The organism is Actinoallomurus sp. NPDC052274, assembly GCF_040679475.1.
Lineage (GTDB): Bacteria > Actinomycetota > Actinomycetes > Streptosporangiales > Streptosporangiaceae > Actinoallomurus > Actinoallomurus liliacearum.
In genome coordinates this window covers 114467-170236 of the sequence record NZ_JBFAUT010000009.1, presented here as the reverse complement: position 1 = coordinate 170236, position 55770 = coordinate 114467, and the positions used below count along the sequence as shown (strand labels likewise).

55 protein-coding genes (2 of these 55 only partly in view) are annotated in these 55770 nt (G+C 70.4%); 25 read left to right on the top strand and 30 right to left on the bottom strand.

The window, feature by feature from the left end:
- Positions 1–436, bottom strand: partial view of an Rrf2 family transcriptional regulator gene (locus AB0K82_RS11125; protein ID WP_364395392.1) — the 5' portion only. Its footprint begins 38 nt before the window's first position; 436 of the gene's 474 nt are visible here — the first part of the coding sequence; the start codon lies at positions 434–436; its stop codon lies beyond the left edge, outside the window.
- 75 nt (positions 437–511) lie between these two features.
- On the opposite strand from AB0K82_RS11125, the gene AB0K82_RS11120 reads away from it, so the two are divergent.
- Positions 512–1027: an HAD domain-containing protein gene (locus tag AB0K82_RS11120; RefSeq protein WP_364395334.1), complete on the top strand. Its 516-nt coding sequence runs from the start codon at positions 512–514 to the stop codon at positions 1025–1027.
- A gap of 99 nt (positions 1028–1126) precedes the next feature.
- Here AB0K82_RS11120 and AB0K82_RS11115 read toward each other — a convergent pair whose 3' ends face one another.
- Positions 1127–1903 (bottom strand): helix-turn-helix transcriptional regulator, encoded by a 777-nt coding sequence (locus AB0K82_RS11115; protein WP_364395332.1) that lies wholly within the window; start codon positions 1901–1903, stop codon positions 1127–1129.
- A gap of 145 nt (positions 1904–2048) precedes the next feature.
- Here AB0K82_RS11115 and AB0K82_RS11110 point away from each other — a divergent pair, with 145 nt between their 5' ends.
- Positions 2049–2489, top strand: a complete 441-nt coding sequence (locus AB0K82_RS11110; protein ID WP_364395330.1) for an ATP-binding protein — start codon at positions 2049–2051, stop codon at positions 2487–2489.
- Between the two features lie 434 nt (positions 2490–2923).
- Positions 2924–3145: a hypothetical protein gene (locus AB0K82_RS11105; protein ID WP_364395328.1), complete on the top strand. Its 222-nt coding sequence runs from the start codon at positions 2924–2926 to the stop codon at positions 3143–3145.
- Positions 3146–3155: 10 nt separating this feature from the next.
- Here the strand turns inward: AB0K82_RS11105 and AB0K82_RS11100 are convergent, their stop codons facing one another.
- Positions 3156–5954 carry a SpoIIE family protein phosphatase gene (locus AB0K82_RS11100; protein ID WP_364395327.1) on the bottom strand — a complete coding sequence of 933 codons (2799 nt, stop codon included), beginning with the start codon at positions 5952–5954 and terminating at the stop codon, positions 3156–3158.
- Positions 5955–6151: 197 nt separating this feature from the next.
- Between AB0K82_RS11100 and AB0K82_RS11095 the strand changes: the two genes are divergently transcribed.
- Positions 6152–7564 carry a cytosine permease gene (locus AB0K82_RS11095; RefSeq protein WP_364395326.1) on the top strand — a complete coding sequence of 471 codons (1413 nt, stop codon included), beginning with the start codon at positions 6152–6154 and terminating at the stop codon, positions 7562–7564.
- Between the two features lie 126 nt (positions 7565–7690).
- On the opposite strand, the gene AB0K82_RS11090 is transcribed toward AB0K82_RS11095, so the two are convergent.
- From AB0K82_RS11090 to AB0K82_RS11080, 3 genes are all read right to left on the bottom strand, one after another.
- Positions 7691–9397: a glycerol-3-phosphate dehydrogenase/oxidase gene (locus AB0K82_RS11090; RefSeq protein ID WP_364395324.1), complete on the bottom strand. Its 1707-nt coding sequence runs from the start codon at positions 9395–9397 to the stop codon at positions 7691–7693.
- Positions 9398–9553: 156 nt separating this feature from the next.
- Positions 9554–11071 (bottom strand): glycerol kinase GlpK, encoded by a 1518-nt coding sequence (gene glpK / locus AB0K82_RS11085; RefSeq protein ID WP_364395322.1) that lies wholly within the window; start codon positions 11069–11071, stop codon positions 9554–9556.
- 119 nt (positions 11072–11190) lie between these two features.
- Positions 11191–12015, bottom strand: a complete 825-nt coding sequence (locus AB0K82_RS11080; RefSeq protein WP_364395320.1) for an MIP/aquaporin family protein — start codon at positions 12013–12015, stop codon at positions 11191–11193.
- A 297-nt stretch (positions 12016–12312) separates the two neighbouring features.
- On the opposite strand from AB0K82_RS11080, the gene AB0K82_RS11075 reads away from it, so the two are divergent.
- Both AB0K82_RS11075 and glpK (AB0K82_RS11070) read left to right on the top strand, forming a co-directional pair.
- On the top strand, positions 12313–13080 hold the full coding sequence (locus tag AB0K82_RS11075) for an IclR family transcriptional regulator (RefSeq protein ID WP_364395318.1): 768 nt from the start codon (positions 12313–12315) through the stop codon (positions 13078–13080).
- Positions 13081–13114: 34 nt separating this feature from the next.
- Positions 13115–14626, top strand: a complete 1512-nt coding sequence (gene glpK, locus AB0K82_RS11070; RefSeq protein ID WP_364395316.1) for a glycerol kinase GlpK — start codon at positions 13115–13117, stop codon at positions 14624–14626.
- Positions 14627–14832: 206 nt separating this feature from the next.
- Here the strand turns inward: glpK (AB0K82_RS11070) and AB0K82_RS11065 are convergent, their stop codons facing one another.
- Together AB0K82_RS11065 and AB0K82_RS11060 are read right to left on the bottom strand one after the other, a co-directional pair.
- A complete protein-coding gene (locus tag AB0K82_RS11065) occupies positions 14833–15498 on the bottom strand; it encodes a lytic transglycosylase domain-containing protein (RefSeq protein WP_364395314.1) in 666 nt (221 codons plus the stop codon).
- Positions 15499–15581: 83 nt separating this feature from the next.
- On the bottom strand, positions 15582–16550 hold the full coding sequence (locus tag AB0K82_RS11060) for a carbohydrate kinase (RefSeq protein WP_364395313.1): 969 nt from the start codon (positions 16548–16550) through the stop codon (positions 15582–15584).
- A gap of 368 nt (positions 16551–16918) precedes the next feature.
- Here AB0K82_RS11060 and AB0K82_RS11055 point away from each other — a divergent pair, with 368 nt between their 5' ends.
- Together AB0K82_RS11055 and AB0K82_RS11050 are read left to right on the top strand one after the other, a co-directional pair.
- Positions 16919–17776, top strand: coding sequence for a hypothetical protein (locus AB0K82_RS11055; RefSeq protein ID WP_364395311.1), 858 nt, complete (start codon positions 16919–16921; stop codon positions 17774–17776).
- Positions 17728–18129 (top strand): hypothetical protein, encoded by a 402-nt coding sequence (locus AB0K82_RS11050; RefSeq protein ID WP_364395309.1) that lies wholly within the window; start codon positions 17728–17730, stop codon positions 18127–18129. The genes AB0K82_RS11055 and AB0K82_RS11050 overlap by 49 nt, the downstream gene beginning before the upstream one ends.
- Before the next feature lie 55 nt (positions 18130–18184).
- Here AB0K82_RS11050 and AB0K82_RS11045 read toward each other — a convergent pair whose 3' ends face one another.
- The 6 genes from AB0K82_RS11045 to AB0K82_RS11020 form a co-directional block, all read right to left on the bottom strand.
- The gene (locus AB0K82_RS11045; RefSeq protein WP_364395307.1) at positions 18185–21451 is read right to left on the bottom strand and encodes an error-prone DNA polymerase; all 3267 of its coding nucleotides are present in this window, start codon (positions 21449–21451) and stop codon (positions 18185–18187) included.
- 122 nt (positions 21452–21573) lie between these two features.
- Positions 21574–23112, bottom strand: a complete 1539-nt coding sequence (locus AB0K82_RS11040; protein WP_364395305.1) for a DNA polymerase Y family protein — start codon at positions 23110–23112, stop codon at positions 21574–21576.
- Between the two features lie 137 nt (positions 23113–23249).
- Positions 23250–23690, bottom strand: a complete 441-nt coding sequence (locus tag AB0K82_RS11035) for a hypothetical protein (protein ID WP_364395303.1) — start codon at positions 23688–23690, stop codon at positions 23250–23252.
- Positions 23691–24252: 562 nt separating this feature from the next.
- Positions 24253–24543 (bottom strand): iron-sulfur cluster biosynthesis family protein, encoded by a 291-nt coding sequence (locus AB0K82_RS11030; RefSeq protein WP_345360447.1) that lies wholly within the window; start codon positions 24541–24543, stop codon positions 24253–24255.
- A 119-nt stretch (positions 24544–24662) separates the two neighbouring features.
- Positions 24663–25607 (bottom strand): LLM class F420-dependent oxidoreductase, encoded by a 945-nt coding sequence (locus tag AB0K82_RS11025; protein WP_364395301.1) that lies wholly within the window; start codon positions 25605–25607, stop codon positions 24663–24665.
- Between the two features lie 11 nt (positions 25608–25618).
- Positions 25619–26392 (bottom strand): SDR family oxidoreductase, encoded by a 774-nt coding sequence (locus AB0K82_RS11020; protein ID WP_364395299.1) that lies wholly within the window; start codon positions 26390–26392, stop codon positions 25619–25621.
- Between the two features lie 82 nt (positions 26393–26474).
- Between AB0K82_RS11020 and AB0K82_RS11015 the strand changes: the two genes are divergently transcribed.
- Positions 26475–27257: an SDR family oxidoreductase gene (locus AB0K82_RS11015; protein WP_364395297.1), complete on the top strand. Its 783-nt coding sequence runs from the start codon at positions 26475–26477 to the stop codon at positions 27255–27257.
- A 314-nt stretch (positions 27258–27571) separates the two neighbouring features.
- Here the strand turns inward: AB0K82_RS11015 and AB0K82_RS11010 are convergent, their stop codons facing one another.
- On the bottom strand, positions 27572–27796 hold the full coding sequence (locus AB0K82_RS11010) for a hypothetical protein (RefSeq protein WP_364395295.1): 225 nt from the start codon (positions 27794–27796) through the stop codon (positions 27572–27574).
- Complete coding sequence (locus tag AB0K82_RS11005; RefSeq protein WP_364395293.1) at positions 27793–28044, bottom strand: hypothetical protein; 252 nt, start codon at positions 28042–28044, stop codon at positions 27793–27795. The genes AB0K82_RS11010 and AB0K82_RS11005 overlap by 4 nt, the downstream gene beginning before the upstream one ends.
- 540 nt (positions 28045–28584) lie before the next feature.
- Here AB0K82_RS11005 and AB0K82_RS11000 point away from each other — a divergent pair.
- On the top strand, positions 28585–29898 hold the full coding sequence (locus tag AB0K82_RS11000; RefSeq protein ID WP_364395291.1) for a hypothetical protein: 1314 nt from the start codon (positions 28585–28587) through the stop codon (positions 29896–29898).
- A 3-nt stretch (positions 29899–29901) separates the two neighbouring features.
- Here the strand turns inward: AB0K82_RS11000 and AB0K82_RS10995 are convergent, their stop codons facing one another.
- Positions 29902–30831, bottom strand: a complete 930-nt coding sequence (locus tag AB0K82_RS10995; protein ID WP_364395289.1) for an aminoglycoside phosphotransferase family protein — start codon at positions 30829–30831, stop codon at positions 29902–29904.
- Between the two features lie 670 nt (positions 30832–31501).
- Here AB0K82_RS10995 and AB0K82_RS10990 point away from each other — a divergent pair.
- The 5 genes from AB0K82_RS10990 (at position 31502) to menC (ending at position 36447) form a co-directional block, all read left to right on the top strand.
- Positions 31502–31960 carry a zinc ribbon domain-containing protein gene (locus tag AB0K82_RS10990; RefSeq protein WP_364395287.1) on the top strand — a complete coding sequence of 153 codons (459 nt, stop codon included), beginning with the start codon at positions 31502–31504 and terminating at the stop codon, positions 31958–31960.
- Positions 31957–33147, top strand: a complete 1191-nt coding sequence (locus AB0K82_RS10985; protein WP_364395285.1) for a lipid-transfer protein — start codon at positions 31957–31959, stop codon at positions 33145–33147. The genes AB0K82_RS10990 and AB0K82_RS10985 overlap by 4 nt, the downstream gene beginning before the upstream one ends.
- 233 nt (positions 33148–33380) lie before the next feature.
- Positions 33381–34538: an MCE family protein gene (locus tag AB0K82_RS10980; protein ID WP_364395283.1), complete on the top strand. Its 1158-nt coding sequence runs from the start codon at positions 33381–33383 to the stop codon at positions 34536–34538.
- 44 nt (positions 34539–34582) lie between these two features.
- Positions 34583–35350: a GNAT family N-acetyltransferase gene (locus AB0K82_RS10975; RefSeq protein ID WP_364395281.1), complete on the top strand. Its 768-nt coding sequence runs from the start codon at positions 34583–34585 to the stop codon at positions 35348–35350.
- Entirely contained in the window at positions 35347–36447 is a 1101-nt protein-coding gene (menC, locus tag AB0K82_RS10970) for an o-succinylbenzoate synthase (protein WP_364395279.1), read from the top strand. Before AB0K82_RS10975 ends, menC begins: the two co-directional genes overlap by 4 nt.
- Before the next feature lie 24 nt (positions 36448–36471).
- Here menC and AB0K82_RS10965 read toward each other — a convergent pair whose 3' ends face one another.
- Positions 36472–37077, bottom strand: a complete 606-nt coding sequence (locus tag AB0K82_RS10965) for a TetR family transcriptional regulator C-terminal domain-containing protein (protein WP_364395277.1) — start codon at positions 37075–37077, stop codon at positions 36472–36474.
- Positions 37078–37142: 65 nt separating this feature from the next.
- Here AB0K82_RS10965 and AB0K82_RS10960 point away from each other — a divergent pair, with 65 nt between their 5' ends.
- Positions 37143–37715, top strand: coding sequence for a hypothetical protein (locus tag AB0K82_RS10960; protein WP_364395275.1), 573 nt, complete (start codon positions 37143–37145; stop codon positions 37713–37715).
- On the opposite strand, the gene AB0K82_RS10955 is transcribed toward AB0K82_RS10960, so the two are convergent.
- Positions 37691–38227: a cysteine dioxygenase family protein gene (locus AB0K82_RS10955; RefSeq protein ID WP_364395273.1), complete on the bottom strand. Its 537-nt coding sequence runs from the start codon at positions 38225–38227 to the stop codon at positions 37691–37693. The genes AB0K82_RS10960 and AB0K82_RS10955 overlap by 25 nt on opposite strands.
- A 99-nt stretch (positions 38228–38326) precedes the next feature.
- Here AB0K82_RS10955 and AB0K82_RS10950 point away from each other — a divergent pair, with 99 nt between their 5' ends.
- Complete coding sequence (locus AB0K82_RS10950) at positions 38327–39226, top strand: LysR family transcriptional regulator (RefSeq protein WP_364395271.1); 900 nt, start codon at positions 38327–38329, stop codon at positions 39224–39226.
- Between the two features lie 194 nt (positions 39227–39420).
- Here AB0K82_RS10950 and AB0K82_RS10945 read toward each other — a convergent pair whose 3' ends face one another.
- A complete protein-coding gene (locus tag AB0K82_RS10945) occupies positions 39421–40479 on the bottom strand; it encodes a hypothetical protein (protein ID WP_364395269.1) in 1059 nt (352 codons plus the stop codon).
- A gap of 337 nt (positions 40480–40816) precedes the next feature.
- Between AB0K82_RS10945 and AB0K82_RS10940 the strand changes: the two genes are divergently transcribed.
- Together AB0K82_RS10940 and AB0K82_RS10935 are read left to right on the top strand one after the other, a co-directional pair.
- Positions 40817–40960, top strand: coding sequence for a helix-turn-helix transcriptional regulator (locus tag AB0K82_RS10940; RefSeq protein ID WP_364395390.1), 144 nt, complete (start codon positions 40817–40819; stop codon positions 40958–40960).
- Positions 40961–41035: 75 nt separating this feature from the next.
- Positions 41036–41326: a hypothetical protein gene (locus tag AB0K82_RS10935; RefSeq protein WP_364395267.1), complete on the top strand. Its 291-nt coding sequence runs from the start codon at positions 41036–41038 to the stop codon at positions 41324–41326.
- Between the two features lie 37 nt (positions 41327–41363).
- Here AB0K82_RS10935 and AB0K82_RS10930 read toward each other — a convergent pair whose 3' ends face one another.
- Positions 41364–41471 carry a DUF397 domain-containing protein gene (locus tag AB0K82_RS10930; RefSeq protein ID WP_364395388.1) on the bottom strand — a complete coding sequence of 36 codons (108 nt, stop codon included), beginning with the start codon at positions 41469–41471 and terminating at the stop codon, positions 41364–41366.
- A gap of 25 nt (positions 41472–41496) precedes the next feature.
- Positions 41497–42363: a helix-turn-helix transcriptional regulator gene (locus AB0K82_RS10925; protein WP_364395265.1), complete on the bottom strand. Its 867-nt coding sequence runs from the start codon at positions 42361–42363 to the stop codon at positions 41497–41499.
- Between the two features lie 236 nt (positions 42364–42599).
- Between AB0K82_RS10925 and AB0K82_RS10920 the strand changes: the two genes are divergently transcribed.
- A complete protein-coding gene (locus tag AB0K82_RS10920; protein WP_364395263.1) occupies positions 42600–43097 on the top strand; it encodes an ATP-binding protein in 498 nt (165 codons plus the stop codon).
- Between the two features lie 52 nt (positions 43098–43149).
- Here AB0K82_RS10920 and AB0K82_RS10915 read toward each other — a convergent pair whose 3' ends face one another.
- From AB0K82_RS10915 to AB0K82_RS10885, 7 genes are all read right to left on the bottom strand, one after another.
- Positions 43150–43626: a MarR family transcriptional regulator gene (locus AB0K82_RS10915; RefSeq protein WP_364395261.1), complete on the bottom strand. Its 477-nt coding sequence runs from the start codon at positions 43624–43626 to the stop codon at positions 43150–43152.
- 297 nt (positions 43627–43923) lie between these two features.
- Complete coding sequence (locus tag AB0K82_RS10910; protein WP_364395259.1) at positions 43924–44652, bottom strand: Uma2 family endonuclease; 729 nt, start codon at positions 44650–44652, stop codon at positions 43924–43926.
- Positions 44653–44743: 91 nt separating this feature from the next.
- Entirely contained in the window at positions 44744–46336 is a 1593-nt protein-coding gene (locus AB0K82_RS10905) for an acyl-CoA synthetase (RefSeq protein ID WP_364395257.1), read from the bottom strand.
- A 28-nt stretch (positions 46337–46364) separates the two neighbouring features.
- Positions 46365–47522 (bottom strand): thiolase domain-containing protein, encoded by a 1158-nt coding sequence (locus tag AB0K82_RS10900; RefSeq protein ID WP_364395386.1) that lies wholly within the window; start codon positions 47520–47522, stop codon positions 46365–46367.
- 2 nt (positions 47523–47524) lie between these two features.
- Positions 47525–48550 carry a thiolase domain-containing protein gene (locus AB0K82_RS10895; protein ID WP_364395255.1) on the bottom strand — a complete coding sequence of 342 codons (1026 nt, stop codon included), beginning with the start codon at positions 48548–48550 and terminating at the stop codon, positions 47525–47527.
- Entirely contained in the window at positions 48547–49491 is a 945-nt protein-coding gene (locus AB0K82_RS10890; RefSeq protein WP_364395253.1) for an OB-fold domain-containing protein, read from the bottom strand. Before AB0K82_RS10890 ends, AB0K82_RS10895 begins: the two co-directional genes overlap by 4 nt.
- On the bottom strand, positions 49481–51031 hold the full coding sequence (locus tag AB0K82_RS10885) for an acyl-CoA synthetase (protein WP_364395251.1): 1551 nt from the start codon (positions 51029–51031) through the stop codon (positions 49481–49483). Before AB0K82_RS10885 ends, AB0K82_RS10890 begins: the two co-directional genes overlap by 11 nt.
- A gap of 171 nt (positions 51032–51202) precedes the next feature.
- Here AB0K82_RS10885 and AB0K82_RS10880 point away from each other — a divergent pair, with 171 nt between their 5' ends.
- The 4 genes from AB0K82_RS10880 to AB0K82_RS10865 all read left to right on the top strand — a co-directional run bounded on the left by AB0K82_RS10880 (position 51203) and on the right by AB0K82_RS10865 (position 54465).
- Positions 51203–52015, top strand: coding sequence for a crotonase/enoyl-CoA hydratase family protein (locus tag AB0K82_RS10880; RefSeq protein WP_364395249.1), 813 nt, complete (start codon positions 51203–51205; stop codon positions 52013–52015).
- Positions 52016–52104: 89 nt separating this feature from the next.
- Complete coding sequence (locus tag AB0K82_RS10875) at positions 52105–53508, top strand: OmpA family protein (protein ID WP_364395247.1); 1404 nt, start codon at positions 52105–52107, stop codon at positions 53506–53508.
- A gap of 100 nt (positions 53509–53608) precedes the next feature.
- Positions 53609–54139, top strand: a complete 531-nt coding sequence (locus tag AB0K82_RS10870) for a TetR/AcrR family transcriptional regulator (protein WP_364395245.1) — start codon at positions 53609–53611, stop codon at positions 54137–54139.
- The gene (locus AB0K82_RS10865; protein WP_364395384.1) at positions 54139–54465 is read left to right on the top strand and encodes a multidrug efflux SMR transporter; all 327 of its coding nucleotides are present in this window, start codon (positions 54139–54141) and stop codon (positions 54463–54465) included. The genes AB0K82_RS10870 and AB0K82_RS10865 overlap by 1 nt, the downstream gene beginning before the upstream one ends.
- A gap of 207 nt (positions 54466–54672) precedes the next feature.
- Here the strand turns inward: AB0K82_RS10865 and AB0K82_RS10860 are convergent, their stop codons facing one another.
- A complete protein-coding gene (locus AB0K82_RS10860; protein ID WP_364395243.1) occupies positions 54673–55242 on the bottom strand; it encodes a hypothetical protein in 570 nt (189 codons plus the stop codon).
- Between the two features lie 183 nt (positions 55243–55425).
- Between AB0K82_RS10860 and AB0K82_RS10855 the strand changes: the two genes are divergently transcribed.
- On the top strand, positions 55426–55770 hold the 5' portion of the coding sequence (locus AB0K82_RS10855; protein WP_364395241.1) for a hypothetical protein. Its footprint extends 45 nt past the window's final position; the window shows 345 of its 390 coding nt (coding positions 1–345); the start codon lies at positions 55426–55428; its stop codon lies off the right edge, out of view.

The window sequence follows — 55770 nt, the reverse complement described above, 5'->3', positions numbered from 1 at the left end:
CGGGGGCGGAGGGCGGCGCCTCGGCCATCAGGTCGGCGATCGTCTGGGCGGCCAGCTCGCGCCGCCACGCCAGCTCCGCCCGGCGCATCGCGACGGAGACGCCGCACGCGTGCCGGAACTCGCTCGCGGGCGCCTCCGCGCCCGCCCCCCGCTGCCGGATCTCGGTGCAGCGGAACGCCTCGTCCGGCCCCTCGAGCGCGGACACCACGTCCATGAGCGTGATCTTCTCCGGGGGCCTGGCCAGGCGGAACCCGCCGCGCGCTCCGGCGGTCGAGGTCAGCACACCGGCCCGTACGAGCGCCTGGAGGCGTTTGTTCAGGTACGCGGGCGGCAGCTCGAACCACGCCGCCAGCTTCGCCGTCGACAGCGGCTCGTCATCGCCGATCCAGGCCAGCGCCAGACAGCAGTGCAGGCCCCACTCGACCCCTTCACCCATTCGCACGGACCTGGATGTTACATGTCCATGATTTTCTATGGAAGTCGTGTCACGTCCGGCGCTACGGTGCGGGCCATGACCGATGTCGTCGGCCGCCCGCTGCTCTTCCTCGACGTCGACGGACCGCTGATCCCGTTCGGGATCGAGCCTGGGCCGGAGCCCGCAGGGCGGGCGGGGCTCGCTTCACCGGAGCCGGCCACGAACCCGCTCCTGGCCAGGCTCGACCCCGACCACGGAAGACGACTGTCGGCCTTGCCGTGCGACCTCGTGTGGGCCACGACGTGGATGGAGGACGCGAACGACGAGATCGCCCCACGGCTGGGCCTGCCCCAACTGCCGGTGCTGGTCTGGCCCGACTCGTCCGAGGACGATGAGCATGACGGCGGGTTGCACTGGAAGACCCGTGGCCTGGTCGAGTGGGCCGCCGGACGCTCGTTCGTCTGGGTCGACGACGAGATCGCCGACGCGGATCGAACCTGGGTATCCGCGAACCACCGAGGACAGGCTCTCCTGCATCACGTCGATCATCGCCTCGGCCTGACCGACGAGGACTTCGACGCCATCGGCCGATGGTTGACCGCCCACCACTGAAGCGCGGTGGCCCCGACTAGACGTCTTCCAGAACGGTCACCTCGACGCACATGCCGCCGTTCTCGGTGCTACGTGCGGACTTACGCCATTCGGCGCGGTTCAGGTCCATCTTTCCGCTACCACCCTCGTGATGAACTCGACCGACTCCTGTTGTGGCAGGGTGAAAGTCCGGATGGACTCCCAGGTGTGCGACAGAACCGAGATGTCCTCCCGGTTGCTGGTGACCATGCCACGAACGGCCGTTTCCACGTAGGCTACCTCGCCGCCATCGACGGTCGCGAGGGTGAATCCGCCCCCTCTGTGGGGATTGGCGGCGGCGGGAACCACCTGGACGGTTACCAGCGGCGATACGCGGTTTACCAGATATTCCAGCTGAGCGCGCATGACTGCGGCGTCTCCCACCTGGCGATAGAGGGCCATTTCGTCGATGACGCAGCGAAGGGTCGGGGGATTGCTGCGTACGAGGATCTCCTGGCGCTCCAGCCGCGCCGCGACGGCCGCCTCGTCGCCGTTGAGCAGCGCACGGGCGTACTCCTCGCGCTGAAGGAAGCCTGTAACGACCGTGGGCTCGAAGGATCGGAAGCCGGTGGCGGCGCGCTCTTCTTCGAGCCAGGGGCGGAACCAGCCGGGTGGGGTCTCCTCGGTGAGCAGGTCGTAGAGGTCCATGAGGGCCCCCTTCGGCAGGCCGAGCGCCGTCTCGACGGCGTCGACGGCCTTGCGTCTGGGGCGGAGCTGGCCGGTCTCCAGATTGCTCAGCCACCCCTCGGAGTAATTGATCCGCTGGGCGAGCTGCGCCTGGGTGAATCCGGCGGCCTGCCGATAGCGGCGAATCGCCGCGCCGAGTTTGAGCAGCGTTGGGCTGGGGGGAGTGCCCATTTGTACCTCCGCGCCGGAGTTCAGGGTTGCTTCAGGAACTCCTCGGTCCGTTTCGTGGTTCGTGATCCGTATTCGAATGAGTACGCATTGTAGTCGGCGCAGCGCATTGTGGGGAGTCCGATCGAGAACGACGGAAGGGCGGCTCATGGTGTTCCGCGAAATGACCGGGGTGAGAATTCTCGGAGAGCTCGACCTGCCGGGAGCGGCTTCGGAGGTCGGTCGAATGCGCCGCTGGGCGTACGGCATGCTCGTCCCGGCCTACGAGGCGATCGCCGATGACGTCGTGCTCCTCGCCTGTGAATTGACGACGAACGCCATCCGCCATTCGGGCTCCACGAGCGTGACGGTCACGCTGATCTCACTCACCGACGCGATTCGCGTCGAGGTGGCGGACGCCGGAACCTCCGGCGGCGTTCCGCGAATCGCGGAGGCGGGACCGGACGCGACGGGAGGGCGCGGACTGCGCATGGTCGACATCCTGACGGGCGGGCGGTGGGGCACCTACGCCGCCGATTCCGGGCGGGTCGTCTGGTGCGAGACCGCGTTCCCGCATGCGCGGACCGAGGGCGAGGAGCCGACGGCGTGACGCCGGAGGAACGGCTGCGGCGCTCACTCGCCGAGTTCCACGCGACCTCCGCCGGGTGGATCACGCGGCCTTTGGCCTCGGGCCGTCGTTGGGGAAGTACCGTTTGCTCGGAAAAGGCTTCTGCCCGTGGCGCTTATCAGGGCTTTCGTCCTCTCATGGACGGCGGTTCGCCGAGCGTTCCGTACGGCGCGGCAGCGCTCACCGGATAGCCGCCGCCGCTGACGGCGACCGTCTGCCCACCTCTCTAAGAGACGTGCCGGTTTGCTCGGAGAAGGCGCCGCCGCTGGCGCTCATCTGGCACCTTTGGTCCCTTTGGGGTGGCGGTCATCGAGCGTTCCGTACGGAGCGCGTCGAGCGGATGGTCACGCCGGCCATCGCGGTCGGCCGGGGCGCGCGGCGGGCGGGCCGGAGTCCGCCCCGCTACTCTCCGGGGTATGGCGGATGAGCACGTGTTGCAGGATGCCCCCCACCGCGAGGTGGTGCGCGTCGGACTCGTCGACGCGGTCATCGACGTCCAGCGGGAAGGAATCGAGCAGGTCCGCCGGCTGGCCGAGCGGGGATGTGAGCCCCAGGCCGGCTGGGTCGCCGACGGCCTCCTCGATGAACTGACCGACAGGCTGGACTGGAGCCGTGCCCACCGTCACCTGTTCGAGTAGCCGGACCTGCTCATAACGAGGTGGCGTCGAACTGCTGGAGGAGAACGTCGGCCAGGGTTCCGCCCTCGGCGGGCGAGGTACCCTCGCCGAGGGCCTGGTCGGCCCAGATGACCTTGCCGTTGGTCGTGTAGCGGGTGCCCCAACGTTCGGCGAGCTGCGCGACGAGGAACAGGCCGCGGCCGCCTTCGTCGGTGGTTGCGGCGCGCCGCAACCGCGGTGAGGTGCTGCTGCCGTCCGCGATCTCGCAGGTCAGGCAGTGCCCGTAGAGCAGCCGCACCTTGATCGGCGGTGCTCCGTACCGGATGGCGTTGGTGACCAGTTCGCTGAGGATGAGTTCGGTGGTGAAGGCGATCTGCTCCAGCCCCCACTCCCGTACCTTCGCCGCGCACTCGGCCCGCACAGCGGGGACCGCCGCCGCGTCGACCGGAACGTCCCACTCGGCCACGCGCGACCGTGGGAACAACCGGGTACGCGCGACCAGCAGGGCGACGTCATCGGTGGGGTGGGCCGGCGCGACGGAGTCGATCACCGTTTGACACGTCTCCTCCGGAGTGAGCCCCTCCGTGCGCTCCAGGGCCCGGCGCAGCTCATCCAGCCCGGTGTCGATGTCGCGGGTGCGGTCCTCGATGAGCCCGTCGGTGTACAGCACCAGTCGTGAGTCCTCCGGCAGGCGCAGCTCGGTGGTCTCGAAGGGGTAGCCGCCGAGCCCGAGCGGAGGCGAGACCGGCACGTCCGGGCAGGTGACTGTTCCGTCCTGGTCCACCACTGCCGGGCCGGGGTGTCCGGCGCAGGCGATCGTGCAGACGCCCGCCACCGGGTCATAGATCGCGTAGAGGCACGTCGCGCCCGTGACCCCGTCGCCGCCGTGGCCTTCCGCGTCCTGGCCGGTGCTCTCCTCGCTGTCCATCCGCGCGACCAGTTCGTCCAGGTGCCCGAGGACCTCCTCCACGGGCAGGTCCAGGGTGGCGAAGTTGTGGGCGGCGGTGCGCAGTCGTCCCATCGTCACCGCGGCGTGCATCCCGTGGCCGATGACGTCGCCCATCACCAGCGCCACGCGTGCTCCCGGCAGCGGGATCAGGTCGAACCAGTCCCCGCCCACGCCCGCCTCGGCGGGAAGGTACCGCCAGGCCACCTCCAGCGCGTCCTGCTCCGGCTGCCTGCGCGGCAGCAGGCTCCGCTGCAGCGTGACCGCCATGGTGCGTTCCCGGGTGAAGCGCCGCGCGTTGTCGATGGCCACCGCCGCCCGCGCGGCCAGCTCCTCGCCCACCAACAGGTCGTCGTTGTCGTACGCCGGCGAATCTCCCACCCGGTAGAAGCTGGCCACGCCCAGCGGGACACCCCGTGCCTGCAACGGCACGGCCACCAGCGAGTGCAACCCGTCCTCCAGCGCCTTGCGGGCGCGTTCCGGATCCTGCTCCTGCCACCCTCGGGCCTGGCGCAGGTCCGCCTGGAGCAGGCCGTACCCCTGCTTCAACGCTCGTATTTGTGGCGCCGCCGGTGAGAACCACACCTGCTCGCCCACCGGCCACAGCGGCGACGTCGAGAAATGACCGCCGATCGCGACACGCCGCATCGGCCGCGCCTCTTCCGCCGGTTCCTTGCCCCGCAGCACCGCGTCCGACAGATCCACCGTGATGATGTCGGCGAACCCGGAGGCGGCCACCTGGGCCAGTTCCTGGGCCTCCCGCACCACATCCAGCGTGCTGCCGATCCTCACCCCCGCCTCGTACAGCAGCTTCAACCGCTCCCGCGTCATCTGGGCCCGCCCCGAGACCGCCGCCAGTTCCGTGGTGTCCCGCAACGTCACCACGCTGCCCGTCTGCGCCCTGCCCGGGAACGTCGGCCGTTTGTTCACCGCCAGCAACCGGTCCTGCGCCAGATGCACCTCATCGGTCACCGCCTCATCGGACAGCAGCAACCGCGTCATGTGCTCCGGCAGCCCGAGTTCCCCCACGGGCCGCCCCTCCGCGTCGTCCGGCAGGCCCAGCAGCCGGCGCGCCTCGTCGTTGGCCACCCGCAGTCGCCCGTCGGCGCTGGTGATCAGCACTCCTTCCCGTACCGAGTGCAGCACCGCGTCATGGTGCTCGTACATCCGCGTCATCTCCGCCGGGCCCAGGCCGCGCGTCTGCCGTCGCAGCCGCCGGGACACCAGCGCCGTCCCGGCCGCGGCCAGCGCCAGCGCGGCCACGCCGCTCCCGATGGTGATCGGCAGCTGCGGCATCCAATATCTCGCCACGTTCTGTACCGTGATCCCGGCGGCGACCACGCCGACCACGGCGCCACGGTCGTCGATCACCGGGACCAGCGCCCGAACGTCCGTTCCCGTGCCGGCCGGCAGAGGCGGCCCGCCTCCCTCCTGGATGACGGTGCGGCCTTCCAGCGCCGGTCGGATGTCGCTGCTGAACCTTTTTCCGATGTACTTCTTGTAGGGGTACGTGTAGCGGATGCCGCGGGTGTTCAGGACGACGATGTAGTCCACGCCCGCCCTCTTGCGGGCCGCCTCGGCACGCGGCTGCAGCACCGCCGTCGGGTTCGGGCCGCGCAGCGCCTGCACCACCCCCGGCGCGTTCGCGAACGCCTCGGCGGCCACGAGCGACTCTCGGCGGCCCTGTCGCAGAGCGTCATGCGCCGCCTGGAACACCTCGACCGCCACCCAGGCCGTGACCAGCAGGGTCACGATAACGACCTGCAGAAGGAACACCTGCCCGGCGACGCTGCGCAGGCTCAGCAGAGACCCGCGCCGATCGTGCGGGCGTCCGGCGGGCGGATGGCGGGAACGCCTCCGACCTCGCCGGAGGAATGCCTTCATGTCATATTCATAACACCACCCTGCGTGTCCAATCGGACTCGCCCGGTGCCGCCGTGACCCGGCATCGGCTCGCCGAATCGGAGACCGGCCTCCGGATTGCCCGCCCGGTTGGACGAAGGGCCGTTCGTCTCGGATCCGAGACGGTTCGTGGAAAAGGGTTCTTGCGGGACGCAGGGCGTGGACGTGAGGGTGCGCACATGGCAAAACAGGAGGTCAGCGGCGGCTCGCGAGTCGCCGGCGGACAGGCGGAGGGCGGTGCGCTCGGGGTCGAGCGGCGATCGATCGACTTCGTCCCGCCCGAGGAGCGGCACGGGTCGGTGCGGAGCCTGTTCACCGTGTGGTTCGGCGCGAACATGCAGGTGACCACGGCGGTCACCGGTGCGCTGGGAGTGATCCTCGGGCTGCCCCTGCCCTGGGCGATCGTCGCCCTGATCCTCGGGAACCTGCTCGGCGCGATCTTCATGGCCCTGCACTCGGCGCAGGGGCCGAAGCTCGGCATCCCGCAGATGATCCAGAGCCGGGCGCAGTTCGGGTTCTACGGGGCGATCGTGCCGCTGCTGCTCGTCGTGCTGATGTACGTCGGGTTCTTCGCGACCAGCGCGGTACTCGGCGGGTCGGCGCTGGCCGGCTGGTGGGGGATCGGCCGGACGCCCGCCACGATCATCGTGTCGGCCGTCTGCACGGTCCTCGCCGCGTACGGCTACCGGCTCATCCACCAGTACGAGCGATGGATCAGTCTCATCGCCGCCATCGGGTTCCTGTACCTGACGTACCGGCTGCTGACCGACCACTACGTGGGCCGCGTCTGGCACTCCGGGCACGTCGGGGCGGGCACGTTCCTCCTGGTCGTGGCGATCGCGGCGACCTGGCAGATCACGTACGCGCCGTACGTCGCCGACTACTCCCGCTACCTGCCGGAGTCGACCTCGGTACGGGCGGCGTTCTGGTGGACCTACGCCGGCAGCGTGGTCGGCACCGTCTGGATGATGGCGTTCGGCAGCGTCTGCGCCGCCGTGGCGGCCAAGTCGTTCGAGGGCGGGTCGGTGTCGTTCGTGGTCGGCCTGGGCGGCCCGCACTGGGCGTTCTCGCTGATCATCGTGTTGGGCATCATCGCGGTGAACGTGCTGAACCTCTACGGCATGTTCATGTCGGCGACGACGACGCTGACGGCGCTGCGCCCGATGCGGATGAACGGCGGGGTCCGGCTCGGGTTCATCATCGTGGCCGCCCTCGTCGGCACGGTCGTCGCGCTCGCCGCCAGCGCCGACTTCCTGCACAACTTCGAGAACTTCATCCTGTTCCTGGCGTACTTCCTGATCCCGTGGACGGCGATCAACCTCGTCGACTTCTACTTCGTCCGCAAGGAGCGGTACGACATCGACGCGATCTTCCGTCCGGACGGCGTGTACGGCGGGGTCAACTGGCGGACCATCGGCGCGTACGCGATCGGCGTCCTGGTGGAGGTGCCGTTCGTCAGCTCGACGTTCTACACCGGTCCGTTCGTGAAGCACCTCGGCGGCGCCGACATCTCCTGGATCATCGGGCTGGTCGTCGCGTCGGTGCTCTACTACGTCTGGATGCGCCCGGTCGCCCGCGATCAGGTCGGCTGAGGCGTGAGGGCCGCGCGTCACCCGGGCCGGCGGACGCGCGTCCCGCCGTCGGCGTCGACGGCACCGCGAAGAACTGCGGGCGGGGTGGCCCCGGACACTCCGCCCGCACGATCTACAGCCGGAGGGTCAGGACGCGGCACGCTCCGCGAACAGGCCCGGCGCCTGGCCGCGGGCGGCGGCCGCGGCGGCGTCGTCCGCCTGCCGGCGGGCGTGCCGCTCGGCCTCGACCTGCCGTACGTAGAGGTCGGTCTCGCGCTTGGCCGTCTCGTCGTCCCAGCCCAGCACCGGCGCCATGAGACCGGCGACCTCCACCGCGGCCGCGGCGCCCTGGTCCCACTCCTCGATCGCGGCGCGGGTGCGGCGGCGCATGACGTCCTCGACGTGCAGCGCCCCCTCGTGCGACGCCGCGTACACGACCTCGGCCCTCAGGTAGTCCTTGGCGGCGCCGAGCGGCTCGCCGAGGGAGGGGTCCTCCTCGACCAGCTCCAGCAGTTCGTGGACGCACGAGCCGTACCGCTTCAGCAGGTGCTCGACGCGGGCCACGTGCAGGCCGCTGCGCCGGGCGAGGCGGTGCCGCTCATTCCACAGCACCTCGTACCCGACGGCCCCGATCAGCGGCAGCCGGTCGGTCACGGACGGCGGGACCGTCGTGGGCAGGTCCTCGGCGGCCGCGTCGACGGCGTCCTCGGCCATGACCCGGTAGGTCGTGAACTTGCCCCCGGCGATGACGGTGAGCCCGGGCACCGGCTGGGAGACGGTGTGCTCGCGGGACAGCTTCGTGGTGTCGTCGGCGCCGCCGGAGATCAGCGGACGCAGCCCGGCGTACACGCCCTCGATGTCATCGGGCACCAGCGGGGTGCGCAGCACCGCGTTGACGTGCTCGAGGATGTACTCCACGTCGGCCTGGCTCGCGGCCGGCTCCTCCTTGTCCAGGTCGTACGCGGTGTCGGTGGTCCCGATGATCCAGTGCCGGCCCCACGGGATGACGAACAGCACGCTCTTCTCCGTGCGCAGGATCAGACCGGTGTCGAGCCGGATGCGGTCGCGCGGGACGAGGAGGTGCACGCCCTTGGACGCGGTGACCCGGGGACCGCCGCGCGCGTGCGCGAGCCGGCCGGCCTCGTCGGTCCACACGCCGGTCGCGTTGATGACGTGCCGGGCCCGTACGGTCAGCTCCCGGTCGTTCTCCAGGTCGAGGATCCGCGCCCCGACGACGCGGTCCGCCTCACGGACGAAGCCGACGGCGCGGGCCCGCGTCAGCACGGACGCCCCGTAGGCTGCGGCCGTACGGGCCAGCGTCATCGTGAACCGCGCGTCGTCGACCTGTGCGTCGAAGTACTGGATCGCGCCGACGAACGTGTCGCCGCGCAGCGCCGGGGCGATCTTCAGGGCGCCGCGGTGGGTCAGGTGGCGGTGGCGCGGCATCGACCGGGCGCCGCCGATCGTGTCGTACAGTCCGACGCCCGCGCCGACGTAGAAGCGTTCCCACATGCGGTGGGTGAGCGGGTACAGGAACGGCACCGGGCGTACGAGGTGCGGCGCGAGCCGGTTCAGCAGGAGGCCGCGTTCGCGCAGCGCCTCCCGTACGAGACCGAAGTCGCGCTGCTCCAGGTAGCGCAGGCCGCCGTGGATCAGTTTGCTGGACCGGCTGGACGTCCCGGCCGCCCAGTCCGCGGCCTCGACCACTGCGACGGACAGACCGCGCGACACGGCGTCGAGCGCCGCTCCGGCGCCCACGACTCCGCCGCCCACGATCAGCACGTCGAACTCGCCGCCCGCCAGGTCGCGCAGGGCCTGCGCGCGGTAGGCCGGTCCGAGGGATACGGCTTTCACGTTCGGGTTCTCCTCCGAGGTCGGGCGCGGGCGGGGCGGCTCGGGGAGCCGCTCCGCCCGCGGGGGGAAGGGGCGTCTGCGGGGGTCGGGCGGCGGGCGGGCGGTGCCTCAGGGGAACGGCGCACCGCTCCGCCCGCCACAGGGGGGAAGGGGGGGCTAGTCGACGTCGACCCAGTCGAGGGTCCGGGAGACGGCCTTCTTCCAGCCGGCGTAACCGCTCTCGCGCTGCTCGTCGTCCCAGCGGGGCTCCCAGCGCTCGTCCTCGTTCCAGTTCTGCCGCAGCTCGTCGGTCGAGCCCCAGAATCCGACCGCGAGGCCGGCGGCGTACGCGGCGCCGAGCGCCGTGGTCTCCGCGACGACCGGCTTGGAGACCGGCACGCCGAGGATGTCGGCCTGCAGCTCCATGCACAGGCGGTTCGCGGTGATGCCGCCGTCGACGCGCAGCACGTCGAGCGCGACGCCGGAGTCCTGCCGCATCGCCTCGACGACGTCGCGGGTCTGGTAGCAGATCGACTCCAGGGTGGCGCGGGCCAGGTGCGCGTTCGTGTTGTAACGGGACAGGCCGACGATGGCGCCGCGCGCGTCGGACCGCCAGTACGGCGCGAACAGCCCGGAGAAGGCGGGGACGAAGTAGACGCCGCCGTTGTCCTCGACCTGCCGGGCCAGCGACTCGCTCTCCGAGGCGCCGGAGATGATGCCGAGCTGGTCGCGCAGCCACTGCACGGCCGATCCGGTCACCGCGATCGATCCCTCGAGCGCGTACACCGGCTGCTCGTCGCCGAACTGGTAGCAGACCGTGGTGAGCAGGCCGTTCTTGGACCGGACCAGCTCGGTGCCGGTGTTGAGCAGCAGGAAGTTGCCGGTGCCGTAGGTGTTCTTGGCCTCACCGACGCCGAAGCAGACCTGGCCCACCGTGGCGGCCTGCTGGTCGCCGAGGTCGCCGGACAGCGGGATCTCGCCGCCGATCGGGCCGTTCGCGCGGGTCATGCCGTAGAAGCCCGGGTTGGAGGAGGGCCGGATCTGCGGCAGCATCTGCCGGGGGATCTTGAAGAAGGACAGCAGCTCGTCGTCCCAGTCCAGCGTCTCCAGGTTCATCAGCATGGTGCGGCTGGCGTTGGTCGGGTCGGTGACGTGGACACCGCCGTCGACACCGCCGGTGAGGTTCCACAGCAGCCAGGTGTCGGTGTTGCCGAAGATGGCGTCCCCGGCCTCCGCGGCCTCGCGCACCCCGTCGACGTTCTCGAGGATCCACTGGATCTTGCCGCCGGAGAAGTAGGTGGCGGGCGGCAGCCCGGCCTTCTGCCGGATGACGTCGCCGCGCCCGTCGCGGTCGAGCGCGGAGGCGATGCGGTCGGTCCGGGTGTCCTGCCAGACGATCGCGTTGTAGTACGGGCGCCCGGTGCGGCGGTTCCACACGACCGTCGTCTCGCGCTGGTTGGTGATGCCGAGCGCGGCCAGGTCGCTCGCCTCGAGGTTCGCCTTGCCCATGGCGGTCTCGATGACGGCGCGCGTGCGCTCCCAGATCTCGGTCGGGTTGTGCTCCACCCACCCGGGGTTCGGCAGGATCTGTTCGTGCTCGAGCTGGTGCTTCGCCACCTCGTTGCCGCCGTGGTCGAAGATCATGAAGCGGGTGCTCGTCGTGCCCTGGTCAACCGCTCCGACGAAGTCGGCCATGTCTCGCCTTTCTAGACGTTCGTCTCAGGCCGTCCGGCCGGACGTGGGGGCGTCCGGCCGGACGGGTCACGCGGATCGTTCCGCGCGGGGGGAAACCGATCAGGCCTTGCGCGGCCCGGTCAAAGCTTCTCGAGCTCGGACTCGGCGGGGACGCGGCCGGGCTCCTGCTCCTCGGCCGGCAGGAACCGCCCGATGAGCACCTGGTAGAGGCCCGCGCCGAGGACCCCGCCGATGACCGGGCCGACGATGGGCACCCAGAAGTACAGCCCGCCGTACTGGTCGCGGAACGCGGTGCCGTATCCGGTGAAGAACGAGGCCAGCCGCGGTCCGAGGTCACGCGCCGGGTTGATCGCGTAGCCCGCGTCGGTGCCCCACGCCATGCCGATGGCCACGACGATCAGGCCGACGATGAACGGCGCGAGGTTGGCGGCGGGGGAGGAGTTGCGCAGGTCGGTGACGGCGAGGATCAGGAAGAGGAGGATGGCGGTGCCGATGATCTGGTCGCGGAGCGCCCCGCCCGTGTGCACGGGCAGCGCGCCATTGCCGGGCAGGGTCGAGAAGACGCCCTGGGTCTTGACGGTGTGGCCGGGGTCGATCTTGGCCAGCACCTCGCTGTAGTTCCAGCGCACGATCAGCGCCGCGACGAACGCGCCGACCAGCTGGGCCAGCGAGTACGGCAGGACCTTGCGCCAGGAGAATCCCTTGAACACCGCCAGCGCGACGGTGACGGCGGGATTCAGGTGCGCGCCGCTGATCCGGCCCGCGACGTACACGCCCAGCGTGACGCCGAGGCCCCAGGCCCAGGCGATGCTGTCGTGGTTACCGATCCCGCCGGCCGCGACCTGGGCCACCACGCCCACGCCGAACAGGATGAGCACCAGGGTTCCCGCGAATTCGGCGGCCAGTTCACCGGCCAGTCCGGGGAGCTTGAGTCGCTCTGCCACGTCTCCTCCTAGGGGGCGATGTCCCAGCTCAGGGACACCGTGAGACACCGTCCGCGAGGAGGCTGTGAGCTCCCTCACGACTGGGGGGACGCTAAGTCGCACGGAAGGCCCGGTCAACAGACATCTGCCGACATTGTCGAACACCGGCCACCCACTAATTCTAATAAGGGGCCTGAAGTGGTGATCCACCTCACAGCAGACCCCGGATCACGGCTGTATCACGGTCAACCCCGCCCTCATGCGCGTCACGGGTGCCGACATTGTCGAATAGGTGCCGACTTGGACTAGCATGGCGGAGTGCCAGGTCCGGTCCAGTCGATCGAGCGAGCCGCCGCCATCCTCCGGCTGCTCGCCCGCGGTTCCGGCCGCCTCGGAGTGAGCGAGATCGCGGCCTCTCTCGGGCTGGCCCGCGCCACCGCGCACGGGATCCTCCGGACCCTGCAGGGGGTCGGCTTCGTCGAGCAGGACGAGGAGACCGGCAAGTACCAGCTCGGCGCGGCGCTGCTCCACCTCGGCACGAGCTATCTGGACGTCAACGAGCTGCGGTCGCGCGCGATCAACTGGGCCGACGCCCTCGCCGCCCGCAGCGGCGAGGCGGTCCGGATCGGCACCCCTCTGGACGGCAGGGTCCTCGTCGTGCACCATGTGTTCCGGCCCGACGACACCTTGCAGGCCCTCGACGTCGGCGCACTCCTCCCGGCGCACGCCACCGCGCTGGGCAAGGTGCTGCTCGCCTTCGACGCCGGCGCCGCCGCGGCGCTGCAGGAGACCGGCCTCGAGCCCTTCTGCCGGCGGACGATCACCCAACCTCGTGAGCTCGGCCGGTCGCTGGCCCAGATCCGGGAGATGGGGTGGGCGTCCGAGGTGGAGGAGTTCACGGTCGGGGAGGCCGCCGTGGCCGCGCCGATCCGCGGCCAGGGAGGACTGGTCGTCGGGGCGATGGGCATCTCGGGGGCCGTCGAGCGGCTGTGCGACTCGAGGGGCCGGCCGAAACCGCCGCTGGTGACGTACGTGCGCGACGCCGCGCGCGCCGTCTCCCGAGATCTTGGGGCCTCCCGCTGGTGAGCATCGCCGGCGGGGCCCGGAACGGCAGGACACGATGGTAGAGCGCTATGTGATGTCCGTTGACCAGGGCACGACGTCGACGCGCTGCATCCTGTTCGACCATGGAGGGCGGCTGGTCTCGGTCACCCAGCGGGAGCACAAGCAGCACTTCCCGCGCCCCGGCTGGGTCGAGCACGACGCGATGGAGATCTGGCGGAACCTCGAGCGGATCGCGCCCGAGGCCCTCGCCCAGGCCGGGGTCACCCCGGATCAGGTCGCCGCCCTCGGAATCGCCAACCAGCGCGAGACCTCCGTGCTGTGGGACCGGCACACCGGCCGGCCCGTCGGCCGCGCCGTCGTCTGGCAGGACACCCGCACCGACGCCCTCGTCGGCGAGCTGAACGCCCGCCCGGAGGCCGACATGATCCGCGAGCGGTGCGGCCTGCCCCTGGCCACCTACTTCTCCGCGCCCCGCGTCCGCTGGCTCCTCGACAACACGCCGGGCCTGCGCGAGCGGGCAGAACGCGGCGACGTGCTGTTCGGCACGATCGAGAGCTGGCTGATCTGGAACCTCACCGGCGGTCCGGCCGGCGGCCTGCACGTCACGGACGTCACCAACGCCAGCCGCACGCTGCTGATGGATCTCACCACGCTCGCCTGGGACGACGACCTGCTGGCGTTCTTCGACGTGCCGCGCGCGATGCTGCCGGAGATCCGCCCCTCCACCGAGACGTACGGCCGCGCGACGCGCGTGCTGCCCGGCGTGCGCATCGCCGCCGCGCTCGGCGACCAGCAGGCCGCGCTGTTCGGCCAGACCTGCTTCGCCCCCGGCGAGGCCAAGTGCACGTACGGCACGGGCAGCTTCCTGCTCCTCAACACCGGCACCGAACCCGTTCGCTCCGAGCACGGGCTGCTCACGACCGTCGGCTACCAGATCGCCGACGAGCCGGCGGTGTACGCCCTCGAAGGCTCGATCGCCATCACCGGCGCGCTCGTCCAGTGGTTCCGCGACGGGCTCGGGCTGATCGCCAGCGCTCCGGAGATCGAGACCCTCGCCCGCACCGTCGAGGACAACGGCGGCTGCTACATCGTGCCGGCGTTCTCCGGGCTGTTCGCGCCGTACTGGCGCAGCGAGGCGCGCGGCATCATCGTCGGGCTCACGTCCTACATCACCAAGGGACACCTGGCCCGCGCCGTCCTGGAGGCGACCGGCTGGCAGACCCGTGAGGTCGTCGACGCGATGAACGCCGACTCCGGGCTCGCGCTGAAGGCGCTGAAGGTCGACGGCGGCATGACCGCCGACAACCTGCTCATGCAGTTCATCTCGGACGTCCTCGACGTGCCGGTCATCCGCCCGATGGCCGCCGAGACGGTCTCCCTCGGCGCCGCGTACGCCGCCGGGCTCGCCGTCGGCTACTGGGCGGATCTGGAGGGGCTGCGCCGCAACTGGCACCGGGCCGCGCAGTGGCTGCCGAGCATGGACGACGACCGCCGTGAGACCGAGTACGACAACTGGCGGCGGGCCGTCGAGCGCACCTTCGACTGGATCAAGCCCGGCGGCAGGTGACCGGGCGGGCCGAGCCGCGGCAGGGGGATGGAACCGATGGTCCCCTCCGCACGTCCGATGCAGGACCTTGAGAAAGGACTGGATCTATGGCGGACTTCGGCGCTTCGGAACTCCTCATCCTCGCCTGCGCGCTCGTCGTGGGCGTCGGCGTGCTGGCCGGACTGGTCCGGCTGTTCCGCAGGTGAGGGACGGCCTCGGCCGGGCCGTCAGTACCAGTGGTGGGCCTGCCACCAGCCCCAGGCCCGGCAGGGGTCGCCGTAGCGGGAGCCGATGTAGGTCAGGCCCCAGGTGATCTGGGTGATCGCGTTGTTCCGCCAGTCGGGCGCGACCGAGTTCATCTTCGAGCCGGGCAGCGCCTGGGCGATGCCGTAGGCGCCGCTGCTCGGGTTCTCGGCGTGCTCGTTCCAGCCGCTCTCGTGGTTCCACATCGTGAGCAGCGACGGCCAGCACCGGCTCCAGCCCTTCAGGGCGTTCATCTTCTTGGCGTACTTCTGGTTGTCCGCGGCGCTGGGGTCGTGGCTCATCTTCTTCACGAACGCCTCCCACTCCCGGCGCTTCCGCTCTGCCGCCGCGCGCTTCTTCGCATCGCGCTCGGCGGCGAGTTGCGCCTTGTAGGCGCGTTCCCGCGCGGTCGCCTGGGCCTGGGCCATCATCGGGTCCATCGTGTAGCCCTCGAGGGACCGCGCGAGGTCGTTGGTGGAGACGTCCGCCGCGGCGCCGCCCGGCGGCTTGCCCTTGCCGAAGTCGAGGTTGGCGACGACGACGACCGCGACCACGACGACGAGCGTCATGATCACGCCGGTACTGCCGAGCGTACGCCGGAGGATCCGCAGCGCGCGTGAACCCGCCGGCCGTTGGGGGGTGCGGGGCATGGATTCTAGCTTGCACCAGTCGCGACAGTGGTGACCGCGTTTGTCCCCATATTCGGCTGTGACATCTGTGACGGAGCGGAGAGTCAGATCTCGGGAGAGGCCACGAGCTCCGCGCGCGTGGGCGGGTCGGCGCCCCGCCGCCCGCACGTGATCGCGGCCGCCCGCGCCGCCTCGGCGCACACCTCGGTGAACACCGATCCCGGCGCGGCCCGGAGCGCGTCGCGCCGCTCGGCGCCGAGCAGCCCGCGGTCGTACAGGCCGGCGAGGACGGCGCTCATGTACGAGTCGCCCGCGCCGACCGTGTCGACCACCTCCACCGTGCGCGCCGGCAGGTGGAGCGGCGCCAGGCGGGGCGCGGCGACCAGGGCGCCCGCCGCGCCCAGCGTCACGATCACCACGGCGCCGGTCCCCTCGACCAGCTCGGCCGCGAACCGCCGCGGGTCGGCGCCGGGCCGCAGCCACTCCAGGTCCGCGTCGCTGATCTTGACGATGTCCGCCGTACGGAGGAGCGCCTCGATGCGGGAGCGGGCGTCCGGCACGGCGGCCATGACGTCCGGGCGGCAGTTCGGGTCGTAGCTGATCGTCGCCGTCTCCCGCGCCCGGCGGACGAGATCGGCCAGCGCCCCGGCTCCCGGCGGCAGCACCATGGCGAGGGAGCCGACGTGGAGGGCGGCGACGTCGCCGAGCGGCACGCCGGCCAGCTCTCCGGCGGTCCACTGCCAGTCGGCGGTCCCCGCGAGCCGCAGGTCGTACGACGGCGGCCCGCCTCCCTCGTGGTGCACGAACGCCACCGATGAGGGCTCCGCGGCGGGCGTCACCGCGCCGGTGCCGACGCCGTTCCGTACGAGGTGGTCCCGGAGGGTCCGGCCGAACGGATCCGCGCCGATCCGGGCGATCATCCGGGTCGGCGCGCCCAGCCGGGCGAGCCCGACGGCCACGTTCGCCGGGCTGCCGCCGGGCAGCGCGAGGTACGGGCCGCCGGGCTTCTCGGCGACGAGATCGATGATCGCTTCACCGGCGACCGCGACGACGCGGGCGTCAGGGATCAGCACACACTCTCCTCGGTTCGGACCGGCGGGCCGGTCGGGCCGGTCCGCCCGGTCGGGCCGGTCGGACATTCTGCCCTGCGGAGCCGCGGGCCGGCCAGGCCGTCCGCCCGGTCGGGCCGGTCGGACATTCCCCCCGGACGGGCCGCGGGCCGGTCAGGTCGTCTCTGTTCCTGGACGATCATTCGGTCTACTTTGTAAAGGCGTCGGCCGGTGGGAAGCAATCGTGATCAACACCCTGGCGGCGTCGCTTTCTCCGGAGAAAGGGCCAGGAAAGGCCACGGGGAGTTCCCGGTGGGGTTTCACTGCCTAGGCTTGGGCGCATGGTTCCGCCGCAGGGCCGCCCAATGGGCATGGAGGCTACGGAAGGATATGTGCTCAACACCGAGGAGGGGCGCCGGCTTCTCGCCCTGTTCGACTCACTGACGACTTTGAGCCCTTGGCGTCTGACCGGCAGGCCGTTCCCGGTGGTCGCCCTCGAGTCCGCGGACCCGCAGGCCGATGTCGGCGCCTACATCGACGCGCTGGAACAGGCGGCCTTCGAGGCGCGGATACCGCATATCAGTCCCGGACTCGAACCCGCCGCCGAAGACGCCGACCTCCGTCTTCTCAACAAAATGTCCGAACCTGGCGCCTGGCGATCGCTCCGCCGTGAGTTCGGACGGCTCAGGTTCCCCCGTTCGGACCTGGTCAAGTCACTCGAGCAGGCCATCGCACGCGCCGAGGCGAACGACAGCAGCCCCGCCGACGAGTGGAACGCCGCCGCGGCCTCTTTCTCCTCCGCCTTACGACCGGGCAGGGCGCCGGTCTGGTGGTCGGTGGTCGGCGTCACCGCGACGGCGATGCTGGGTGGTTTCATGCAGGGGCTAGCCGACAAGGTGACGCTCCCGACCCTGCTCATCGGCGGGGCCCTGCTGGTGGTCCTGCTGACATTCCTCGTCGTACTCCTGCGGCCGCGGTCCTGGCTGGCGATCCTCACCAGAGTGGGATTCGGCAGCCGGTACCGGTGGTTCGCCACCTCGTCCTTCTTCAGTGTGCTCGGCGGGGAGGGCTTCGACGGCCGGCTCAAACACCGCCGGGCATCAAGGTCTACTTCACCAGCGCCACCTACCCCAGCAATCTCACCGCCGGTGGCAGAGACCGCTTCACCCCTTTCTTCACCCTGGCTCGCAACAACCTCGGCGTGCGCCCGGAGAACCAGACGCTCCTGGCGGACGGCCAGATGGCGCTGACCTATGACGCGACCTCCGTGCTGGCGCAGGCCGCGCAGCAGGCGTTCACCGCCCTCGCCCTCCCGGCGAAGAGCGGATCACTGATCCCCGGCAGCCGGACGATCACGTCGGGCAGCGTCCTGTTGGAGCTCACCTCCCGTCGCTGGGACAACGCGGCGACCGGCGCCGTCGACTTCTCCAAGGACGATCACGACGTGAACGGACCGGGGAACCGCGGATTGACCCTCGTCCGGGTCACCGTCGACGCCGGGGGCACGCCGAGATACAAGCCGGTCTGCGGGCGGATGAACGGCGGCGGCAAGGTCGCCGGCCTGCCGCTCTGCCCCGCGGAGGAGGGACGGCCGGGTCGCTGATGGCTCCACCTCGCACAACTTTGATCTACAACGTAAAGGCCGTCGGCCGGCGCGGTCACCGGAAGTCGCGGCTGCGGGCCATCGTGGCGACGGGCAGCCGCTGCAAACGGGTGGCGACAAGGTTGGTGGCGCCGTCCTGGCGTTCGAGGCGGCCGTGGACGAGCAGCGCCTGCGCCTGGAAGGCGACGTTACGGTGGCGCTCCCAGATCTGCGGGCGGCACAGGACGTTGAGCATGCCGGTCTCGTCCTCGAGGTTGAAGAAGATCACGCCGTTCGCGGTTCCCGGGCGCTGCCGATGCGTGACGACGCCGGCGACCAGGATGTTCGTGTCGCCGGGCACGTCCTTGACCGCGTTCAGGGGGACGACCTCGCGCTCGTCGAGGGCGGCCCTGACATGGGCCATCGGGTGGTGCTCGGCCGTTCCGGTGGCCCACAGGTCGGCGATGGTCTGCTCGACCATGGTCATCGGCGGCAGCTCGGGGGCGGCGGTGCCCGGCGCGGTGCCGGGCAGGTGGCCGGGGCGGGTGTGGGCCAGCGCGCCCGCCGCCCACAGCGCCTCGCGGCGGCCGAGCCCGAAGCAGCCGAACGCGCCGGCCGTGGCCAGGGCCTCCAGCGCCGCCGTCGACAGCGGCACCCGGCGCACCAGATCCTCCAGGTCGGCGTACGGCCGGCCGGCGGCGATCCGCTTCGCGGCGTCCTCGCCGAGGTTCCGCACGGACGACAGGCCCAGGCGGATCGCGGGCTGTGGCTCCACGGGCGCGTGCGGGAGGTCCCCGGCCGGCGTGTACGGAGCCTCCAGCGTCGCCTGGTCGGAGCTGGCGTTCACGTCCACGCCGCGGACCCGCACGCCGTGCCGGCGGGCGTCGCCGAGCAGCGTCTGCGGGCTGTAGAACCCCATCGGCTGGTTGCGCAGCAGCCCGGTGGTGAACGCCGCCGGGTAGTGCCGCTTCAGGTACGCGCTGGCGTACACGATGTGCGCGAAGCTCTGCGCGTGCGACTCGGGGAACCCGAAGCTGGCGAAACCGAGGATCTTGTCGTACACCTCCTCGGCGATCTCGGCGGGGATACCGCGTTCGGCCATGCCGCTCAGCAGCCGGTCGCGGAGCCGCTCGACGCGCTCGGGCGCGCGCTTGGCGCTCATCGCCTGCCGCAGCGCGTCGGACTCCGCCGGGGTGAATCCCGCGCAGTCCACGGCCAGTTGCATCATCTGCTCCTGGAACAGCGGCACGCCCATCGTGCGCTCCAGCGCGTTGCGCATCAGCGGGTGCGGCAGGTCCGGCGGCTCGTGCCCGTTCCGGCGGCGCAGGTACGGGTGGACCGAACCGCCCTGGATCGGGCCGGGCCGGATCAGCGCGACCTCCACCACCAGGTCGTAGAACGTCCGGGGCTTGAGCCGGGGGAGCGTCGCCATCTGCGCGCGGGACTCGACCTGGAACACCCCGACCGTGTCGGCGTCGCACAGCATCGCGTACACGTCCAGGTCGTCCGGCGGGATCGTGTGCAGGTCGTAGCGCCGCTCGTGGAACTCGCCCACCAGGTCGAACGTGTCGTGCAGCGCCGCCAGCATGCCCAGGCCGAGCAGGTCGAACTTGACCAGGCCGACGGCGGCGCAGTCGTCCTTGTCCCACTGCAGCACGCTGCGCCCCGGCATCCGCGCCCACTCGACCGGGCACACCTCGCCGATCGGCCGGTCACAGATGACCATGCCGCCCGAGTGGATGCCCAGATGCCGGGGAAGCCGCTGCATCCGGTCCGCCAGCGCGGTCACCGCCTCCGGGATGCCCTCCGGCGGCAGCGGCTCGGCCGGCGAAAATTGCCGGGACCAGGCGTCCTGCTGGCCGGGGGAGAAGCCGAGCGCGCGGGCGGCGTCCCGGACGGCCATCCGCGGCCGGTAGGTGATCACGTTGGCGACCTGGGCGGCCCGGTCGCGGCCGTACCTGTCGTAGACGTGCTGGATGACCTCCTCGCGCCGGCGGTTCTCGATGTCCAGGTCGATGTCGGGCGGCCCGTCGCGGCCGGGCGACAGGAACCGTTCGAACAGCAGGTTGTGCCGTACGGGGTCGACGCCGGTGATGCCCAGCGCGTAGCAGACCGCGGAGTTCACCGCCGACCCCCGGCCCTGGCACAGGATGTCGTTGTCCCGGCAGAACTCCACGATCTCGTGCACGATCAGGAAGTAGCCGGGGAAGCCGAGCTGTTCGATGACGTTCAGCTCCCGCGCGATCTGCCGGTACGCCCGCGGCGCCCCTCGCCGCGTCCCGTACCGCTCGCGAGCCCCCTCCTCGACGAGGTGCCGCAGCCAGGTCGCCTCGGTATGGCCGGGAGGCACGAGCCAGTCCGGCAGGTTCGGCGCGACCAGCTCCAGGTCGAAGACGCACGAGCGGCCCAGCTCCACCGTCCGCTCCAGCACGCCGGGGAAGCGGGCCAGCCGCGCCGCCATCTCCGCCGCCGACCGCAGGTGCGCGGTGCCGGTCGCGGGCAGCCAGGAGTCCATGTCGTCCAGGCCGCGCCGGGCCCGTACGGCGGCGAGCGCCTCGGCGAGCGGGGCGTCCCTTGGCGCGGCGTAGTGGACGTTGTTCGAGGCCACGACGCCGACGCCGACCCGCCGGGCGAGGTCGTACAGGGCGTCGTTGCGCGCGTCGTCGAGGGGCTGGTCGTGGTCGATCAGCTCGGCGAAGACGTTCTCCCGCCCGAACATCTCGATCAGCGCGCGCAGTTCCGCCTCGGGGTTCGCGCTCGCGTGCACCGCGCCCTTGCGGCAGCCGGTGAGGATCACCCAGTGCCCGCCGTGCGCGTCGGCCAGGTCGGCCAGGTCGTAGACGGGGCGGCCCTTCTCTCCACCGGCGAGCTGCGCGCGGCTGATCGCGGCGCTCAGCCGCCCGTACCCCTCGACGTCGCGGGCGAGCACCAACAGGTGCCGGCCGCCCGGGTCGGGCTCGCCCGCCGCGGCGGCGGGCAGGTCCAGGCTCAGCTCCGCGCCGAAGATCGTGCCCACGCCGGTCCCCTTGGCGGCCTCCTTGAGGCGTACGGCACCGTACATGCCGTCGTGGTCGGTGATCGCCAGGGCCTCGACGCCGAGCCGGACCGCCTCCTCGACCAGCTCGTCCGGGCCGGAGGCGCCGTCGAGGAAGCTGTACGACGAGTGGCAGTGCAGCTCCACCCAGCCGCCTCCGCGCGACGGCAGCGGCGTGGGAGACGGCAGCCGTACGGGCGGCGCGGGTCGATCCGCCGGCGTCGCGCCCTCGCCCGCGGGCGAGGACACGCCCCAGGACAACCGCCGCTCGAACTCCCGCCACGGGATCCGCGGATTATCGAACCCCATGACGGCTCCCCGCGTTCCCGGCGGCCCACGCGGGCACCGCCCCTGAGCCTCCTGGCCTCGACTGGTTCGAGGTGCGTGCGCCACCCGTGGCGGCCACGACCGGGCCCCTTGGCCTTGATCGGTCAGGCATAGTCGGCCTCGATGTACCAGCGGCCGCCTTCGACGACGAGCAGGCGCGCGCCACCGTCGGCGGTGACGACCTGGAACCGCGCCCGGCGGCGGAACCGCGCCGGGTCCCACCAGCGCTCCCGGGCCGGCCACGGACCCGCCCACGCGGTCACCGGCAGGACGCGCCCATCGATCTCGAGCTGGTGGGGCGACGCGGAGACCACGCAGCGGGCGCTGACCGTGACCGGCGCGCCGTCGGCACCGGTCACGCGGACGGGCAGCGGGTCGGGATGGACCACCGCCGGCGCCGGGTCGGGGATCCGCCCGGGCCACCGCCCCTCCGAGGCGGCCGGTTCGGGCGGGAGATCGCCGACGGGCACCCGGACGACGCGCTCGCCGGGCCCGCGGCCGCCCACCGGGTACGGCCGGGCGATCCCCTGATGGCCGAGCATGGCCTGGACCCGCGCGGCCGCCCGCATGATGCGGTCGGAGACCGTGCCCTGTCCCCACAGCGCCTCCTGCCGTCCCTCGTCCGGGACGAGCTGGTCGGGCAGGAGCCGCAGGAGGACGATGCCGCCGACCCCCTCCTCATCGGGCGGGGCCTCCCAGGACGACAGCTGCCAGCGGACCCGTTCGGCGACGGCGAGGGCGGACAGCGCCCCCCTTTCACCCCCGTGGCTACGCCCCGCCGCCCCCCTTTCACCCCCGTGGCTACGCCCCGCCGCCCCCCTTTCACCCCCGTGGCCACGCTCCGCCACCCCCCCGTCGTGCCGCCACAGCCGGGACTGCGTACGGCCGTGGGCGTCCGTCACCTCGACACCGATCCGTACGCAGGTCAGGGCCTCGGCGGCGAGCGCCTCGTGCAGCCGCTCGGCGAGCGTCTTGGCGGCGAAGACGACCTGTTCGGCCGCCGCGGCGGGCGGGTCGAACTCCGTCGTCACCGTCAGGTCCGTGTGCGGCGGCCGGGGCGCGGGCGGCCGGGCGTCCAGCCCCCGCGCCAGCCGGTGCGCGCGTACCTCGTCCGCGCCGAAGCGGCTCGTGACGTGCCGGGCCGGGAGTGCCGCGAACGCGCCCAGCGTGCGGATGCCGAGCCGGGGCAGCAGGTCGGCGAGCTCCGGTCGGCCCAGGACGGTCACCGGGTACGGCGCGAGGAAGTCCGGCGTCCCGCCCGGCGGGACGACCGTTCCGCCGTCCGAGGTGCGCGCGGCGAGTTCGGCGGCGAACAGACCGTCCGCGACGCCCACCCCGCAGTCGAACCCCCGCTCGACCACCGTGTCCTGGACGTGGATCCGCAGCGACTCCTCCGCCGCCTCCCGGTCGGCGCCGCCGTGGTAGCGGGCCGCGCCGCGCACCGGGATGGCGCAGACGCCGGGGCGTACGACCTCGACCCAGGGAGTGATCGTCGAGACGGCGGCGGCGACCGTCTCGAAGAGCCGTCCCTCGGCGTCGGGGTCGCGGTCGCGGACCACCAGGCCAGGGCAGTGCCGCTGCGCGTCGCGGAGCCGCTGCCCCCGGCGCACGCCGGCGGCGCGCGCCGCCGCCGAGCACGCCACGACCCGAGCCGAGCCGAGCCCCGCCCCCCCCCCCCCCCCGCCAGGGCGGGGGCGGCAACTACCGGACGTGGCCCTTCCCGCAGGTTCGGGAAGGGCCGCATATCCGGAAGGGACGGCGCGCTGCGCGCCGTCCCGGCTCAGCCGACCTGGAAGACCTTTCCTTTCCGGCACTTGTACGAGAAGCCGTCCAACTCCGGGTCCACGCAGGTCACCACCCAGTCGATCTCCGCGTAGAGGTTGGCGTCGGCATCGAACGCGGGCCGCGCCTCCACCACCATTTTCGCTGCGATCTCTTCCTGCGTGTTGCCCTTGATCCCATGGATGGGGACGACCTTCGTGCCGATCGGCTCGACCTGCCGGCGCGGCACGTCCACCGAGACGCTCACGAGGTCCGCGTAGTAGCCCTCCGGGCCGCCCTCGCCGCACCATTCGAGGAGCTGGACCTTCGCCGCAGTGCCGAAGAACCTACTCGCCTTGGCCAGTACCGTCCGTTCGATCGAGTCCGGGTTCCCACGCAAGCCCCCGTCCTGGAAAATCCTGAAAGCGCGCTCGGCCAGCGCGCCCTGCGTGTCGGTCATGGATCTCTCCTGACTATTCGGGACGACCGGAGTCGTCTGTCTGAGTTGTACGCGTGGCGCCTTTTACGGCACCACGAGATGACTGTCCGACGGCGTCCCACGTGTGTAACCGAACCTACGGCCTCGCTCAAGGCGTTTCCTCCGGCCGATCCCGGCAGCCGCTCAACGGCTTACGACGTGGGGCGCGATGTTCTCGCTTCCCTGCGTCGCCTCGCCCTGGCCCCCTTCGACGCGATCGCCGCCCATCCCTGGGTCGGTGCGGAACCCTCGTCCAGGACGACCTCGAGGTCGCGCACGGCGTCGTCGCCGTAGCGGCTTCGAGCACGGCGTGGTCGAGTACGCCGGTAGTGCCGGCGCGCCGAGGTGACGACGGGGAGCCGTCCCATAATCGGGCAATGGCCGCACGGGTTCGCCAGGCTGTGAAGACCGGCTGGGACCGTATGGCCTGCCCCCATCCTGCCCCCAGGTCGCCTCCCTCCCAGCACCACAACGGACGAACGGACCTGGGACGAAAAGGCCCCAGGCTCGCAAAGGCGCGCCCGGGGCCGGTTCGTTCAGGTGGTCAGGTCTGTTCCGCGAGGCGGAAGGTGACGTCCCCGTTCTCGTCGACACTCGCGTCCAGCGTCATCTCGTCCAGGATCGTCGCCGCGTCCGGTTCAAGGTAGACACGGGCGCCCTGCTCCTCGACGATCTCATCGCCGGCCTGCGGCCCTTCGGCCACCGCGAGAGAGAGCGTGCCCGTCTCTTCGGTCTGGCCCTGAGTGGCGATCCGCAGGCCGGTCTGCGGTGAAAGCTCGGGCTGGCTGGTGACGGTACGGATCACCTGGACCGCCGAATCGGTCAGCGTCAGCACTGTCGACAGCTCCTTCGGTTCGATTGCAGGTCAGCACGGCGCACGGCCCCGTGCATGGGCCCTGCCATGCCCGACGCCTCCTGTCGGCAAACATCCGGGATCTAGCGACTTGACGGAAATCAGGGGGCGAGAGCGGGCACGGCGGCCGGGATCGAGAGCTCACTGCTCGGCAGGACGGCGAGGATCGGAGTGTCCAGGCCCGCCTCGACGTACGCGCGGATCCGCTCGCGGCACGCGTCCGGCGAGCCGTGCACGACGAGGTCGTCGACCGCGTCGTCCGGGATCGCGTCCAGGGCGGCCTTGCGGTCGCCGACGGCCCACGCCTCGTTCATCGCGGCGAGCTGCTCGCCGCGGCCCAGCCACTGGTGGAAGGCCGCGTAGACGGGCACGGTCAGGTACGCCGCGATCAGCCGGCGGCCGAGCGCCCGCGCCTCCTCGGCGTTCGACGTCGGGCACACGAAGATCCGCGCGATCAGCTCCTTCTCCGTCCCGAACGCGCTCCGCACCGTCCGGACGTCCTGCGGCGCCAGCCAGTTGGTGATCGCACCGTCGGCCTCGCGGGCGGCGAGACGGAGCATGCCGGGCCGCAGGGCGGCGAGCACGATCGGCGGCGGCGTCTTCGGGGGGTTGTCCAGCCGGAAGCCGGACACGCCGAGCGCCTCGTCCGTCACCTTCTCGCCCACGAGTGCCCGGCGCAGGAACCGCAGCGTGTCCCGGACGCGCTGGTACGGCTCGGTGAAGGGGATGCCGTTCCACCGTTCGACGATGACGGGCGAGGAGGTGCCGAGGCCGAGCACGAACCGGCCGGGGGCCAGGTCGGCGAGCGTGGCGGCCTGCTGGGCGAGCAGGCCGGGACCGCGCGTGTAGACCGGCACGATCGCCGGTCCGAGCCGCAGGTCGGGGGCCCACTGCGAGGCGAGCGCCAGCGGCGTGAACGCGTCGACCCCGTTGGTCTCCGCCGACCACGCGTCGGTGTACCCGAGACCGGCCAGGCTCTCGACGGCCTCGCGGTGGTCGGCCAGGGGCACTCCCATGAGCGGGATCGTGATTCCCCATCGAGACATTCGGAGCCTCCTCATGCGATGGACGGACGGACGGTCGAACCGCCGTCGACGACGAGGGTCTGCCCGGTCAGCCAGCTCGCCGTGTCCCCGGCCAGGAAGACCACCGCCTTGGCGATGTCCTCGGGCTCGCCGAGGCGGCCGAGCGGCATGTACTTGGCGATCTGCTCTTCGTTGTCCTCCCACAGTGCCCGGGCGAGGTGCGTCTTGACCAGTCCGGGGGCGACGGCGTTGACGCGCACCGAGGGGGCGAGCTCGACCGCGAACTGCCTGGTGAGGTGGATGACGGCGGCCTTCGTGGCGTTGTAGTAGCCGATGCCGTGCTCGGTCACCATGCCGCCGACGGAGGAGATGTTGACGATCGCCCCGCCGCGCGCCCGCATGGACAGCTTCCAGGCGAGCTGCGTCCACAGCACGACGGCGAACTGGTTGACCTGCACGGTCTTGTCGGCCCGCCCGGCGTCGATGTCGACCATCGGGCCGAAGTACGGGCTCGTGCCCGCGTTGTTCACGAGCACGTCCACGCCCCCGAACTCGGCCACGGCGGCCTCCACGCAGGCCCGCGCGGCGTCCTCGTCGCCGACGTGGGCGGCCTTCGGCAGCACGCCGACTCCGGGATGCGCGGCCCGGATGTCCTTCGCGACCTCCTCCAGGGCGTCCTGCTTGCGCGAGGACAGGACGACGTTGCAGCCCTCCGCGGCCAGCGCCTCCGCCGTGGCGCGTCCGATGCCGCGCGACGCGCCGGTGATCAGGGCGGTCTTCCCCGCCAGGCCGGTCTCGAGTCCCATGCTGCCGCCTTCCCTGCTGACGCCCGGATCTTTCTGACAACCGAATCGGGTTCAGCCTAGTCTCGGATGTTACGTTCTCGCCATGCAGATCACCGGTAAGAACATCGTGATCACCGGAGCCGGGAGCGGGATCGGGGCCGCGCTGGCCCGCCGGTTCGCCGCCGAGGGCGCGGCCGCGCTCTGCCTGGCCGACCTCGACGTGGACGCCGTGGAGCGGGTCGCCGCCGCACTGGAGTGCCGTACGGTCGCGCTCCGCGTCGACGTCGGCGACGAGGAGCAGGTCCAGGCGATGATCGGCAGGGCCGGTGAGTTCGGGCCGATCGATCTCGTGTGCTCCAACGCGGGCATCGGCACCGGCGCGGGGCTGGAGGCCGCCCCCGAGCAGTGGGCGGCCGCGTGGGCGGTCAACGTCCAGGCCCACGTGTACGCCGCGCGCGCCGCGCTGCCCGGCATGCTCGAGCGCGGCGAGGGCTATCTCCTGAACACCTGCTCGGCCGCCGGCCTGCTCACCCAGCCCGGCGACGCGCCGTACGCCGTGACGAAGCACGCGGCGGTGGCGTTCGCCGAGTGGCTCGCGCTCACGTACGGCGACCAGGGCATCAAGGTGAGCGCGCTCTGCCCGCAGGGGGTGCGCACGCCGCTGCTGGCCGAGGCCCTGGAAGGCGTGGCGGGGCAGGTCGTGGCCGCGGCGGGCGCCGTCCTCGAACCCGACGACGTCGCCGAGGCCGTCGTCGCGGGTCTCGCGGCCGAGTCCTTCCTGATCCTGCCTCACTCGGAGGTGGCCGAGTTCGAGCGCCGCAAGGCGGCCGACCGCGACCGCTGGCTCGCCGGGCTGCGTCGGATGGTCTCCACCGTCCGCGGCTGAGCGGCTCAGGCCGCCGCGTGGGACATGACGAAGCGGCGGAAGTCTTCGACGACGGGCGGGCGCGTCCGGCCGTCGACCCAGGCGAGGCCGCGGTTCACCCGAAAGGACTTCGCCTCATCCAGGACTGGGCGGGACCAGCGGGACCTCCTGAATCAGTCGTGTGTCCGACGGAAGCACGGCCCCCGGCGGATACGTGCCGTCCTTGATGCGCGGCCGTATCGTTTGCACGATCTGGAGGTACTTGGGCGGCGCGTAGTCCGTGTCTTCCATGACGACCTGCCATCAACTCGACTGGTCGAGGGCCTAGCGTTCAGTCAACCGGCCGTCACGACTACCGGACGGGTCCACACCGCCGCCGGATACGGCCAGGTGGCCGCCGACAAGATCGCTTTGGTCAGCTCCTCGGGGTCCATGGCCTCCACCAGACGCCACCGCCCCGACACCCACACCATCGCCCACCACGACCGCGTGGCCGCACCGAACCAGATCACCACACCGGGGAATCGGCGTCTCAGTACGGCCAGCGCATCGACGGTCATGACCGGTCGCCGGACCCCGCGTCACGAAGCTTCAAGTACTCGGCGATCTGCGCCGCCGCCCCCGCCGGATCATCCACCGCGTGACGGACGTGGTCATCACGCCGCCACACGAACGACTCACCCGACCGGGTGATCTCGATCCACAGCCTGCGGTCGGCCAGGTTCCCGCGCACCGTCAACGCCGGACGAGCGTCACTCATCCCGACCTTGACCCCGAGCTTGGCCAGCTCGCGGCACAACTCGGTCAAAAGACCAACCTGCCGACCATGATTCGACCCGCTCACCCCTGCTCCCTCCCGTTCGGCGCGGGACCGGTGACGCAGGTGTGAGCGACGAGAAGCCATCCCGTCAGCGCCATCGGCCCCGCAGCTCATCAGGCCGCCGACAATTCGCGACCCGTGCCTGAGCAGCGCGAAGACGGCCCCCGGACCGCTGGTCCAGCCATCGGCTCATCCGCCCGCGCAATGATCAGCCCTCGCCTTGGCCGGATGTACTTCCATCGGCGACCGCCGCAGGACACGCAGTAGGAGAGGTTTTCGTTTGTTCGCTGCTCATGCCGACAAGCCTGGCCCGGACGCTCACTCCGGAACGACTTCCAGCGGATATCCCCATTGGGGATAAACTTCGAGAACCCGAGTTTCAGGAGGCGATGCGTGATGTCTCGATCGTCCTTCGAGCCCATCCACATCCCGGATCACGCATGGCGTCAAGACTCGGTCCGGCGGTTTCTCCGGGAACGGCGCGCAGGGGAACTGTTCTGGTTCCTCCAGAAACATGGCATAAGTCAGATGCGCATCGCAGCGGCTACGGGTCAGTCTCAGAGCCGGATTAACGATCTCATGCACGGCCGACGCAAGAACATCGAGGCATTCGACGCATGGGAACGCATCGCCGATGGCCTGAACATGCCAGACCATGCCCGCATTACGCTCGGTCTCGCCCCAAGGAGACAGCAAGCGACAGAGCGGTCCGCCCCCGCCGATCTGGGACTTACCCTCCCGTCCTCACACAACGAGCGCATCGAAACCATTTCTACTCTCTGGCGCGCCGATCTCGACGAAGTGACACCTGTCGTCAGCGGGAAGATAAATGTCGCCGCCTGGAATGACGCGTCTTTGAAGTGGCTACTTCTCGCGGACTCAAGAACCGCAGAACCATCTGGTTCGGGAAGTCGACGCGTAGGGGCGACGGACGTTCAGCGCGTGAAGCTGACCACAGAGATCTTCGCGCAGATGGATAACCGATTCGGTGGAGGTCACGCGCGCCATTCGCTTGTTCAGTTCCTTGCCGGCGATGTCGAGCAACTACTATCCGGAAGCTTCACCGAAGAAGTCGGCCGCGACTTGTTTTCCGCAGTAGCGGAGGCGACCCTCCTCGCCGCGTGGATGTCATACGACAGCGGGCTACACTGCCTCGCTCAGCGGTATTTCATCCAAGCGCTAGCACTTGCCGAATCGGCAAACAACAGGTTGCTGGCGGGAAGCATCTTCGACGCGATGAGCCATCAAGCGACCTTTGTAGGACGCTTCCAAGAAGCCGCCAGCCTAGCGAAGGCCGCCCGGCTCGGCACTCAGGCCATTGCCACCCCGACGCTTACGGCCCATTTCCACGTCATGGAGGCCCGAGCGCTCGCCCGGCTTGGGGATGCGCGAGGGTGCGACTCGGCGCTCTCCGCAGCCGTCATGGCTTTCGGGAAGCGCAACCCCATGGATGACCCGGAATGGATCCAATACTTCGACGAGGCGGAGCTCGCCGCGGAGTTCGGCCACTGCTTTCGAGACCTCGGCCGACCAGTCGACGCGACGAACTATGCCTCACAGTCTCTCGGGAACGCCGACGGAACGTATCAACGAAGTGACTTCTTCGCTACGATGGTTCTCGCAGACTCCTACCTTCGCGCAGGTGAAGCGGAGCAAGCCTGCCAAGTCACGCTCGATGCCTTGCGCATCGGAGAGCAACTGAAATCCGCCCGATGTGTCAGCTATCTCCGAGAATTCCGGGCCGGCCTAGCCGATATAAGCGCAGAGCAGGTCATCCGCGACTTCGAAGAACAGACCGCCGGATTCTCGCTGTGGAGTCAAGCCGGTCCACCGGGCAACTGAAGCCTAGTACGGCTGCCAGTCTCGCTTGCCCGAGCCGGTGCACAGAGCCGATATTCGCTTGCGTACTTCAGCGGCGATTTTCTCATCATCGGATGCCTTCTGGCTAAGCCATGTGACCATCAGGAATTCGCGTACATCCCGTAGAACCGGGTAGCCGGGCCACTCCATCACGTCGAAGCCGTAGGTTTTGACAAAGACCTCGTACTCATCTCGCGTGTGCCAGCCGAAACTGTCGTGGTAGATCGCTGTGAGGGCCAGGTCCCACTCACGGGGACCGATCGCAAAGCCGTCGAGATCGATCAGTATCGGATTGCCCGCGTCATCGTGAATCACATTGCCGACGCTCGCGTCACCATGGATGACGCCTGGAGCCAAAGCGAACTCAAGTTCTGCATAGCGAGTCCGAAGTTCTCCCAACCGGCCACGCAAGAAATCGCGATCTTCCGAACTCAGCCAGCCGTCCCCATCGATGCGCAACTCTGCGCGGGCGAACGGCTGGAGTGGCGGCAGCCTGAGAGAAGACGGTGGCTCCAGCCGATGCAACCAGGCCAGGAGCGAGGCGACCTCAGCGGTAGAACCGTACGACTCCTTGTCCGAGATCAAGTCCCAGAAGGTCACCACTCGCCCATCAACGATGACCGGCTGATCGATAGGCAGCGCCCGAACTGCCGGATATCCCTGGCCCTCCAACCAGCGAGCCACCGCCACCTCTTTGCGCGCATCCGGCTCATAGGCAGCAGTCCGCGCGATCCGGCCGATGGTCCGATCAGGCAGGCGGTAGATCGCGTTCTCACCGATCCGCAGAAGCCGCGCACCCGTGACATCGATTCCCGCCACCGCGCCGGCGTGGTTCAACGTACGCAACGTGTCCGCAGCGGCGAAAGTCTGGGCGTTCCCGTCCTCGGCCGGCTCCGTAGCACCGTGGGAGATCATGCCTTGCACGCTACCTACACGCGCCCACGACGCCATGACCGACCTCTGCCGAATTTCGCTGTATTGGATCAAGGCGGCGCGCAAGCGCCGCCGCAGGCCGCCCGCTCCGGCACGCCCTACGTGCGTGCGGCGTGGGCGCCGGTCCCTCCGGCCGTGCCGATCGGGCGGCCACGCAGAGTGGGAACGGCTAAACAAATCCGGCCCCCCACTTCGTGTGAGGGACCGGACACTTACTTGTGCACGCCTGGACATCTCGGGCCGCGCAGGTGACGGCAACATGGGCAGACTGGGACAGATCAAGCCGGTCCGAAGGAGACAGAGTGATCTCTCCCAAGGCTTGATCACCTTGACCGAGATCGAACTCACCCAACCGACCTTTGGGATCCACACCTGTCCCGTCTTACGGGACAGCCGGCTCACGTCCCAGTGCACGCCGCGCTGCCCGACAATCCGGAACCCCTCACGCCGAACTGCTTTACGCCAGGTCGGTCGCCCGTGCGTCTCGGCGAAGAACTTACTCATGGCCTGGGCGAAGTCACGCAACGCCTACTGCTGCACCGTCTGCGAACCCGCCGCAAACGGACTGCGTTCTGGCTGACCTCGGACCCTTCCACTCAGCTAGAACACGTTATAGATTTGAGCGGTCGCTTGGTCAACAAGGAGGTCGCCGGTGGCGCAGCCTTCAGCCGGGAACGAACCCGTGGCCGTCGAGGGGCCGGTGAGCGTGGTCGACGGCTGGTTCACCGTCGACCCGCCACGCCTGACCGGCACCCGCTGCACCGCCTGCGGCACCGTCTACTTCCCGCCCCAGACGCTGACCTGCCGCAACCCCGCCTGCCACGGCGGCGACCTCGTCACCACCCCGCTGTCGAGCCGGGGCCGGATCTGGTCCTACGCCGACGCGCGCTACCGCCCACCGCCGCCGTACGTCTCGGGTGAGGAGTTCGAGCCGTACGCGATCGCCGCCGTCGAGCTGGCGGCCGAGCGGATCATCGTCCTCGGTCAGGTGGTGCGGGGCGTCGGCATCGCGGACCTGTCCGTCGGGATGACGGCCGAACTCGTCGTCGAGGAGCTCGACCCCGGCCACCTCGTCTGGAAGTGGCGCCCGCTGTTCGAGGAGGGCCCGTGAGTAAAGACGTCGCCGTCCTCGGGGTGGGCATGCACCCGTGGGGCAAGTGGGGGTGGAACTTCGTCGAGTACGGTCTCGCGGCGGCGCGGGACGCGCTGGACGACGCCGGGCTCGCCTGGACCGACATCCAGTACGTCGCGGGCGCCGACACGATCCGGAACGGCTACCCGGGGTTCGTCGCGGGCGCGACGTTCGCCCAGGCGCTGGGCTGGTCGGGAGCGCGCGTCTCGAGCTGCTACGCGGCGTGCGCGTCCGGCGCGCAGGCGATGAGCATGGCCCGGGCGCAGATCCTCGCGGGCCTCGTGGACGTCGCTCTCGTCGTCGGCGCGGACGCGACACCGAAGGGCTTCTTCGCGCCCGTCGGCGGGGACCGGCCCGACGATCCGGACTGGCTGCGGTTCCGGCTGCTGGGCGCGACCAACCCGGTCTACTTCGCGCTGTACGCGCGGCGCCGCATGGCCCTGTACGGGGCGACCCGCGACGACTTCGCCGCCGTGAAGGTGAAGAACGCCCGGCACGGCCGGCACAACCCGTACGCGCGGTACCGCAAGGAGGTCACCGCGGCGGACGTGGCCGGGTCACCGGTGGTCGCCGATCCGCTGCGGCTGCTGGACATCTGCGCGACCAGTGACGGCGGCGCGGCCGTCGTGCTGTCCAGCGTGGAGTACGCGCGCAGGCACGGGCGGGGCGCTCCCGTGCGCATCGGCGCGATCGCCACGGTCACGCCGACCTTCCCGAACACCGCCCTCGAGCTGCCGAACTTCGCGACCGACTCGAGCGTCGCGGTCGCTCCGCCCGAGCGGCCGTTCCGGTCGGCGAACGCGGCGGCGGCGTACGAGGAGGCGGGGCTGGGCCCGGAGGACCTGTCGCTGGCCGAGGTGTACGACCTGTCCACGGCGCTGGAGCTGGACTGGTACGAGGACATCGGCCTGTGCAAGCCGGGCGAGGCGGAGGGCCTGCTGCGCGACGGGGCGACCGCGCTCGGCGGCCGCGTCCCGGTCAACCCGAGCGGCGGGCTGGCCTGCTTCGGCGAGGCGATTCCCGCCCAGGCCATCGCCCAGGTGTGCGAGCTGACCTGGCAGCTCCGCGGGCAGGCGGGAGCGCGTCAGGTGGAGGGGGCGCGGGCCGGGATCGCGGTGAACCAGGGGCTGTTCGGGCACGGATCGGCGATCGTCGCCCGGACGTGAGTTACGTCACTCGGCGTGGCCAGTAAGGCATTGCTGACCTGCGTGGACATCGCTTCGTGCGCAGGTCGGCGACGGACTTGAGCACAGCGGGTTCTTGTCGGCCACGCTACGCGTCAGTATTTTTCACTGACGCGCCAGGGTTACGTCCGTGTCGCACGCGTCCCGTGTGGACGCGGAGTCCCACCCTGACCGCGCGCCCAGTCCGCCGAGATTCGACGCGAGGTGCCGCGCTGATGCGTCCATTCCGGGAGCGCAATCCGCTGCCGATCGGCATCGCCGGCCTGGCGACCGTCGGCCTGGCGACACTGCTCGCGTTCAACCTGCAGCACTTCACCGGCGGCACGACGTACTCCGCGGCGTTCAGCGAGGCGGGCGGCCTGAAGCCCGGCGAAGAGGTGCGGATCGCCGGCGTGAAGGTCGGCAAGGTGGACAGCGTCGACCTCGACGGCGACCACGTGAAGGTCAAGTTCACCAGCAGCGCGCACTTCGGGACGCAGACCCGCGCCCAGATCAAGATCAAGACGCTGCTCGGCTCCCACTTCCTCGCCCTCGACCCGAAGGGGCCCGGGCGGCAGTCCACGAGCCGGGAGATCCCGATCTCCCGCACCACCGCGCCGTACGAGGTCGTGCCCGCCCTCCAGGACGCCAGCGCCCAGCTCGGTCAGATCGACACGAAGCAGCTGGCCAAGGCGATGAACACCCTGTCCCAGACGATGGAGGGCTCCCCGGAGAACGTCCGGCGCACCCTGGCGGGCCTGCAGAAGATCTCCCGCGCGGTGTCCTCCCGGGACGACGAGCTGAATCAGTTGCTGAAGCACTCCAGCAACGTCACGTCGCTGCTCGCCGCCCGCAGCGGCGACCTCGCCGTACTCGTCCAGAACGGCGGCCTGCTGCTCCAGGAGATCAACGACCGGCGGACGGTGATCAACCAGCTGCTGACCGGCACCGTCTCCCTGTCCCAGCAGATCACCGCGACCATCCACGAGAACCAGGCCACCCTCAACCCCGCACTGCAGAACCTGCAGAAGGTCACGCAGATCCTGCTGCGCAACCAGGGCAACCTGGAGAAGTCCTTCGAGCTGATGGGCCCGTTCGGGACCGAGCTGTCCGACATCACCGGCAGCGGCCGGTGGTTCGACGTCTACATCCAGAACCTCATCCCGCTCCCCCTCTCGATCGCCCCGCCCAGCACCCAGAACAACACCACGCAGCAGACCCCGACGCAGGGAACGCCCGCTCCGACGCCAGGGACGAGCAAGAAGTCCACCGGCGGCACGAACACGACCGGCCGCAAGTCCAAGAACACCAGGACCGACAGCCCGTCCCCGGCCACGAGCAGCGGCAGCCCCTCCCCGTCCAAGACCGGAAATCCCTTCCCGTTCCTTCCGTGAACCCCGGTGTGCACGGGCGGCCGGTTCGGCGTCACGATCGGGGTATGGACGTACGCGAGCTGACGACCTCGAAGGAGCTCTTCACCGCGTCCGCGCTGCTCGCCGAGGTCTGGCGGCCGACCGACCCGATGCCGTACGAGATGCTCCAGGTGACGCGCCACATCGGCGGTTACGTCGCCGGGGCGTTCGACGGGAACACGATGGTCGGGGCGTGCGCGGCCTTCCCGACGGCCGACGGCGGCCTGCACTCCCACATCACCGGCGTCGCCGTGCCGGGCCGGGGCGTCGGGTACGCGATCAAGGTGCACCAGCGCGGGTGGGCGCTGTCCCGGGGCATCACGCGGATCGGCTGGACGTACGACCCGCTGACCCGGCGCAACGCGTACTTCAACCTGGTCAAGCTGGCGGCGCGCGCGACCGAGTACCTCGAGGACTTCTACGGCGACATGCCCGACGAGCTGAACATGGGCGACCCCAGCGACCGTCTCCTCCTGACCTGGCCGATCGAGAGTCCGGAGGTGGCCGCGGCCCTCGCGGGCGTGCCGGCGACGCGGCCGGAGCCCGGGGCGGACACGCCGATCGTGCTGCGCGCGGACGCGGCGGACCGTCCCGAGGCACGCGAGGCGGCGGGCGCCGCGACCCTCGCGGTCGGAACGCCGGCCGACGTCACCGCCCTGCGGGCGGGCGACCCGGACGCGGCCCGGGAGTGGCGCCGGGCCCAGCGGGCGGCGCTCGGCGGCGCGCTGGCGGAGGGCTATCGTGTGACCGGTTTCACCCGCGCCGGTTATTACCTCCTGGAGCGCCGGAGATGAAGCTCGCCGGAGTGGAGCTGCGGCGGATCCGCATGCCCCTCGTGACGCCGTTCCGCACGTCCTTCGGGACCGACGTCGACCGGGAGGTCCTGCTCGTCCGGGTGTTCGGGGACGAGGCCGAGGGCTGGGGCGAGTGCGTCGCCGCCGCGGACCCGCTGTACTCCGCCGAGTACGTGAACGGCGACGAGCAGGTCATCCGTGACTTCCTGCTGCCCCGGCTGCCCGCGGACGTCACCGCTCGCGGCCTCGGCGCGGTGTTCGAACCGGTCCGGGGACACCCGATGGCGAAGGCCGCCGTCGAGATGGCGGTGCTGGACGCCGAGCTGCGCCTGTCGGGGATGTCGTACGCGGCGTACCTGGGGGCGACGCGGACGCGGGTGCCGGCCGGGGTCTCCGTCGGAATCATGGACTCGATCCCCGAGTTGCTGGACGCCGTGGACGCCTACCTGCGGCAGGGGTACGCGCGGATCAAGCTGAAGATCGAGCCCGGCTGGGACCTGAAGCCGGTGCGCGCGGTGCGCGAGCGGTTCGGCGACATCCTCCTGCAAGTGGACGCCAACGCCGCGTACCGCCGCGCCGACCTGCGGCACCTCGCGGCGCTGGACCCCTTCGAGCTGCTGCTGATCGAGCAGCCGCTGCCAGAGGACGACCTGCTCGGGCACGCGCGGCTCGCTCAGACGCTGACCACCCCGATCTGCCTCGACGAGTCCATCGTCTCGGCGCGGGCCGCCGCCGACGCCATCACCCTGGGAGCGTGTTCGATCGTCAACGTCAAGGCGGGCCGCGTCGGCGGCTACCTGGAGGCCCGGCGGATCCACGACCTGTGCGCGGCCCATGGCGTTCCGGTCTGGTGCGGCGGGATGCTGGAGACCGGGCTGGGCCGGGCCGCCAACCTGGCGTTCGCGGCCCTGCCCGGCTGCACGCTGCCGGGCGACGTCTCGGCGTCCGACCGGTACTACACGCGCGACATCACCGAGCCGTTCCGGCTGGCGGACGGGCTGATGAGCGTGCCGTCCGGGCCGGGGCTCGGCGTGGCCCCGCTGCGGGACGTCCTGCACGAGTTCACCGAGCGGACCGACGTCGTACGGCTCCCCTGACGTCGCCTCCGATCGTGGAGTGGGTCAGCGGGTCCCGTCCGCGCCGAGGATGATCTCGGCCAGATAGGCGTCGAGCTGGGTGATCATGGCCTCCGGGGTCAGGTGGCCGGCCAGTCGTTGGATGGACAGGCCGTCGACGACGGCGTGCAGGCGCCGGGCGAGGAGGTCGGCCGAGGATGCCTGGGGCGTCAGGAGGCCCTCGCTGTCCAGGCTCTCGATGAGCTGACGGCAGAGCCCGTACATGCCGTCGAAGTGGGCGCGCTGGACCTCGGCCAGGCGCGGATCGCTCAGGCCGAGTGCCAGGAAGGCGAACGCGACGGTGGCCTCGGTGTGACGCCGCGCGTCGACCGGCATGGTCTCCAGCAGCGTGTCGCGGACCGCCTGATGGATGGTGCCGGTGTGCCTCATGTCGGCGATCCGGTCGGTGACCCGCTGGATCACCTGCTCGCAGGCGAAGGCCAGCAGCTCGGCGCGGGTGGTGAAGTAGTGCCGCAGCGCACCTGACGACCAGCCGGCCTCGGCGGCGACCGAGCGGATCGAGACCTCGTTCACCCCGTCCCTGGCGATGACCCGGCCGACGGCGTCGGCGATCTCCATCCGGCGCGCCTCGTGGTCCACGATCTTCGGCACCTGGCCATTATCGCACAGTCGTGTTATTTTCGTTTTAGTACAGTCGTGCGAAATAAAGAGGCGCTGTGGTCTTCCTGATCGTCGGATGCGAGATCGGCTTCTGGGTGCTGCTGGTGACCGGGCTCGCGACCCGCTATCTCCTTCGCGCCCGGCGGCTCAGCAACGTGCTCCTGGTCAGCGTCCCGATGGTCGACGTCGTACTGCTCGCGGCCTCGGTCGTCGACCTCCGGAGCGGCGCGCCCGCCTCACCCGTGCACGGCCTGGCCGCGATCTACATCGGCGTCTCGCTCGCCTTCGGCCATCAGATGATCCGCTGGGCCGACCAGCGCTTCGCCCATCGCTTCGCCGGCGGCCCCGCTCCCACGAAGGCACCCAAGACCGGGCGCGCCCACGCCGCCCACGAACGCGGCCAATGGCTTCGCCACCTGCTCGCCTACATCGTGGGGGCGGCGGTACTGGGCATCTTCACGCTGCTGGTCGGTGACGTCCACCGCGCCTCGAAGCCGTGGTCAGTGATGATCCCGTGGGGTCTCGTGCTCGCGATCGACTTCGTGATCTCGTTCAGCTACACCGTCGCCCCACGCAGGCGACGTGCGCGGAGCGGCGTCCCCGGTCAGTTCCGTACGGGCAGGTCGTAGACGCGCCGCACGCTGGACTCGACGCGGGAGATGTCCGTGCCGTAGATGTGCAGGGAGATCGCGATGCCGTCGCCGGAGTTCCGCACGCGGTGGATGTCGCCGGGCGGCGCGAAGCCGCTGACCTCGCCGACGTGGTTGTCGTTGACCCCAACGCGGACCAGGTGGTCGTCCCGCTGCACGTAGAGCTCCTCGTGCTCCACGCCCTGCAGCACGCCGAAGACGCACCAGGTCACGTGGTCGTGGATCGGCGTCACCTGCCCGGGCCGCCACACGAGCCCGACCAGGGAGAAGGTGCCGCCGGGCTCGACGTACAGCGTGTGGCTGACGTACCGGTCGGGGTCGCCCAGCCGCTCCTCGGCGGTCAGCACGTCCGGCGTGGGCATGTGGTGCCGCAGCGCGTCCGCGACGAGCCGCGCGGTCTCCCGCCAGTCGGCGTGCCGGTCCACGGCGGCGCGCACCCCCGTCACCAGATCCTCCAGGCCCGGGCGCACGGTCTCCAGAACGACTGTCATATCGGCCACCTCCTCCCCTTCAGGCTGCCGGAGGACGCACTCATCGGTCCAATGCCAATGCCCGGTCGTTCCCATAGACGGAGTCGATATATTGGCCGCATGCTGGACGTTTCTCGACTCCGGGTGCTGGTCGCGGTGGCCCGTACGGGCTCGGTGACGGCCGCCGCGAAGGAGCTGCACTACTCCCAGCCGTCGGTCAGCCACCACCTCGCGCGGCTGGAGGCCGAGACCGGCGCCAAGCTCGTGCGACGCGTCGGCCGCGGCATCCGCCTCACCGACGCGGGCCGGACGCTCGCCGAGCGGGGCGCGGAGATCCTCGGCAGGCTCGACGCGGCCGAGGCCGAACTGTCCGCCCACGTCGGGCTCGACCAGGGCCGGGTGCGCCTGGCCGCCTTCCCGTCGGCGCTCGGCACGTTCGTCCCCCGGGCCGCGTCGCTGCTGGCCGAGCGCCATCCCGGCCTCCGGGTGAGCCTCACCGAGGCCGAGCCGCCCGAGGCCGTCCGCATGCTCCGCGCCGGCTACGTCGACGCGGCGGTGATCTTCCGGTACGACCCCGGCGCCGAGGAGGACGACATCCGCACGTGGCGGCTGCTGGACGAGCCGAGCCACCTGGTGACGGCCGAGGCCGCCGAGCCGGACCTGGCGGCGTACGCCGACGCCGAGTGGATCGCCGGCTGCGACCGCTGCCGCCTGCACCTGCTCGAAATGTGCGAACGGGCGGGGTTCAGCCCCCGCATCTCGTTCACCACCGACGACTTCGTGGCCGTCCAGGCGCTCGTCGCAGCCGGTCTCGGCGTGACGGCGCTGCCCGCGCTGACGCTGCGCGCGGCCCGCAACCCCGACGTGTGCACCGTCGCACTGCCCGGCTCGACCCGTTATGTCCTTGCCGCCACGTACGGCGAGCCGCCCGAGCCCCCGGCCACCGCCGCCCTCCTCGACGCCCTCCGCGAGACCACCGACGCGGAGCCTCGCCCCGCGCCCGCCACTACCGGTCCATAGCAGCCGACCCAGGTAACGAGACCGTCGGCCGCCCTGTACTCCGGCATGAGAACCGGCCCGCCCAGTGAGGGCAGGCCGGTCTTGTCCTTGTGCGGTTCATCGCGGGTGCCCTGTGGGTCACCTAGCGCGACCGTTTGATGACATGCCCTCCGCCTTGGAAGCGGTGGGTTGTGGCAGAGCCCGGAGCGGCTCTGTCAGCCTTCCAGGTCCCCGCGGTCGGCGGAGGCCAGCAGTGCTTCGATCGCCTCGGCGTGAGACACGCCGGAGTAGCGCCTCATGGAGGTGTACTCCGGCCAGTCGAGCCCCTTGAGGCAGACCTCCACGGCCTCTTCGTGAGAGCCCCAGAAGTCGTCGTAGTGACGCACGTAGCGGTAGATCTCCAGGTCGACGCCCTTGGCGTGGGCGTCCAGCACCTCCGCGTGCGAGGCGAAGCGAGCGAGCGTGGACGCGTATTCAAGCACGTCGATGCCGTTGGCGTGGGCCTCCAGCACCTCCGCGTGAGAGGCGCGCCAGGCACGCGCGTACTCGTAGTTGGCCACGTTGATGCCGTTGGCGTGGGCCTCCAGCACCTCCGCGTGAGAGGCAGGGAAGAGGCTGCTGCCGCGGGCAGCGGCGTACGAGCCCACCTCGATGCCCTTGGCGTGGATCTCCAGCACCTCCGCATGGGTGGCGCCGGCCTTCAGCGCGGCGGCATAGGCGGCCACGTCGATCCCGCTGGCGTGGCCCAGCAGGGCGTCCTCATGAGAGGCGCCGCGCTGCCGCCGCGCGACGGCGTAGCGCTCCACGTCGATGCCGTTGGCGTGCGCCTCCAGCACCTCCGCGTGAGAAGCGCCGTCACACTGTGCGGACCACCGCGCCGACCAAGGGCTGTCGGCCAAGCCTCGCGCGTTGGCGTAGTGCGCCAGGTTGAGGCCGTTGGCGTGAGCCTCCAGCGCCTCCGCGTGAGTGGCACCGGCCTCCCGCGCCTTGGCGTAGTGCTCGGCCCAGACGCGGTTGGAGTGGGCTTCCAGCGCCTCCGTGTGGGTGGCGCCGGCCTTCCGAGCCTTGGCGTAGTAACCGACCCAGAAGCCGTTGGCGTGGGCCTCCAGCACCTCCGCGTGAGTGGCACCGGCCTCCCGCGCGTCGACGTAGTAGCGGTAGTCGTACCTGCCGAAGACGAGGTGAGCCCGCAGGTAGTCCAGGAGAGAGATCCTGGTCGCTCGTGCCGGAGCGTCGGTGGTCAGAGGCGACTTGGTGTTGGTGATCTCGGACATGCGAGAACTCCTCGTTTCCAGATTCTTGTTTGTGCTCCTTTCGGCTCTACAGTCCTGAAGCAATCAGCCATGGCACGTCGCTGCGACCACTACATCACCGATCTGCCAAAAGACCAGAAGCCAGGCCTCGCCTGATCGCGCACTGCCGGCCGTTGAGCCGCAGCCGGATGGAGTGGATGAGGCCGGTCACCCTGGCGGACGTTACGATCACGGCCGTGAAGCTGAAGCAGGGCCGGGTCCGGGTCTCCTACAGCGCATCCCACAGGCCGCGACGGTGACCGCTCCCGACCGGTAACGCCGGGCGACCCGCAGCGCGGCGGCCGCCGCCGGCGCGCAGATCCAGCGCCGTCGTCGGCAGCGCGGGATGAGCCAGGCGGAGCTAGCGCGGCGCACCGGACTGAGCAAGGCCACGCTGTCGCAACTGGAATCCGGCGGCGGCAGCCCTGCCTCGACACCCTCGACGCCATCGCCGTCGCGCTGAGCATCCCGCTCACCGACCTGCTGACCCGCGACGCGTCGCCGGGGACCGTTCACCTCCCCGCGACCGTCGCGAGCGATGAGGGACCGACCTGCGAACTGCTACGGCGGATCAGCGGCGGTCACAGCCTCGAGCTCTGGCGGCTCCGTCTCCCGGCGCACACCTCCGTCGACGGCGTTCCCGCGCGCCGGGCACGGTCGAGCACCTTCTCGTCGCCTCCGGCGACTCGTCGCCGGCCCGACCGACGATCCGCGTTCGCTCAACGCGGGAGACCTGCTGGCCTTCGCCGGAAACGCCTCCCACGCCTACCGCACCGACGACATCCCGGCGGACGTCACCGTCGTCATCGCCTCACCAGCCATCGGCTGAGCCCTGACAGACAGAGATTCCCGGTCTCTGAGGTGACCTACTGGTGTCTCGACAGCACGATCGCAACCTCGACACAGGCTCCCTGGTTGGCGCTCCGGCTGCTTTTGGTCCAGGTAGGAGAGTTCTTCTGCTCAAGATTAGGCATGGGATGAACCTCGTCGTAGGAGGGGCTAGATAGTCGCAGCTGCAGCAGCAACGACTGCGATCGTATCCGTCTCGCCGAGAGCCGTCTTCTTCAGCCGCTCGAACGCCTCCTCATACTGCGTGACCTCGCTCGGTTCTTCCACGAACAACTCACCCGCGATCGTTTCGACATATGTGGCCGGCGCATCCGCGGAGTCAGTGAACCTGAGGACGGTGAAGCTGCTGGCCACTGCGGCGTGGGCACCAGCGCTGAACGGCATAACTTGGACTGTGATGTTCGGCCGTTCCATGAGCTTCAATAGGTGCTCGAGCTGTGCACGCATTACATCGGGTCCGCCGACGGTCCGACGGATAACACTTTCGTCTATGACAGCCCATAGGCGCGCCGCCTCAGCGCCGTCAAGGATCCGTTGGCGTTGCACGCGCACACTGACTCTGCTTTCAATCTCAGCGGCGGCGGTGGTTGGAGGCTCAGCGCCGATGATGAGCGCCCGCGTGTAGTCCTCGGTCTGAAGCAGACCCGGAAAGATCGATTCCTCGAAGGAGAGGATCTCGGCGGCTTCCGCCTCCAACCCGATATAGGTCGTATACGTACGGCTGAGCATCTTTCGGTACGGATGCCACCATCCACGTAGCCGACCGTCCAGGGCGAACTGGATGAGTTCATCACGCTCCGCTCCGGTGACCCCATAGAGCCCACAGAGCAGACGTACGTCGTTCGGATCAGGCCTGACCCCTTGTCCCGATTCGAGATAGAGCGGTTTTGAATCACCCCAGGTGAGTTGCTTCGCGACCTCAGACGCCGTCAGCCCACGGTCTTCGCGGAGGCGACGTAGCTCGGCAGCGAGGCGTCGGCGGCGAACAGTAGGGCTCGGCTCGCGTCCATCGGGCATCGGTGGGGACCTCCTCAATTCCTGGCGAGCAGCCGGAAAGGCGACCAGCCGGATGCTGCGACCAATGAGACATCAGCCATAAAGGCCGCGACCCGAATTTCAGGACTTGAAAATCATGACGCGCAGGAGCATCGTTACCTCATCATCTCAACGGAGAGTGATGATTATGCCACTTTGCGTACGCGCGCGCTGGAGTGGTTACCCGAACCGAAACCTCCGACAGGAGTGATCTCCCTGTGACACTCGACCCGACGGTCATTCCCGACCACGCCGATCCCCCGATCGCGGCAAGCCGTCCCTCATGGCTGGCGCTGCGCGCACGGCCTGAGTACGCCTCGAAGGCCCGTGCCTTCGCCAGTACGGCGGTGTTCGGGTATCCGTTCGACGCCTACGAGATCGCTCTCATCGTCAGCGCACTGGTGACGAACGCCATCCGCGCCGCCATGGCCCTACGCACGTGGCCGGACGACAGCTATCCGATCGGAGTCGAACTGCTGGCCACCACCCGATACGTGCACCTGGCCGTCACCGACCCCGATCACCGGCCGATGCCCGCACCCGATCAGGGTGGCCTGCTCGCCGAGCACGGCCGCGGCCTGACCATCGTCGACCAGCATGCCGCCGATCGATGGGTCACCTACGCAAAACACGGCAAAACCGTCCACGTCGTCATCCCGGCAGAGGGAGTCACCCTCACTGCCGCGGAACTCACAGCCCGCCATGCCCCTGCCTGAGCCGGGGAAGACAGCAGGTCGCCGACCGATCCGGGACGACAACCGCAGGCGGTCAGTCGAGCCCCTTCACCCGTTCGATGACGCTGGGCGAGATCTCGGTGTTGTTGCGGGTGAGGTAGCGGATCAGGACTCGCAGCTCCTCGTCGCTGTAGTCGGCCATCGCCTTCTCGTACACCTCGGCCACGGGCAGGAACCGCCGGCCGAGCTCGGTGATCGGACCGTCCCGCAGCGCCTCGACGATGACCCGGCGCCGGTCCTTGTCGTCCCGGCGGCGCCGCACCATCCCGGCCCGCTCCAGCCGGTCGATCACGGCGGTGATGGCCCCACCGGTGGTGAGGAACATGGCGTCCGCGAGTTGTCCCGGCGTCATCGGCCCGCGCAGTTGCAGCAGGTTGATGCACTGCATGTCGGTGACGTTGATGCCCGACCGGCTGGCGATGGCGTTGTGCAGCAGCACCGTCCACACGGTGCTCACCCGGGCCTGGTGACTCAGCTCCGCGATGAGCTCCGCACGCTCGGACGCCGCCATCGAACCTCACTTCCGACCGGCTCAAGACGCTCTGATTTAGAGCTTTCCCCGCTCATTGTATCCGTGGCCAGGAAAGATCCCAGCCACGACGCGACCGACGGGTCCCGATCCCGCCGACGACCCGCGAGTGGAGGCTCGGCCCTGCCGCCCGGATGGACGCATCGGCCGCACCGTACGGAATGCTCGGCAAGCGCACCTGAGAATCGGACCAAATGGCACAGATTGCCGCCGCAAACGCGGCTTTCCCGAGCGATCGGCACAGCCCCGCCCCGTCGACCGAGGCTGAGACGAGGGGGATCAGTCGAGGAAGATCGCGGTGTCCAGCGTGAAGTCGACCGGCTCCGGAATGTGGAGCTTCTCTCCCATGGCGACCTCGGTCTTCTCTGTGTACGCCCCGTCCTTCAGCCGGCTGAAGACCGTCACCGTCGGCGGATCGCACACCGGATCGACGAGGAGCATGACCGGCACTCGTCCCCGGGCGTAGATGCGGGGCTTCTTCACCCGGTCGTCCTCGACGCTCGCCGGTGACACGATCTCCCCGACCATGACGAGCCCGTCCGTGAACACTTCACGCTCACCCCAGCGCGGCGCGTCCTTGGGCGCCATCGCGAAGTCCGGCTCGAACGGCTCCCGCGTGCCGGGCAGGCACACGTCGAGCCCCGGATACACCCGCCAACCCCGTTCCCGTGCCAGCGGAGCCAACGCTTCTGGAAGAAGGTAGGCCTTCCACTGGTTCTCCGGACTACCGACGGGGCTCACGATGAGCCGCCCGTCGATGATCTCCGCACGCCACCTGCCGAGGTACGGGACCAGGTGATCGTAGAGATCGCGTAGGTTGCGCTCGGCAGGGGCCGGTGGCTCTGCCGGGGGCGCCTCCGCCACAGCCTGCTCCACCACGGCCTCGGCCGGTGCAGGCTGATCGGCCAGGTCCCGCTCGGTCGTGGACCGCTCCGACACGGGCTCGCTCGCTTCCCGCTGGGCGGCCGGGCGCTTCTCGACGTGCCGTTTGCGCGACTGCACAGCCATGGGAGGACCATTCCTTCCGCACTCCTCGGGGGGTCCAGACTACAGAGGGATACCCTATGTATCCCAAGAGATACGGAGCGCGATCGCGAAATCAGCTGTGGTGGGCGGCGCGCTGGGCGATCTGTTTGGCCCAGCGGTAGTCGGCCTTGCCGGCCGGGGAGCGTTGCATCTCCGGGACGAAGGCGTACGTCCGGGGGACCTTGTAGCCGGACAGGACACCGCGGCAGTGGGCGTCGAGGTCGGCCTCGTCCGGCGGTTCGCCGTACGGCTGGACGACGGCGGCGACGCGGCTGCCGAACCGCTCGTCGGGGATGCCGGTGACCAGCGCGTCGAAGACCGCGGGGTGGCGTTTGAGGACCGCCTCGACCTCCTCGGGGTAGACCTTCTCCCCGCCGGTGTTGATGCACTGCGAGCCCCGGCCGAAGATCGCGATCGTGCCGTCCGCCTCGACCGTCGCGATGTCCCCGGTGAGCAGCCAGCGCACCCCGTCCACCTCGACGAACGTCTTCGCCGTCTTCGCGGGATCGCCCCAGTAGCCGAAGGCGATGTGGCCGCTCTTGGCGACCTGCCCGATCACGCCGGAGCCCGGCTCGACCTCCTTCAGCGCGTCGTCCAGCACCCGCAGCCGCGGGTCGTTCGGCCGGTAGCGCATGCCCGACTCCGGGGAGGACCCCTCGACGCCGGACGCGGTGTAGCCCGACTCCGAGGATCCGAAGTTGTCGAGGATCATCACGTTCGGCAGGAGCTCCTGCAGCCGGTCCCGTACGGCGCCCGACAGGATCGCCCCCGTGGAGCTGAGCACGCCGAAGGAGCTCAGGTCATGCGATCCGGCCGCGATGGCGTCGGCGAGCGGCCGGGCCATCGCGTCGCCGGTGATGTTGATCGTGAAGACCTTCTCGGCCTCAATCGCCTGCAGCACTTCCACGGCGTCGAAGCGGCGCGTGTAGACGATCGTCGCGCCCATCCACCAGCCGATGAACGTGGCCATCTGCGCGGCGCCGTGCATGAGCGGCGCGGCCGCCATCATCACGAGCGGTCCGGAGCCCTTGGCGGCCTCGATCACCTCGTCGGGCGTCTTCCGCGGTTCGCCGTACGGGTTGCCGCCGCCGAACGCCATGAACAGGTCCTCGCACCGCCACATCACGCCCTTGGGCATGCCGGTCGTGCCGCCCGTGTAGATGATGTAGACGTCCTGGCCGGACCGCTCCGGGAGGTCCCGCGCGGCCGGCGACTCCGCCAGGGCGTCGCGGTAGGAGACGGCGTGCGGGGACTCCCCGCCGACGACGATCCGGTGCCGCAGCGACGGCACCCGGGACGCCACCGCCTCGACCCGGTCCTCGAACTCCGCGTCGTACACCAGCGCCACCAGGTCGGCGTCGGCGTAGAGGTACTCCAGCTCCGCCTCGACGTACCGGTAGTTGACGTTGACCGGCACGGCGCGGATCTTCAGCGCGGCGAGCAGCGCCGCCACGTACTCCACGCCGTTGTACAACTGGATCCCGACGTGCCCGCCGGGCTCGACGCCCGCCGCGCGCAGGTGACCCGCCAGGCGATTCGCCTCGTCGTCCAGCTCGGCGTACGTCCGGCGTTCCGTGCCGCCGCCCGAGTCGTAGACGACCACGGCGGTGCGCTCGCCGATCGCCTCCGCGAGTCCTTCGAACAGGTCGGCGTGGTTGAACTCCATCGCGGGCCTCCGTAGGCCGGACCGGGTGTCAGGGTCGGTCGGAGCCGACGACCCACATCGCGTAGAACTGCGCGCCGCCGCCGTACGCGTGTCCGAGGGCCCTGCGCGCGCCCTCGACCTGGTGCTCGCCGGCCAGCCCGCGTACCTGCAGGGCCGCCTCGGCGAAGCGGATGAGACCGGACGCGCCGATCGGGTTGGACGACAGCACGCCGCCCGAGGCGTTCCAGGGGATGTCGCCGTCGAGGGCGGTCGCGCCGCTCTCGGTGAGCTTCCAGCCCTCACCGTCGCCGCAGAAGCCGAGGTTCTCCAGCCACATCGGCTCGTACCAGGAGAACGGGACGTACACCTCGGCGCAGTCGAGTTCGCGGCGCGGGTCGGTGATGCCCGCCTGCCGGTACACGTCGGCGGCGCAGTCCTTGCCCGCCTGCGGGCTCACGGTGTCCCGGCCCGCGAAGAAGATCGGCTCGGAGCGCATGGCGGTGCCGTGCACCCAGGCGGGCGGGTTCGGGGCGCGCCGGGCGGCTTCCTCGGAGGCGAGCACCATCGCGGCCGCGCCGTCGCTGGACGGGCAGGTCTCCAGGTAGCGGATCGGCTCCCACAGCATCGGCGTCGACTCGACCATCTCGCGGGAGATGCCGGGGATGCGCAGGTGGGCGTAGGGGTTCTTCAGGGCGTTCCGCCGGTCCTTGACCGCGACGAGCGTGCCGATGTGGTCGGGCGCGCCGGTCCGCCGCATGTACGCGCGGATGTGCGGGGCGAAGTAGCCGCCCGCCCCCACGACGATCGTCGGCGACAGCGGCGGGTGCGTGGACAGCGCCCAGGTCGCGTTCGACTCGGACTGCTTCTCCCAGGCGACGACGAGCACGCGGTCGTGCACGCCGGCCTGGACGAGGCTCGCCGCGACGAGGGCGGTGGACCCGCCGACCGACCCGGCGGTGTGCACGCGGATCATCGGCTTGCCGCGCGCGCCGAGCGCGTCCGCGAGATACGCCTCGGGCATCATGACGCCCTCGAACAGGTCGGGCGCCTTGCCGATGACGACCGCGTCGATGTCCTTCCATGTCAGCCCGGCGTCCTCGAGGGCGCGCAGCGCCGCCTCGCGTACGAGCCCGGCGATGGACACGTCGGTGCGCTTGGTGCGGTACTTGGTCTGGCCGACCCCGATCACCGCGCAGGCGTTTCCCATCCTCATGCCTCCAGGACGCAGACGAGGTTGTGCTGCAGGCACGGCCCGGACGCCGCGTGCCCGAGCGTGCGGCGGGCCTCGCCGCGGTGGATCCACGACGCGGCCTCGCCGACGCGGATGAGGCCGGTGGCCATGACGGGGTTCGCGGCCAGCGGTCCGCCGGACGGGTTGACGCGGACGTCGTCGGCCAGGCCGATCGCCTCGCGCAGGATCAGCTCCTCGTGGCTGAACTGCGCGTGCAGCTCGGCCACCTCGACGTCCCGCGCGCCCGCCTTCGCGGCGGCCAGCGCTGCCGACTCCGAGCGGCTCAGGTCGCGGACGCCGAGGGAGTGCGCCTCGATCCGGTGGTCGATGCCGCGGATCCAGGCCGGGCGCTCGCTCAGCTCACGGGCGCGGTCGCCGGCGGCCAGCACGACCGCCGCCGCGCCGTCGGTGATCGGCGCGCAGTCGTACGGCCGCAGCGGCGCGACCTCGTAGCCCTCGTCGGCCGGGTCGGGCAGGTCGAGGGCGTACGGGTTGGCGCGCCCGGCCTCACGGGACCGGGCGGCCACGGCGCGCAGGTCGTCCTCCTTGTGCCCGGCGTCCAGGAACGCGCGGGCCTGCAGCGCGGCGAGCGACACCTGGTCGGGGCCGAGCGGCGCCAGGTAGTACGGGTCGAGCTGCAACGTCATGATCTCCCGCAGCGATCCCTGGGAGGACTTGCCGAAGCCGTACACCAGCGCGGTGTCGACGTCGCCGTGCTGCAGCCGGACCCACGCCTCGTACAGCGCCCACGCGCCGTCCATCTCGACGTGGCTCTCCGAGATCGGCGGCCAGGCCCCGACCGTGTCCAGCGCGGACACGAACGAGAACGGCGCCCCGGCGAGGTAGTCCAGCGAGCCGGAGCAGGTGAACCCGAAGCGGTTCAGCCCGGTGGTCTGCTTGATCTCGGTGATGACGGGGGCGAGCAGCTCGACCTCGGTCAGTCCGGCGTCCTCGCCCGTGTGCTCGGTCTGCGCGAACGCGACGACCGCGACATCCCGGCTCACAGGTACTCCTTGATGTCGTCGAAGGGGACGTCGGGTTCGCCGGTGGGTTCGAACCACTTGATGTTCTCCATGGTCCGGCCCCATTCCTCGCGCGGCTTCCAGGCCGCCTTGACCCGCATGCCCATCCGCACCCGGTCGGCGTCGATGCCGGCGACCAGCGCGAGCAGGGAGATGTCGGAGCCGTCGAGCAGGATGTACGCCGAGACGAACGGCACCTGCGGGGCGCGCGGGTCCGGGATGTTGTTCACCGCGAACGTCGTGACCGTGCCGGTGCCGGCGACCTCCACCTCTTCGGTCGTGGGCACGCCGTCGACCGGGCACAGCCCCCGCATCGGCACGTAGACCTTGCCGCAGACGTCGCAGCGGTGGCCGAGGAGGCGGCCCTCCGACACCCCGTCGAGGAACCTCGTCAGCGCCCAGCCCGCGTTCAGGCGGTACTCCGCCCGGCTCGGCGCCGTGATCATCGTGACGTCGGGCCGGAAGCACTCGATGTCCCGGATCGAGCCGGTCCGCTCGGCCCGGAACCTGGGCCGTACGCGCATGCCGGTGCGCAGGGACTTCGGCGGGTCGGCGCCCGGTTCGAACGTCCCCACGTCGAGGGCGTGCAGGAGGGCGGTGTCGGCGCCGTCGGGCCGGATCAGCGCCCAGGCGAACGGCCGGTCCAGGGGGTGGACCGCGCGCGGCCGCGACACCCACGACCAGGACGTCACCGTGCCGCCCGGCCCGACCTCGACGTACTCGTCGGTGACCGCCTCGCCGTCCGCGTCGTACTCGGCCGGCGGGAACAGCACCCCGCCGGAGGCCGTACGGACCCCGACGAGGCGGCCGTCGCGCAGCTCGGTGAGGAACCGGCCGATCACCGGGCCGACCGACCGGGTGTAGCCGCCGGGGAACTCCAGGGCGTGGTCGGCGACCAGCGGTTCCGGGGGTTCAGATGGCATTCTGGCGGTCCTTCCAGTACGGGTCCCGCAGCTTGCGTTTGAGGAGCTTTCCGTTGGGCTCGCGCGGCATCCGCTCGATGAAGTCGAACGACCGCGGCCACTTCATCCGGGCCAGCCGGCCGTCCAGGGAGGCGAGGATCTCTTCGGCCAGTTCCGGTCCCGGCGCGACGCCCTCGGCGGGCTCGATGACCGCCTTGATCTGCTCGCCCCACTCGTCGTCCGGGATGCCGAAGACGGCGACGTCGGCGACCTTGGGATGGATGATGATCTCGTTCTCGATCTCGGCCGGGTAGATGTTCGCCCCGCCGGAGATGATCATGTCGGCCTTGCGGTCGGACAGGAACAGGTGGCCGTCCTCGGTGAGGTAGCCGATGTCGCCGACGGTGAAGAAGTCCTTGAGCCGGTTCGCCTGCGTCTTCGCGGGATCGCCCTTGTACTCGAACGAGGCGCTCATCATCTTCATGTAGATGGTTCCGGGCGTGCCGGGCGGGACCTCGTTGCCGTCGTCGTCGACGACCAGCAGCTCACTGATCGGCCAGGCCTTGCCGACGGTCCCGGGGTGCTCCCGCCAGTCCTGCGGGCTCGCGATCGTGCCGCCGCCCTCGGTCGCCGCGTAGTACTCCCAGACGCAGTCGCCCCACCAGTCGAGCATCGCCTGCTTGAGCGGCACCGGGCAGGGCGCGGCGGCGTGGATCGCCCACCGCATCGACGAGACGTCGTACCGCTCGCGCACCTCCTCCGGCAGCGACAGCAGGCGCTTGAAGTGGGTCGGCACCATGTGCGTGTTCGTGATCCGGTACCGCTCGATGAGGCGCAGCGCGTCCTCGGCGTCCCACCGGTCCATGTAGACGAGCGTGTGCCCCATGTGCAGCGCCGACCCGCCGAACTGGGTGACGGCCGTGTGGTAGTTCGGCGAGGTGACCAGGTGCGCGTTCGGCGGGCCCGGCGTGAAGCCGAAGAACGTCAGCAGGAAGGTCATCAGCTCGGCGCTGTCGTCCGGGTCGATCCCGGCCAGCGCGCGCCGGACCCCCTTGGGCCGCCCCGTGGTCCCCGACGTGTAGTGCATGGTCGCGCCGTTCGTACGCTCCTCCGGGAGCGTGTCCGGCCGCCCTTCGACCAGCTCGCCGAAGTCCCGGAATCCGGGGACCTCGCCGAACGCGAAGCGCCGCCGCGGGTCGAGCCCCGCCTCCTCCGCGCCCCGGGCGCCCTCGGCCGCGTACCGCTCGTGCACGAAGAAGGCCTTGGCCTCGCTGTCCGCGACGATGTAGCCGATCTCCGGACCGGTCAGGTGCCAGTTGATCGGCGTGTAGTACCAGCCGGCCTGCAGCGCGGCGAGGTAGAGGATGAGGCCCTCGACGCCGTTGGGCACCAGCCCGCAGACGCCGTCGCCCGGTCTCAGCCCGAGGTCGCGCAGCCCGTGGACGACCCGGTTGCAGCGGGCGAGCAGGTCCGCGGCGCGGTACTCCGTCCCGTCCGGGTCCACGGCCGCGACCCAGTCCGGGTCCTTCGCCGCAAGCCGCCAAAAGCCCAACGAGCCCATGGATTACTCCCTGTACGTCTCGGCACCGGTCGTACGGAGGTTCCGTTCGCAGTAGATCACGTTCTCGTTTTGTGCTGCAAGCCCTGTTGAGATGCGACGAGCATCACTAGAATCCGTTCTTGTTTCGGCGTCGCGTGACCTCATGCGCGGCCGCGAGCAGGGAGGACGGCAATGGCGGAGCGACTGCCCATCAGCACCCCGCACTGCACGGTCGAGCGCGACGGCCACGTCGTCATCGTGACCATGAACCGGCCCGAGGCCCGCAACGCCCTCAGCACCGACATGCTCGTCGGTATGGCCGACGCGTGGGCCTACATCTCCGATACCCCGGACGTCCGGGTCGGCATCCTCACGGGCGCCGCCGGGCAGTTCTGCGCCGGCGCCGACCTGAAGGCCATGGGCCGGCCGTCGGAGGACGAGCGGGTACGGCAGCGGGCGTCCGAGATCGAGAACTTCCACTGGAAGGGCCTCCTGCGCGACTGCCGGCCGAAGAAGCCGCTGATCAGCGCGATCGAGGGGTACGCCGTGGCCGGCGGCACCGAGCTGCTGGTCGGCACCGACATCCGCGTCGTCGCCGAGGGGGCCACGCTCGGGCTGTACGAGGCGAAGCGCGGCCTGTTCCCCATGGGCGGCTGCGCGATCCGGCTCCCCCGCCAGATCCCGTACGCCTTCGCGATGGACATCCTGCTCACCGGGCGGTCCGTCGCCCCCGGCGAGGCGCTGCGGATGGGCCTGATCAACCGGATCGTCCCGGACGGCCAGGCGCTCAAGACCGCCCGCGAGATCGCCGACGACATCGCCTCCTGCGGTCCGCTGGCCGTCCAGGCGATCCTGGAGACCTACCGCCGGACCGAGGGCCAGGCCGAGGCCGACGCGTTGCGGATCTCCGACGAGCTCGGCTGGCCGGTCATCGGCTCGGCCGACGCCAAGGAGGGCGCCCGCGCGTTCAAGGAGAAGCGCCCCGCCGTCTTCACCGGCGAGTGACGCGCTCACCGGCCTGCCGCCCGCGACCGACCGGGTGGCCGACGCCGCGTACGCCCGGGTGGCCGACGCTGCGTCCGGCGATCTAGGGGGTGGTGGCGGTCGACGGCGCCCCGCTGCGCACGCACTACATGTCCTGGCCCGGCAAGTCGTTCAAGGTCGACCTTCTGGGACTCGACCAGGTGGCGCCGGCCCGCGTCGTCGCGCGGTTCCGTGTCACCGCGGGGCCGGGATCGGCGGTCGCGCCGACCGCGTGGGCCGCTCCGGCGCACTCCGGGGACCACGCGCCGAGCGCCGCTCTTCTCCTGGACTCCGGCCACGCCACCGAGTACCCGGTGCTCCGCACCCAGGGCGGCGCCTGCCTGTGCACGGAACTGAACGACGTCAAGGCCGGGCAGCAGGTCGACCTGGACGCCGTCTTCCCGGCGCCGGCGGGCGGCGCGGGGAAGATGATCGTGGTGTTCCCGAACACGCCGCCCTTCCTGGACGTCCCGATCACGGCGCACGCCCCGTACGTCCTGCACCAGCGGCAGGGCGGCACGCCGCTGAACCCGGTGACGACGCCCACGGCCACGCCGGAGAGCTACCCGCTCGTCACCACGGTCCGGCACGGCGACGAGACCGACGCGACAGGCGGCGGCAAGACCAGCGTCCGGCTCTCCTCCGACGTGCTCTTCGCGACGAACAGCGCGAAGCTGACCGGGAAGGCGCAGGCCCTGCTCAAGCAGGTGGGCGCGAAGATCGAGAAGTCACCGGGCACCACCGTCGCGGTCGACGGGTACGCCGACAACACCGGCACCGACGCGGTGAACCTCCCGCTCTCCAAGAAGCGCGCCGAGAACGTCCGGGCGGCACTGCGCGAACTGGTGAAACGGCAGGGGATCCAGTACTCGGCCGCCGGGCACGGGTCGGCCGACCCGATCGCGGACAACGGCAAGCCCGCGGGGCGCGCCCTGAACCGGCGGGTCGTCATCACGTTCGCCGCCCTGGCGCAGGTGCCGCAGGACAAGCGGCCACTGCCCGCCGCCGGCGCGGACCCGGCCGGACGGCCCGACGCTCCGGCGGTCGCCTCGGTGCACGCCGGCGAGGGGCCCATCCCGTTGCTGCCGTGGCCGAAGTCGATGACCTTCGGCGTCACCGGTCTCATCCGCGAGCCGAACGGTTTCGCGGTGCTCACATGGACGCTGCACAAGGTCAACAAGCACCCGGTACCGGCCGGGTTCGCCACCGACCTGGCGGACGTCTTCCGCAACGCCGGACCGGGTCGCATCGTGCTGGGCGCCGGCCAGGACGAGTACAAGAACGTCACGGACACCAGGCAGCAGGCGGTGTTCCCCGGCTACTCGCTCCGCCAGGGCGATTACGTCGTGCGCGCCCGGGACAGCCTCGCCGGCTGGAACATGTTCCGGCTCCCCGCGGGCGTACGGACCGTCACCGTCCGGGTCCCCGGCTTCCCCGCCGTGCCGAACGTCCCGGTCCAGGCCTCGAAGCCCTGACGCCGGACTCTCGATCGCGTCGAGCGGTGGACGCCCGGGACGCCGTCCCGCTACGATCCCGACCGTCTGGACGGTCGGTAACTCATGATCGAGGGGACGTATGCGGGATCGGATCCTGGACGCCGTCGAGCGGGTGCTCGTGTCCGCCGGAGCGGACGCGGTGCGGTTGGACGCCGTCGCGGCCGAGGCCGGGGTCAGCAAGGGCGGCCTGCTGCACCACTTCAGGTCCAAGCAGGCGTTGCTCGAGGGAGTGCTGAACCGCCTCGTCGACCGCTTCGAGGCCGAACTCCCGCCGGGCGGGTCACCGCCCGGCGCCTTCACCCGGGCCTGGCTGGACGCCACCATCCCCGACGCGGACGCCCCCGCGCGGGACCACACCGACCAGGTGTCCGTGGCCCTGCTGGCCGGGATGTCGGGCGGACCCGAGGTGCTGGCCGCGCTGCGGCGGCACTACGAGACCTGGCAGCGCCGGCTCGCCGACGACGGGCTCGACCCGGCGACGGCCACCCTGGTCCGCCTCGCCGTCGACGGCTGGTGGATGGCCCGGCTCCTGGACCTGGCCCCGCCCGGCGGCGACCTCCACCGTCAGGTACGGGCGCGGCTGACCGCGATGATCGAGGAGGGTGCGTGATGCCGTACGTCCTGCTGGCCCTGGCGATCGCCGCGGAGGTCGCCGCGACCCTGTCGCTGCGCGCCTCGGAGAACTTCTCCCGGCTCGGCCCGTCGCTGATCGTGGCGGCCGGTTACCTGATCTCCTTTGTCCTCCTGGCCAAGGTGCTCACTAGGCTCAATGTCGGTCCGGTGTACGCGATCTGGTCCGCGCTGGGCACCGTAGGGGCGTTCGTCGGCGGCGCCCTGCTGTTCGGCGAGCAGGCCCGACCGGCCACCGTCATCGGAGCCGCGATCGTCATCGCCGGAGTGATCGTGATGAACCTCGGCGGCGGAGTCCACCAGTGACCCGCGTCATGGGCTGCACCAAGCCGGCCACGCCGCTCACCGACGACACGGGAGTCCGCGACCGCGGTTGACGCAGAGCGGCAACCCGGTTGACGCAGAGCGGCAGAGGAAGCACAATCAGTAGCAACGCCGCCGCTTCGCGAAGCGGTTAGGAAGTGAGCCCGGGAAGTTCCCGCTGGACGGTGGGGTCCCGGGCTTGCGCTTTTCTCAAGCCTTCACTACGCATACCGTGACGAGTGACGTGAGCTGTTCCAAGTGGGCGGGATTCCCGCAACGGGCGGCCACCACTGCACCTGCCACCACGTCCGGCAGCCAAAGAAGCGGCTCCTCAGGGCCAGATTCATGGTCGACTCGAATATCTGGGCTTATCTCCTGCCGCGCTCGCAACGCTCTGACGAGGTTCAGGTCATTGCGGTTCTGCCGCGCTTCACGCGCCTCGAACACGATGTTGCGCACACCCATTCCGGACAACTCGAAGAACAGGCGCTCCATGCACTTACGTCGGCGACGCTCCGAGGTCTCTCCGGCTGTCCCGATGCGAACGACAGCGAGATGAAGCACCTCAAGCGACATGACCGTCTCGATCAGGAGACGGCGTCGCTTGTCAGACTCGTGATACCAGTGCACTTTGTGCTGCCCGGGGAGCCTTAGGCTCGCGACCGCTTCCCGCACCGGCCAGCGAGCGTTCGGCTCCATGATCGACGCAACGAGGATGTAGACGTCGGGATCGAGTTTGCGGTTGGACTCGGACTCGTCGACGAAAGCACACCAGGACAACGCGCCCTCCTCCGCGCGAAGCGCCCCTCTCCTTCCGCGGGTCGAGGGCGAACGGACCTGCGATTTCGCTGCTCAACATGCCAGGAAGCACCGATCACCGCAGGTGATTACATAAAGTGACCGTTTAGTGGCTTTTTTCTGAGGGAGAAACCCGTCAAAACACGGGCCTCTGAGGAGGAACAGATGGCCACCCAGATATGGCGGCGTCGGCGCGGACGGGTCGAGGAGACCACGACTTCGCGTCCGGCGGTGAGCGATGCCCGGACCCGACGCTGGAACACCACGCGCGTCCGGCGGTTCCAGCGGCACGACGGGCTCAGCGCGTTCGTGTGGCTGGTCGCCTGGACCATCACCCTCGTTCTGCTCTTCGGCATCGCGCTGACCTGGGGCGGCGCCAATCAGGCCAACGGCGTGGTGCACGCCGTGCTGCGCGCCGGCACCTGGCTGGCGACCCCGTTCGACGACGTCTTCCGCAACGCCGACGCGCGCAAGCAGCTCACGGAGAACTGGCTGTTCGCCGCCGGCGTC

Bases quoted from the DNA above. Each gene is read 5' to 3' on its own strand.
- AB0K82_RS11120 (WP_364395334.1), top strand. From the start codon at position 512: ATGACCGATGTCGTCGGCCGCCCGCTGCTCTTCCTCGACGTCGACGGA.
- AB0K82_RS11115 (WP_364395332.1), bottom strand. From the start codon at position 1,903: ATGGGCACTCCCCCCAGCCCAACGCTGCTCAAACTCGGCGCGGCGATT.
- AB0K82_RS11110 (WP_364395330.1), top strand. From the start codon at position 2,049: ATGGTGTTCCGCGAAATGACCGGGGTGAGAATTCTCGGAGAGCTCGAC.
- AB0K82_RS11105 (WP_364395328.1), top strand. From the start codon at position 2,924: ATGGCGGATGAGCACGTGTTGCAGGATGCCCCCCACCGCGAGGTGGTG.
- AB0K82_RS11100 (WP_364395327.1), bottom strand. From the start codon at position 5,954: ATGAAGGCATTCCTCCGGCGAGGTCGGAGGCGTTCCCGCCATCCGCCC.
- AB0K82_RS11095 (WP_364395326.1), top strand. From the start codon at position 6,152: ATGGCAAAACAGGAGGTCAGCGGCGGCTCGCGAGTCGCCGGCGGACAG.
- glpK (WP_364395322.1), bottom strand. From the start codon at position 11,071: ATGGCCGACTTCGTCGGAGCGGTTGACCAGGGCACGACGAGCACCCGC.
- glpK (WP_364395316.1), top strand. From the start codon at position 13,115: ATGGTAGAGCGCTATGTGATGTCCGTTGACCAGGGCACGACGTCGACG.
- AB0K82_RS11065 (WP_364395314.1), bottom strand. From the start codon at position 15,498: ATGCCCCGCACCCCCCAACGGCCGGCGGGTTCACGCGCGCTGCGGATC.
- AB0K82_RS11045 (WP_364395307.1), bottom strand. From the start codon at position 21,451: ATGGGGTTCGATAATCCGCGGATCCCGTGGCGGGAGTTCGAGCGGCGG.
- AB0K82_RS11035 (WP_364395303.1), bottom strand. From the start codon at position 23,690: ATGACCGACACGCAGGGCGCGCTGGCCGAGCGCGCTTTCAGGATTTTC.
- AB0K82_RS11025 (WP_364395301.1), bottom strand. From the start codon at position 25,607: ATGTCTCGATGGGGAATCACGATCCCGCTCATGGGAGTGCCCCTGGCC.
- AB0K82_RS11020 (WP_364395299.1), bottom strand. From the start codon at position 26,392: ATGGGACTCGAGACCGGCCTGGCGGGGAAGACCGCCCTGATCACCGGC.
- AB0K82_RS11015 (WP_364395297.1), top strand. From the start codon at position 26,475: ATGCAGATCACCGGTAAGAACATCGTGATCACCGGAGCCGGGAGCGGG.
- AB0K82_RS11010 (WP_364395295.1), bottom strand. From the start codon at position 27,796: ATGACCGTCGATGCGCTGGCCGTACTGAGACGCCGATTCCCCGGTGTG.
- AB0K82_RS11000 (WP_364395291.1), top strand. From the start codon at position 28,585: ATGCGCATCGCAGCGGCTACGGGTCAGTCTCAGAGCCGGATTAACGAT.
- AB0K82_RS10995 (WP_364395289.1), bottom strand. From the start codon at position 30,831: ATGATCTCCCACGGTGCTACGGAGCCGGCCGAGGACGGGAACGCCCAG.
- AB0K82_RS10980 (WP_364395283.1), top strand. From the start codon at position 33,381: ATGCGTCCATTCCGGGAGCGCAATCCGCTGCCGATCGGCATCGCCGGC.
- AB0K82_RS10975 (WP_364395281.1), top strand. From the start codon at position 34,583: ATGGACGTACGCGAGCTGACGACCTCGAAGGAGCTCTTCACCGCGTCC.
- menC (WP_364395279.1), top strand. From the start codon at position 35,347: ATGAAGCTCGCCGGAGTGGAGCTGCGGCGGATCCGCATGCCCCTCGTG.
- AB0K82_RS10955 (WP_364395273.1), bottom strand. From the start codon at position 38,227: ATGACAGTCGTTCTGGAGACCGTGCGCCCGGGCCTGGAGGATCTGGTG.
- AB0K82_RS10950 (WP_364395271.1), top strand. From the start codon at position 38,327: ATGCTGGACGTTTCTCGACTCCGGGTGCTGGTCGCGGTGGCCCGTACG.
- AB0K82_RS10945 (WP_364395269.1), bottom strand. From the start codon at position 40,479: ATGTCCGAGATCACCAACACCAAGTCGCCTCTGACCACCGACGCTCCG.
- AB0K82_RS10935 (WP_364395267.1), top strand. From the start codon at position 41,036: ATGAGGGACCGACCTGCGAACTGCTACGGCGGATCAGCGGCGGTCACA.
- AB0K82_RS10930 (WP_364395388.1), bottom strand. From the start codon at position 41,471: ATGCCTAATCTTGAGCAGAAGAACTCTCCTACCTGGACCAAAAGCAGC.
- AB0K82_RS10925 (WP_364395265.1), bottom strand. From the start codon at position 42,363: ATGCCCGATGGACGCGAGCCGAGCCCTACTGTTCGCCGCCGACGCCTC.
- AB0K82_RS10915 (WP_364395261.1), bottom strand. From the start codon at position 43,626: ATGGCGGCGTCCGAGCGTGCGGAGCTCATCGCGGAGCTGAGTCACCAG.
- AB0K82_RS10910 (WP_364395259.1), bottom strand. From the start codon at position 44,652: ATGGCTGTGCAGTCGCGCAAACGGCACGTCGAGAAGCGCCCGGCCGCC.
- AB0K82_RS10905 (WP_364395257.1), bottom strand. From the start codon at position 46,336: ATGGAGTTCAACCACGCCGACCTGTTCGAAGGACTCGCGGAGGCGATC.
- AB0K82_RS10900 (WP_364395386.1), bottom strand. From the start codon at position 47,522: ATGGGAAACGCCTGCGCGGTGATCGGGGTCGGCCAGACCAAGTACCGC.
- AB0K82_RS10890 (WP_364395253.1), bottom strand. From the start codon at position 49,491: ATGCCATCTGAACCCCCGGAACCGCTGGTCGCCGACCACGCCCTGGAG.
- AB0K82_RS10885 (WP_364395251.1), bottom strand. From the start codon at position 51,031: ATGGGCTCGTTGGGCTTTTGGCGGCTTGCGGCGAAGGACCCGGACTGG.
- AB0K82_RS10880 (WP_364395249.1), top strand. From the start codon at position 51,203: ATGGCGGAGCGACTGCCCATCAGCACCCCGCACTGCACGGTCGAGCGC.
- AB0K82_RS10870 (WP_364395245.1), top strand. From the start codon at position 53,609: ATGCGGGATCGGATCCTGGACGCCGTCGAGCGGGTGCTCGTGTCCGCC.
- AB0K82_RS10865 (WP_364395384.1), top strand. From the start codon at position 54,139: ATGCCGTACGTCCTGCTGGCCCTGGCGATCGCCGCGGAGGTCGCCGCG.